The 45,889-nt window shown below is 45.2% G+C and carries 41 protein-coding genes, 1 pseudogene and 1 riboswitch; of the genes and pseudogenes, 29 read left to right on the top strand and 13 right to left on the bottom strand.

The annotated features are described in order from the left end of the window. Positions 1 to 694: 694 nt before the first annotated feature. A pseudogene (locus tag IEY34_RS37050) lies at positions 695 to 1,135 on the bottom strand (IS5/IS1182 family transposase); the annotation flags it as partial. Between the two features lie 379 nt (positions 1,136 to 1,514). Here IEY34_RS37050 and IEY34_RS30470 point away from each other — a divergent pair. Continuing rightward, positions 1,515 to 1,880: a hypothetical protein gene (locus IEY34_RS30470; RefSeq protein ID WP_189019156.1), complete on the top strand. Its 366-nt coding sequence runs from the start codon at positions 1,515 to 1,517 to the stop codon at positions 1,878 to 1,880. 107 nt (positions 1,881 to 1,987) lie between these two features. Continuing rightward, positions 1,988 to 2,791, top strand: coding sequence for a S1 family peptidase (locus IEY34_RS30465; protein WP_189019154.1), 804 nt, complete (start codon positions 1,988 to 1,990; stop codon positions 2,789 to 2,791). A 55-nt stretch (positions 2,792 to 2,846) separates the two neighbouring features. Here IEY34_RS30465 and IEY34_RS30460 read toward each other — a convergent pair whose 3' ends face one another. Continuing rightward, positions 2,847 to 3,167, bottom strand: coding sequence for a DUF3221 domain-containing protein (locus tag IEY34_RS30460; protein WP_189019152.1), 321 nt, complete (start codon positions 3,165 to 3,167; stop codon positions 2,847 to 2,849). 267 nt (positions 3,168 to 3,434) lie between these two features. Between IEY34_RS30460 and IEY34_RS30455 the strand changes: the two genes are divergently transcribed. Then, positions 3,435 to 4,322 carry a tyrosine-type recombinase/integrase gene (locus IEY34_RS30455; RefSeq protein WP_189019150.1) on the top strand — a complete coding sequence of 296 codons (888 nt, stop codon included), beginning with the start codon at positions 3,435 to 3,437 and terminating at the stop codon, positions 4,320 to 4,322. A 387-nt stretch (positions 4,323 to 4,709) separates the two neighbouring features. Here IEY34_RS30455 and IEY34_RS30450 read toward each other — a convergent pair whose 3' ends face one another. Then, positions 4,710 to 4,913 carry a hypothetical protein gene (locus tag IEY34_RS30450; protein ID WP_189019148.1) on the bottom strand — a complete coding sequence of 68 codons (204 nt, stop codon included), beginning with the start codon at positions 4,911 to 4,913 and terminating at the stop codon, positions 4,710 to 4,712. Positions 4,914 to 4,981: 68 nt separating this feature from the next. On the opposite strand from IEY34_RS30450, the gene IEY34_RS30445 reads away from it, so the two are divergent. The 7 genes from IEY34_RS30445 (at position 4,982) to IEY34_RS30415 (ending at position 13,237) form a co-directional block, all read left to right on the top strand. Beyond that, positions 4,982 to 7,306: a sensor histidine kinase gene (locus IEY34_RS30445; protein ID WP_189019146.1), complete on the top strand. Its 2,325-nt coding sequence runs from the start codon at positions 4,982 to 4,984 to the stop codon at positions 7,304 to 7,306. After that, positions 7,303 to 7,935, top strand: a complete 633-nt coding sequence (locus IEY34_RS30440) for a response regulator transcription factor (RefSeq protein WP_189019145.1) — start codon at positions 7,303 to 7,305, stop codon at positions 7,933 to 7,935. The genes IEY34_RS30445 and IEY34_RS30440 overlap by 4 nt, the downstream gene beginning before the upstream one ends. 42 nt (positions 7,936 to 7,977) lie before the next feature. After that, positions 7,978 to 8,874 carry a polyprenyl synthetase family protein gene (locus IEY34_RS30435; RefSeq protein ID WP_189019142.1) on the top strand — a complete coding sequence of 299 codons (897 nt, stop codon included), beginning with the start codon at positions 7,978 to 7,980 and terminating at the stop codon, positions 8,872 to 8,874. Between the two features lie 136 nt (positions 8,875 to 9,010). Next, positions 9,011 to 9,940: an Rpn family recombination-promoting nuclease/putative transposase gene (locus tag IEY34_RS30430; protein WP_189019140.1), complete on the top strand. Its 930-nt coding sequence runs from the start codon at positions 9,011 to 9,013 to the stop codon at positions 9,938 to 9,940. Positions 9,941 to 10,045: 105 nt separating this feature from the next. Next, the gene (locus IEY34_RS30425; protein WP_189019138.1) at positions 10,046 to 10,927 is read left to right on the top strand and encodes an Rpn family recombination-promoting nuclease/putative transposase; all 882 of its coding nucleotides are present in this window, start codon (positions 10,046 to 10,048) and stop codon (positions 10,925 to 10,927) included. 536 nt (positions 10,928 to 11,463) lie between these two features. Beyond that, positions 11,464 to 12,927 (top strand): catalase, encoded by a 1,464-nt coding sequence (locus IEY34_RS30420; protein ID WP_189019137.1) that lies wholly within the window; start codon positions 11,464 to 11,466, stop codon positions 12,925 to 12,927. Positions 12,928 to 12,964: 37 nt separating this feature from the next. Next, a complete protein-coding gene (locus IEY34_RS30415) occupies positions 12,965 to 13,237 on the top strand; it encodes a Fur family transcriptional regulator (RefSeq protein ID WP_079414606.1) in 273 nt (90 codons plus the stop codon). Between the two features lie 75 nt (positions 13,238 to 13,312). Here the strand turns inward: IEY34_RS30415 and IEY34_RS30410 are convergent, their stop codons facing one another. Continuing rightward, a complete protein-coding gene (locus IEY34_RS30410; RefSeq protein ID WP_189019134.1) occupies positions 13,313 to 14,392 on the bottom strand; it encodes a stalk domain-containing protein in 1,080 nt (359 codons plus the stop codon). 311 nt (positions 14,393 to 14,703) lie between these two features. Beyond that, positions 14,704 to 14,805, top strand: a riboswitch (purine riboswitch). Positions 14,806 to 14,984: 179 nt separating this feature from the next. Between IEY34_RS30410 and purE the strand changes: the two genes are divergently transcribed. The 12 genes from purE (at position 14,985) to purD (ending at position 28,856) form a co-directional block, all read left to right on the top strand. Continuing rightward, complete coding sequence (gene purE, locus IEY34_RS30405; RefSeq protein ID WP_079414608.1) at positions 14,985 to 15,470, top strand: 5-(carboxyamino)imidazole ribonucleotide mutase; 486 nt, start codon at positions 14,985 to 14,987, stop codon at positions 15,468 to 15,470. Continuing rightward, entirely contained in the window at positions 15,467 to 16,639 is a 1,173-nt protein-coding gene (gene purK, locus IEY34_RS30400) for a 5-(carboxyamino)imidazole ribonucleotide synthase (protein WP_189019132.1), read from the top strand. Before purE ends, purK begins: the two co-directional genes overlap by 4 nt. 26 nt (positions 16,640 to 16,665) lie before the next feature. Continuing rightward, positions 16,666 to 17,961: an adenylosuccinate lyase gene (purB, locus tag IEY34_RS30395; RefSeq protein WP_189019130.1), complete on the top strand. Its 1,296-nt coding sequence runs from the start codon at positions 16,666 to 16,668 to the stop codon at positions 17,959 to 17,961. 24 nt (positions 17,962 to 17,985) lie between these two features. After that, entirely contained in the window at positions 17,986 to 18,885 is a 900-nt protein-coding gene (locus tag IEY34_RS30390; protein ID WP_189019121.1) for a phosphoribosylaminoimidazolesuccinocarboxamide synthase, read from the top strand. A gap of 363 nt (positions 18,886 to 19,248) precedes the next feature. After that, a complete protein-coding gene (purS, locus tag IEY34_RS30385; RefSeq protein ID WP_079414612.1) occupies positions 19,249 to 19,488 on the top strand; it encodes a phosphoribosylformylglycinamidine synthase subunit PurS in 240 nt (79 codons plus the stop codon). Positions 19,489 to 19,528: 40 nt separating this feature from the next. After that, positions 19,529 to 20,224 (top strand): phosphoribosylformylglycinamidine synthase subunit PurQ, encoded by a 696-nt coding sequence (gene purQ, locus IEY34_RS30380; protein WP_079414613.1) that lies wholly within the window; start codon positions 19,529 to 19,531, stop codon positions 20,222 to 20,224. Further along, a complete protein-coding gene (gene purL, locus IEY34_RS30375; protein ID WP_189019120.1) occupies positions 20,202 to 22,445 on the top strand; it encodes a phosphoribosylformylglycinamidine synthase subunit PurL in 2,244 nt (747 codons plus the stop codon). Before purQ ends, purL begins: the two co-directional genes overlap by 23 nt. Beyond that, entirely contained in the window at positions 22,430 to 23,962 is a 1,533-nt protein-coding gene (gene purF / locus IEY34_RS30370) for an amidophosphoribosyltransferase (RefSeq protein ID WP_189019119.1), read from the top strand. The genes purL and purF overlap by 16 nt, the downstream gene beginning before the upstream one ends. A 108-nt stretch (positions 23,963 to 24,070) precedes the next feature. After that, positions 24,071 to 25,111 carry a phosphoribosylformylglycinamidine cyclo-ligase gene (purM, locus tag IEY34_RS30365; protein WP_079414616.1) on the top strand — a complete coding sequence of 347 codons (1,041 nt, stop codon included), beginning with the start codon at positions 24,071 to 24,073 and terminating at the stop codon, positions 25,109 to 25,111. Continuing rightward, complete coding sequence (purN, locus tag IEY34_RS30360) at positions 25,111 to 25,722, top strand: phosphoribosylglycinamide formyltransferase (protein ID WP_189019118.1); 612 nt, start codon at positions 25,111 to 25,113, stop codon at positions 25,720 to 25,722. The genes purM and purN overlap by 1 nt, the downstream gene beginning before the upstream one ends. A gap of 258 nt (positions 25,723 to 25,980) precedes the next feature. Then, the gene (gene purH / locus IEY34_RS30355; protein ID WP_189019117.1) at positions 25,981 to 27,528 is read left to right on the top strand and encodes a bifunctional phosphoribosylaminoimidazolecarboxamide formyltransferase/IMP cyclohydrolase; all 1,548 of its coding nucleotides are present in this window, start codon (positions 25,981 to 25,983) and stop codon (positions 27,526 to 27,528) included. A 68-nt stretch (positions 27,529 to 27,596) separates the two neighbouring features. Continuing rightward, positions 27,597 to 28,856 (top strand): phosphoribosylamine--glycine ligase, encoded by a 1,260-nt coding sequence (purD, locus tag IEY34_RS30350; protein WP_189019115.1) that lies wholly within the window; start codon positions 27,597 to 27,599, stop codon positions 28,854 to 28,856. A 401-nt stretch (positions 28,857 to 29,257) separates the two neighbouring features. On the opposite strand, the gene IEY34_RS37965 is transcribed toward purD, so the two are convergent. Next, positions 29,258 to 29,368, bottom strand: a complete 111-nt coding sequence (locus IEY34_RS37965) for a hypothetical protein (protein WP_189019113.1) — start codon at positions 29,366 to 29,368, stop codon at positions 29,258 to 29,260. A 1,269-nt stretch (positions 29,369 to 30,637) separates the two neighbouring features. Between IEY34_RS37965 and IEY34_RS30340 the strand changes: the two genes are divergently transcribed. Beyond that, on the top strand, positions 30,638 to 31,591 hold the full coding sequence (locus tag IEY34_RS30340) for a stalk domain-containing protein (protein ID WP_189019112.1): 954 nt from the start codon (positions 30,638 to 30,640) through the stop codon (positions 31,589 to 31,591). Between the two features lie 513 nt (positions 31,592 to 32,104). On the opposite strand, the gene IEY34_RS37410 is transcribed toward IEY34_RS30340, so the two are convergent. Beyond that, the gene (locus IEY34_RS37410) at positions 32,105 to 32,236 is read right to left on the bottom strand and encodes a hypothetical protein (RefSeq protein ID WP_268240200.1); all 132 of its coding nucleotides are present in this window, start codon (positions 32,234 to 32,236) and stop codon (positions 32,105 to 32,107) included. Between the two features lie 235 nt (positions 32,237 to 32,471). Between IEY34_RS37410 and IEY34_RS30335 the strand changes: the two genes are divergently transcribed. Further along, positions 32,472 to 33,359 (top strand): N-acetylmuramoyl-L-alanine amidase, encoded by an 888-nt coding sequence (locus tag IEY34_RS30335; RefSeq protein ID WP_189019111.1) that lies wholly within the window; start codon positions 32,472 to 32,474, stop codon positions 33,357 to 33,359. A gap of 656 nt (positions 33,360 to 34,015) precedes the next feature. Here IEY34_RS30335 and IEY34_RS30330 read toward each other — a convergent pair. From IEY34_RS30330 to IEY34_RS30300, 7 genes are all read right to left on the bottom strand, one after another. Continuing rightward, positions 34,016 to 34,474 (bottom strand): cupin domain-containing protein, encoded by a 459-nt coding sequence (locus IEY34_RS30330; protein ID WP_189019110.1) that lies wholly within the window; start codon positions 34,472 to 34,474, stop codon positions 34,016 to 34,018. A 91-nt stretch (positions 34,475 to 34,565) separates the two neighbouring features. After that, entirely contained in the window at positions 34,566 to 35,156 is a 591-nt protein-coding gene (locus IEY34_RS30325; RefSeq protein WP_189019109.1) for a dienelactone hydrolase family protein, read from the bottom strand. Between the two features lie 16 nt (positions 35,157 to 35,172). Further along, positions 35,173 to 36,435, bottom strand: a complete 1,263-nt coding sequence (locus tag IEY34_RS30320; RefSeq protein ID WP_189019108.1) for a cytochrome P450 — start codon at positions 36,433 to 36,435, stop codon at positions 35,173 to 35,175. A gap of 21 nt (positions 36,436 to 36,456) precedes the next feature. Next, positions 36,457 to 37,698, bottom strand: a complete 1,242-nt coding sequence (gene dgt, locus IEY34_RS30315) for a dGTP triphosphohydrolase (protein WP_189019107.1) — start codon at positions 37,696 to 37,698, stop codon at positions 36,457 to 36,459. A gap of 35 nt (positions 37,699 to 37,733) precedes the next feature. After that, on the bottom strand, positions 37,734 to 38,951 hold the full coding sequence (locus IEY34_RS30310) for an MFS transporter (RefSeq protein WP_189019105.1): 1,218 nt from the start codon (positions 38,949 to 38,951) through the stop codon (positions 37,734 to 37,736). Positions 38,952 to 38,968: 17 nt separating this feature from the next. Further along, the gene (locus tag IEY34_RS30305) at positions 38,969 to 39,979 is read right to left on the bottom strand and encodes a phosphotransferase enzyme family protein (RefSeq protein ID WP_189019104.1); all 1,011 of its coding nucleotides are present in this window, start codon (positions 39,977 to 39,979) and stop codon (positions 38,969 to 38,971) included. Between the two features lie 212 nt (positions 39,980 to 40,191). Beyond that, positions 40,192 to 40,839, bottom strand: a complete 648-nt coding sequence (locus IEY34_RS30300; protein WP_229757913.1) for an aminotransferase — start codon at positions 40,837 to 40,839, stop codon at positions 40,192 to 40,194. A gap of 238 nt (positions 40,840 to 41,077) precedes the next feature. On the opposite strand from IEY34_RS30300, the gene IEY34_RS30295 reads away from it, so the two are divergent. From IEY34_RS30295 to IEY34_RS37045, 5 genes are all read left to right on the top strand, one after another. Beyond that, positions 41,078 to 41,368 (top strand): YerC/YecD family TrpR-related protein, encoded by a 291-nt coding sequence (locus tag IEY34_RS30295; RefSeq protein ID WP_079414635.1) that lies wholly within the window; start codon positions 41,078 to 41,080, stop codon positions 41,366 to 41,368. Positions 41,369 to 41,515: 147 nt separating this feature from the next. Further along, positions 41,516 to 42,328 (top strand): sirohydrochlorin chelatase, encoded by an 813-nt coding sequence (locus IEY34_RS30290; protein WP_189019102.1) that lies wholly within the window; start codon positions 41,516 to 41,518, stop codon positions 42,326 to 42,328. Next, positions 42,300 to 43,280 (top strand): diacylglycerol kinase, encoded by a 981-nt coding sequence (locus tag IEY34_RS30285; RefSeq protein WP_189019100.1) that lies wholly within the window; start codon positions 42,300 to 42,302, stop codon positions 43,278 to 43,280. Before IEY34_RS30290 ends, IEY34_RS30285 begins: the two co-directional genes overlap by 29 nt. Positions 43,281 to 43,344: 64 nt before the next feature. Then, positions 43,345 to 44,880, top strand: a complete 1,536-nt coding sequence (gene rlmD, locus IEY34_RS30280; RefSeq protein ID WP_189019098.1) for a 23S rRNA (uracil(1939)-C(5))-methyltransferase RlmD — start codon at positions 43,345 to 43,347, stop codon at positions 44,878 to 44,880. A gap of 644 nt (positions 44,881 to 45,524) precedes the next feature. Then, positions 45,525 to 45,889 (top strand): hypothetical protein (locus IEY34_RS37045; RefSeq protein ID WP_229757912.1); only part of this gene is annotated, 365 nt, incomplete at its 3' end.

Here is a 45,889-nt window from a genome sequence, read left to right as displayed (position 1 = left end):
TGGGTGCAGCACCCAATCTATTTTTCTCAAGCATGAAGGTCATCTCCTAGAATAAATTCTGACCTCTACACCTTCGACAAAAGATTGGAAATACCTGCTAGTTAATTGTGCTGTCGTAGTTTTTTTCAGTGTAAGTGACCTTATATAACCGTTCTCACTGTCGGCATTGAAAATAACCTGATAATCACCAGCATTATAATTTAGGTACCATCCATTTTCGAATTACATCATTCTTTGATGCTCCAATACCAAATTCAATGCCTGTTATCTTACCTTCTGATGAAAAAGAAAGAAAATCCTTATCTATAGTCAGTTTTTTACTTAAATTAGTATCTTCAATTAAAATACTTTTCGTTTCATTTTAATATTTCACTATTTTCCCAATAGTTTCTCCCACGAAACGGACGGGTACATACGCGTGCCCATTATGGTTTAATATGGGATATTTTTCAGTGTTTACGGGTATTTTGGTTCCATTATATACAAATTTCACAGGAAATAAGTACACTTGAATTATATCAGATGCAAAAACAGCCGATGTTGTAGCTAAGGCACCTCTGACAATAAAACCAATAAGAAATTTCTTCATTAACTTCACTCCCAGCACTTTTATTATAACTAATTGAATCAATTTCATAATGCTTTTGTATGAAGCTTGTGCTATCCGAAATTTACGGTCTATTTTTCAAAAAAACTAAGCTGCAGCCTTGTTGAATTGGCTCTTTCTAACACGGTCTGCTGTTAATTTGCATGCTGTATAAACTAAACAAGATAACTGAAAGTCAATGCTTGCTAGTTTTCCTCGATGATGGATATTGTTGAGCTGAAAATACTCCTTAAGACGTGTTTGCACGCTCAACAGCTGTTCGTTTTTTGTATAACTCGTAGTAACAATCGCATCCGCGAGCTGGAACTGTGTAATTACGAATATCAGATTCGGACTTTTACTTTGTGTATTTTCTGGTATTCTCCATCGTTATATGGACAGCTCCCACATTCCTTTGGTGACGTGTACTTGAGCGTTTCATACTTAGGAACGAAACTATCGTATCTGTAGCTTCTTTCCTTCTTTGCAGGTAGGGCGAAAATACTTGTCTTTTCCTTCGATGCTTCGGGTTAATCTTTTGATGAGATCTTTCATTGTTGGAATTCGCTCCATGATGCGAACGAACAAAGAAGCTAACATTGCAGCATAATTAAGCTGTGTCGGTTATCCAATTAAGCTCTTTTTGTATACCACTTTCAGGAAAGGCATGATGTCCAGAGTCTCAAACACCGGGGTGTACATATCCCTGGGTGACATTTCTAATAATTCTTGCAGGGAAAGTGTGGTAGTGGCACTAAATACTTCAAGATTTGGGGATGTACTCCCTTTTTTGCGTCTTAAAAACGCATGCATGGTAAGGCTTTTGAATTATGAAATTCTCTCAGATAAAAAAAAATTTAAAATAAAAGGGATTTAGTGGAATTAATTGAATAATTAGATTGTAAAATTAAATTTTAGGAGGTTATTTATGAAATCGAAATTTTTATCAGTAGTTCTTATTTTATTTCTTCTTTTTACTTCATTAGTTACATCGACTGCTTTAGCTGCTTTGCCCCAGAATAATAGTGACGAAGAACTAGCACGGAGTATTAATTACAGAGAAAAAATGGGCTTCAATAAGGATACTAATTATGTGAAAAATGTCACATCAGATCAAGCCGCAAAAGAATATATTAAAAATCATGGGATAGCATTAACACCTGCTGAAGCTAAAGAAGTTGAAAGGCGGATTAAAATTCAAGAAGAAGTACCGAATATAAAAAAAATCCTTGAACGACATTTAGATTCTGAAGATTTTGGAGGCATTTATATTGACCATAAGGAGGGATACTAAAAATAGGGGTAACCAAAGAACGTACAAGCCTTAATACAAAAATTAATAATGTGGTTAAAGACGTACAATTACCAGAAGGAACTACCTTCATTGAGGTAAAATATAGCATGAAAAAATTAGATGAATTGCATGATTTAATTTTAAAAAGGAAAGAGGAACTAGCCAAACTTGGGGTGTCTATTAATTCTATAAATACAAACACTTATACAAATCGTGTCGAGATTGGTGTTGATTCTAAGAAAAATAATGTAGAAAAAACATTACTGGACATGTTTGGAGAAGCAGTAGTCGTTATTGAGGAAAAAGTTGAACCAACTCGTACTACTTATAATGGTTACTTGGAATCTGGATTACATATTGTGAAAAACTCTTCTAGCTATTGTACCTCTAACATTGCTGTCCGTGATAGTAGTTTTAATTATTATTTAGTTACTGCAGGACATTGCTTGTGGGGCGGAAGCTCTAGTTGGACTCAAGGCAGTCAGTATATAGGCTACGGGGCTACGTGGAATACAGGCTACGCGGATGTGGGAACAATAAAAATTTCGTCTTCGGATGCTACAAAGTACGTGTATTTAAGCTCCACCCAAGCTAATTATTTTACAGATGTTCAACCAGTTAACACTAATACTGTCGGTGATTATGTATGTCAATCTTCAGCAACATCAGGATATGTCTGCGGTTATGTAACCTCTATAAATGCTTCAGTTACTTTTGATGGATATACTTTTACAAAGCAAGTAAGAGCAAATTATACTGTTAATGGTGGCGATAGTGGTGGTCCTGTCTTCACTTGGAGAACTATAAAAGGCATACAATCCGCAAAAATGAATGCTTCTGGAGAAGCTGTCTTTTCACAGATGGGTTATGCACTTCAAAATATAGGAAATCCCACACCGATACTAAATTAAACATAAAAAATTATCCCCTAGCTGCATAAGTTCGGGGGTAATTTTTTATGTTTAATTATTTGATTTTTTCTGCTTTTTTTACAGCAGCAATTAAAGGGTAGGAAGTACCAATATCTCCCTTTAGCCAAACACGTAATTTATCTCCTTTCTTAAAAGAAGTTGATTTTATGTTGGAAAGCCAGTAAACATTGTAACTTTGGTAATGAGATAAAATATCTTCAATCGAAATACCTGTATCTAAATCTATCTTCTCAGCGAATAGCACTTTATTATCCTTAGTATCCAGTATTGTCCCTTCAATAAAAGTATTGTTGTTTGCGTTACAACCAACAATCAAAAGGAACACTAATAATAAATTAAACGATAAAAAAAACATCTTATATTCATTCCCATTCTCCTCATATAAATCAGTTGTTTTCCATGAAATAAGTTATATATTCCGTTACTTCTGATATCACCAACTGAACGCTCGAACAAATAATCGGAGAAAATCGAAAGCTGTTTTCAAAACCAGCTTCTTAAAGCCGCCGCTTAATAAGGCTACGGTGTTGTTCAGAATGCGTACTTGATGACCGCTAATGTTTCGGTTATGATAATAATATCATGTCCGCTAATGTAAGTCAATATTTGGAGGCTTTGTTTAATGAGAGAGACACCGGGGATTTCGGAACAGGGCGAGCAGATCATTCAGGACTTCATTCACGCTCTTACCACCCACGAAGATTTGAGTCCCAAGACACTAAAGGAATACGCAAGCGACTTGAAACTTTTTATAGGTTGGTTTGAGACAGCCGACCACCAAGAGGAAGAGGTTATATTTCGAATTGAAGATGTGGGTACTTCAACATTAACACGATATCGGGAAGCCTCGCAAAAAGTAATGGAATTGAAACCGGCGACCATTAATCGACGGCTTATAACCCTGAAACGTTTTTTCGAGTGGGCTGTGTCGGAATCCAGAATTCGCCGCGACCCATCGAAGCCGATTAAATTGGTTCAGGAAGAAAAGATAAGTCCTAGGCAGATGACAGACAAAGAAGAAACTGCATTGATCGCTGCGGCTGAGCGCGGTGGTTCCCTTCGGGATCAGACGATTCTTATTGTGATGTTTCATACCGGCTTACGAACAATGGAAGTATGCGATCTGGCTCCCGGAGATATTCAATTCGGTAAACGCAGCGGTCAGCTTACGGTTCGATCCGGAATACGGAATAAACAGCGGGAAGTACCTTTGAACGTTACGTGCAGAGCTGCTTTAGAGAAATATCTGGCAGTTCTTCCTTCGGATAGTCCGTATCTGTTTCCATCGGAGAAAACCGGTGATCGATTAACTGAACGAGCTTTACGCCATGTGATTCAAAAATACATGAAATTGGCCCGGCTAGAAGGATTGAGCGCCCACGATCTACGTCACCGGTTCGGGTACGTCATGGCAGCAAACACCCCGTTGCACCGTTTGGCGCAAATTATTGGTCACGATAGTCTGGAAACAACGAAGATTTACGTCAAAGTGACTCGTGTGGATCTGTAGTAACTAATTAATTAGAAAGCCATTTTGTAACAAATTATTTAAGTTCGAATCTGAGACGCATTATCATGCTCATTTTGAGCTGCTTTTTCCTGCAGAAACCCACAGCGAAATGATCCGCGAACTTTTCTTTACTCGTTAGAGCTAGTTTATGTTGCTTTTGTCATAGAAGTACAACGCTTTGTAAGTCTTATTCAATTGTTCTGGCCACCTCATTGTGCAATGCTTCTTTGGGTTAAATCTGAACCCCAGACAAGGTGTTACGACGAAGTGCATAACTCATGATAATCAATGTATGTAAAAATCGAAATAGTGCCTCAACAATAAAAAAGGATTATATAATTAGCCTTTGGCTAGTTATACAATCCTTTTTTATTTGGTAGAATGAGACTATGCCCAGTAGTCTAATTTTTCTTTTGATTCTTTTTCTCTACCAGATGCGGTTGTACTAAAAGTTTTTATAAGGGCTTCGGACTCTTCTCTAGATAATTGTGAAGCAACAGTTGCAGAATGGAATGTATTTTCGTATAAATTGAAGCGCTTTATTGAATGGACTGAATCCATCAATTTTTCATTTAATTGGATTATTGACATAGGTATCGCTCCTTTCGACATTAATAAACTACAATAGGATTATAGCAAATTAATCAAACTTGGAGGAGATGAAGATTAAAATTAAAAATAAATACTTAATTGGTGTATGCGTAATGATTTTCGCTTGCTTACAAATTTGGTGTTCCTATATTACTTTTAACTTTCCTTACAACGGCATATCTCTTGAATTGAACGATGAAAATAAATGGACTATACATAGTTTGGAGCAAAACGGCACTAAGTTAGATGTTCAAATCGGAGATATTATCAAAAAAATTGATGGTAAGGAGCCGAGAGATTCTAATATTGCCATGAATTTTAAGGTTATTGAGCAGGCACGTACTATAATAATCTCTAGAAATGAACATGAGTACGAGATACAGTTAAAAATGAATAATACCACCATGTTTGATATGATTCCTTTATTAGAGGAAATAATTTGTCTTTTTATGGCAATATTGCTTGTTTCAAAAGTTAGTCATTCACCTTCAGCAAAATTGCTTTCAACTGTTTTCTTAAGCTCTGCAATAATTTTTATGAGCCTAGGAGCTTCAATGCGTGGAGATGCGCTTGGAAAATTATTGATTACTAGTTCAATGATGCTGTTACCTATTATTTTTCTGCACTTTTTTGTGGTCTTTTTTAATGAAAAAAGTAATATTAAGCTACCAAATCGAGCTTTTAAATATTTATATGGTATAGTCATACTTTCGTTAGGTATCAAAATTATATACTTCGTTCCTTCATTAAAAGATATATATCAATATGATGGTATAGTCACTATGGTTTTTTTTGTAATTGCTATTTTGCTTAATATGATTCTTTTAACTATGCTGTACATCAGAGTTAGAAAAGAAAATTCGTATACATCAAGTATTGTAAAGATTATATGGTTCTCACTAATGCTTTCATTCACACCAATAATCTGCCTTTCTTTTCTTCCGCGATTAATTATAGGTTATTGGATTATTGACCCGTTATATTCTAGTCTAATTATTTTATTTTTTCCTGTATCTTTTGCATACTTAATTGCATCTAATCAACTATATGACATCGGTTTAGTTATTCGACGTTTTTTATTCGCGGGGGTCGTATCGGTTGTTCCAGTTATTCTATTTACAGGCATCTACGTTTTTTTATTCAGCCAAGAAGTTAATCAGAAACAGATTCTATTTATATTTGTGGGTTCTCTTATTTTAGTATCAACAATGCTCTACGCAGCCGAATATTGGACAACCCGTCTGGAGCCATTCCTGTTCCCAAGGAAATTTATTCTACAATCTGCTCTTAAGAAAATTTCGAAAAATTTAGGTTCCATCTCTAACTTGCGAGAATTAAAAGAAATTATACTCGTTGATATTGTCAATACACTTCAAGTGCTCGGAGGAGCTATTGTTTTTCGGCATAAGGACGATACAGAAGTTATTTACCATGGTGAAATTGATACGTTAGAAATCGAAAAATTGGTTAATTCGTCAACTTTACTTGAACACCCTAGCTATACCTGTATTGAAATGATGGGACATGAAGCGTATACCGGCTATTTAATCATGGCACGTAAAAAGACGAATACACTTATTGCGAAGGAGGAGAAACAGTGGCTGCAGCTTATTACCTCCTATCTTGAAGTTAGTTTGGAAAATGTTCATTTGATACGTAAATTAACCGTCAATTTACAGCGATTTGCTAGTCAGCTTCCTCATGAAGCTACTGCTCAAGATATTCAATGGTTTAGGAAAGTGATGTTTGAACTGCAGGAAGAAGAACGGATACGAATTGCAACTGATCTACATGATACAACTATGCAAGATCTTTTCTTTCTCAAAAGAAGGCTGTCTACGCTAGCGGATAAGTCCACTTTACACAAGTCAGATCAGGAGCAGTTAAGTAGTATGAATAACTTTGTAGATATGATTAATGCCAGTTTACGCCAGAGTTGTTTCGAGTTGAATCCTCATTTATTAAAAGAAGTTGGTTTAATAAAAACCCTTAAAATGTATATTGAAAAGGAAGCTTATTCGACGCCATTCGAACTTATTTTTGAAGTCGGCTCCTCTTCCTTTATTGAAAGCAAGGATCTTCCTACCAAACGCCATATTTTTCGAATTGTGCAAGAATTACTGAATAATGCGAAGAAGCATTCCCAAGCTACAAGAGTTACCATTAAAATGGATGATACTAATCATTTCTTTTATATGAATTATGAAGATAATGGGGTTGGATTTAATGATAACAAGGGGCCAGAATTAGAGATAGGGGCCTCAGGGATGGGTATTGAACAAATGCGTAGCAGAGTCTTGCATCTGGGTGGGCAGATGGATTTTCTGACACAACAGGGAAATGGAACGATATTTAAAATTAGAATTCCCATTGAGGAGGTCATTCCTGCATGAGTGAGATTGTGAGAACCCTTGTTGTGGATGATCATCCCTTGTTTGCTCGAGCAACCAAAGCATTACTGGAGCAAATCGAACACATTGAGGTCGTTGGTGTTGTTGGAAACGGAAAGCAATGCCTGGAACATGTGGAGCGCTATCAACCTGTACTGGTTTTTCTTGATTATCAGTTACCGGATCAATCCGGTATAGAGATTGCTACTATAATTAAACGTAACTATCCAAATATTCATGTTGTTATTTTCACAGGGATCGAATTGAGTGGGATATTTAATAAACTGATTGAAATTAAAGTAAGTGGCGTTTTATCAAAGGAATCAAGTGAGCGAACGATAAAAAATATGGTGAACTGTATTTTAGATGGGCACACGATGCTACCTTTATCGTTCTTTCATCAAATGCAATTAACAGAAATAGCAGTTCAGGAAAGCTTTGCGTTGGTAGAAGAAGAGATTCTCATGATGAACATGTTGGTAAAAGGAGCTACCCATGATCAAATTGCTGACCAAATCTTTATGAGTAAGAGAACGGTCGATAACTATCTACGAAAGATTTATGATAAATTAGGTGTGAAATCTAGGACTGAAGCTCTTGAGAAGTTTATAAAAAGTAAATATTACTCGTAGTCACCAGGGGGAAAGAAATTGCACCAGGACGTAAACCGCCACATGAGTAATATGATGGATGACTTTGTCTATGTGGAGGATTTAAATAAATTATTTAAAACCTTTATGAAGGACAAAGAGAAGGATAAGGATACGTGGGTAAGTATCACATTGTGTGCGCATTTCATGTTAGGGGGGGCTTCTCCTGACATTTATAAATTTGCCGCAATAACTGAAATATTTGTTTTGATATCAGATATCGTCGACGATCTACAGGATCAAGATCAAGCAGACAAGCCATGGATGCAGTCCCCCCAAGCCTCTACGCTGAATGCCATTCTAGCAATGCTCATGGGCGTGGTTGGCGAATTGGGACATTTGCAGGTCCACGGGAGAGTGCTTGTAGAGATTACTCGAATTATCGCGCGATCCATCAATGGGCAGCACAAAGATATAATCAACGCGTCTGTGTCAGTGGATGACTATCTGATCATGACGCAAGAAAAATCAGGCTCTCTATTCCGATTGGCTTGTTTCATGGGGTATTTATCGCTGGATTGTCCGGAGGAAACGATTGAACAGCTTCATGAGCTGGCGGACTGCATAGGACTCATCCATCAGATCCAGAATGATATGCGAGACCTCGTGCGATATGATGTGAAGAATGATTTGTACTGCAAAAAGCGCACACTGCCCATTCTATACCTGCTCTCGGTCGAAGATGAAGCCTTTGGCCCACTAAAAGACTACTACGCAGGCAAAATTACCGCAGATACTCTTCTTCACGACAAAGAAGCTTTCATTCAAATGATTCATGACTCCGGCTGTTTGGAATACTCGCGTGTTGTGCAATCCGTGTGTCTACAGAAAGCGGAGGAGATTTACGCAAAGCTGCAAGCGGTCGAGCCTTGGAAAGAAAAATTTAGAGAAGTTGCGTATGGAGATTTCCTTCCGAAATAGAAGCTCACGTTATTGTTCCTGAATAAGGACGGTAACGTGAGCTTTTTTATTTGAATGGAGTTAACTGCGAATGCGCTGATGTCTCAACCCCATTGATCATGGTATAATAGTAAGGAAAAGGAATGGAGCTGACGCTATGTTCGATAGACTTGACCCGAAAGTCGATTTTGTATTTAAGCGTATTTTCGGAGTGGAAGAGAATAAAGACGTACTGCTCGATTTTTTGAATGTAACGTTAAGGGAAAGCGAGCCGCGTCCATTGACCGACATTCACATTCTGAATCCCTACATCGACAAAAATGCTTTGCACGATAAACAGTCCATTCTGGACATACATGCCCGCACGGCAGACGGGAAACAAGTGAATATTGAAATTCAATTGTTTAACCGTTACGACATTGAGAAGCGGACCTTGTATTATTGGAGCAAAATGTATGCCAGCCAACTAGAAGAAGGACAAAAATATAAAGAGCTCAAAAAGACAATCACCATTAACATTTTAAACTTCAAATTTATTCCTAACGATCGTTATTATAATTTGTTTCATTTGAGGGAAGACCATATGGGACTCGTTCTGACTGACCATATTGAGATCCATTTCATGGAGCTTCCCAAACTAGAAGAGCAGAAGGTCAGGTTCTCGGATAAATTGGTCAAATGGCTGTTGTTCTTAAAAGGTGTGGATAAACCAGAAGTATGGGAGGAGATTTCGATGAACGAACCGGCTTTGCAAAAGGCGATGGATACGCTTGAATTTTTGAGCCAGAATGAAGAGGCTCGAAGACTTTATGAAATGCGGCAAAAAGCGCTGCATGATGAGGCCTCGATGATTGATGGGGCTAGGGAAGAGGGAATGCAAAAAGGTATGCAAGTAGGCATGCAAATAGGCATGGAAGAAGGTATGCAAAAAGGTATGCAAGTAGGTATTGAAGAAGGTATGCATAAGAGCAAAATCGAAATAGCCAAGAACTTGCTCGGCATAGGCATGGACGTAGCTAAGGTAATAGAGGCCACTGGTTTAACTAAAGATGAAGTTCAAAGTATAAAAGAAGAATTGATGCAGTAGTCAAAAGATCGATCGTTCTTTCACAGGACGGTCTTTTTTGATTCTTATGTCTCAATCAAGTCGAGGATGGTATAATTAGAAGTATAAAGGAATGGAGCTGACGCTATGTTCGATAGACTTGACCCGAAAGTCGATTTTGTATTTAAGCGTATTTTCGGAGTGGAGGAGAATAAAGACGTACTGCTCGATTTTTTGAATGTAACGTTAAGGGAAAGCGAACCGCATCCATTGACCGATATTCACATTCTGAACCCCTACATCGATAAAAATGCTTTGCACGATAAACAGTCCATCCTGGACATACATGCCCGCACGGCAGACGGGAAACAAGTGAATATTGAAATTCAATTGTTTAACCGTTATGACATTGAGAAGCGGACCTTGTATTATTGGAGCAAAATGTATGCCAGCCAACTAGAAGAAGGACAAAAATATAAGGAGCTCAAAAAGACAATCACCATTAACATTTTAAACTTCAAATTTATTCCTAACGACCGTTATTATAATTTGTTTCATTTGAGGGAAGATCATATGGGACTCGTACTGACCGACCATATCGAGATCCATTTCATGGAGCTTCCCAAACTAGAAGAGCAGAAGGTCAGGTTCTCGGATAAATTGGTCAAATGGCTGTTGTTCTTAAAAGGTGTGGATAAACCAGAAGTATGGGAGGAGATTTCGATGAACGAACCGGCTTTGCAAAAGGCAATGGATACGCTTGAATTTCTGAGCCAGAATGAAGAGGCCAGAAGACTTTATGAAATGCGGCAAAAAGCGCTGCATGATGAGGCTTCGATGATTGATGGGGCTAGGGAAGAAGGCATGCAAAAAGGTATGCAAATAGGTATGGAAGAAGGAATGCATAAGAGCAAAATCGAAATAGCCAAGAACTTGCTCGGCGTAGGCATGGACGTAGCTAAGGTAATCGAGGCCACGGGTTTATCTAAAGATGAAGTTCAAAAATTAAAAGATAAATTGACGAAGTAGTCACAAGGCCGTCCCTCCAAAGGGCGGTCTTTTTCAAAGTATAAGTTTTTTTGATGGATTTAAGGGGTACCCCCCTTTTTAGTTGACGTCCACCGCAGACCTCTTTGCTTTGGAGGTTTTCGGTCTCAAAGGCATTTAATGAACTGTAGGATGCTTATAGACGAGAAAATGGCTACTTTGGAGATTTAATGAACTGGATTGGCGTTATCGAGTACTTTATTGGCCCAATGGGTATCAATTTCTTGAAATAGCGCCTCTGGAATTCATTAGATTTTTAGAATGAGCGATATTGGCCGAATAAAGGTTATTGAGTTCGTAAGGAGGCTTGCGAAGGTGCATGGACTTGAAGACCTAGCCGCAGGCTAGGGTTTTCTTGTTTAAAGGGTGGCTAGCAAGGAACAACGAGCCGCGGATAGCCCCTCGTACATGTTTAGTTATTGACAACCATTATCACTTAGAATAAAATAAATACTATATTATAATAATTATAAATAAGAAATTACTATTACAAATTCAACCTACAAAGGAGAATGCAAATGACTCATAATCACTTAACGACGAATCAAGGCGCACCAGTAGGCGATAATCAAAATTCACGGACGGCTGGCCAGAATGGCCCTACGCTTTTGGAGGATTACCATCTTCTAGAGAAGATTGCTCATTTCGATCGGGAGCGTATTCCGGAGCGTGTGGTGCATGCGCGTGGAGCGGGGGCGTTTGGAACATTTACGGTTGAAAATGCGATGAAACGCTATACGAAAGCTGGCTTTCTTGGCGAAGCGGGCAAAGAAACGCCGGTGTTCGTTCGCTTCTCGACCGTGATCCACGGTCAAAGCTCACCGGAGACAGCGCGTGATCCGCGTGGTTTTGCGGTGAAGTTTTATACGGAAGAAGGCAATTATGATTTGGTCGGCAACAATTTGCCTGTGTTTTTTATCCGCGATGCAATGAAATTTCCTGATATGGTTCATTCGTTGAAGCCTGCGCCGGACACGAACGTTCAGACGCCTGATCGCTATTGGGATTTCATGTCACTGACACCGGAATCTACGCATATGCTGACATGGGTATTCTCGGATTATGGTACGCCCGCGAACTACCGAGAGATGAATGGCTTTGGTGTCCACGCATTCAAATGGATTAACTCCGTTGGCAACTATGTGTATGTGAAATATCACTGGAAGCCGCATCAAGGCGTGCGCAATTTGAGCAAGGCAGAAGCCGCCGCTGTTCAGGGTGAGGATTTCAGCCACGCAACGAGAGATTTGTATGACGCCATCGCGCGCGGCAGTTTCCCGAAATGGGATCTGCATGTGCAATTGCTGCAGCCGGAGGATCTGGATGCTTATGATTTCGATCCGCTGGACCCAACGAAGGTTTGGCCGGAAGATGTGATTCCGCTGCACAAGGTAGGGACGATGACGTTGAACCGCAATCCGCAGAACTTTTTTGCCGATGTAGAGCAGGCGGCATTTGCACCTAGTGTGTTGGTTGCCGGAATCGAGCCATCGGAAGATAAGTTGCTGCAAGGACGGCTGTTCTCCTATCCCGACACACAAAGGCACCGTCTGGGCGCGAATTACTTGCAAATTCCAGTAAACTGTCCCTACGCAACTGTGCAAAATAACCAACGGGACGGCGCTATGCAAATGAAGCCCCAGGCCGGTAGTATCAATTATGAGCCGACTCGTCATGCGGATGAGCCTAAGGAAGCGCCCGAGTATCGCGACAGCAGCACTCCCCTTCACGGCAGCGCAACCCGGCAAAAAATTGCCAAAACGAATGATTTCGCCCAAGCCGGCGACACCTTCCGCAGCTTCAGCGAGCAGGAGCAGGCGAATTTCATTTCCAATTTGGTCGGTGACTTATCCTCGGTGCATGAGAAATCGAAGCTGCTGGCGATCTGCAATTTCTATCGGGCGGATGCGAAGCTGGGGGAAAGCCTTGCGGCAGGGTTGAACGTGGATATTTCAGGCTATTTACAGCACTTGAACCGCTAATTTATAAAAGCAGCAACTCGTAGAGGAGGTTTCCAGAATGGTCCATCATGATCTTGAACAAGCGCTGCAGCGCATGCGTTCCAAAAACATTCATTTAACCCCGCAGCGGTATGCGTTATTGGAATATCTGTACGCGCAACGCAGCTATACGACGGTGAAAGATATTTGTGAAGCGTTAATGGTCAAATATCCGACGATTAATGCCATGACAGTGAACAGCAGTTTGCACGTATTTAAACAGCTTGGTTTGGTGAAAGAGCTCGCCGTGATCGGAAGCTCCATACGATATGAAGCTGCTTTAAGCTCATAAGGGTAAAAAGAAGCGCCCCACTCGCTACAAAGAGGATCTAGCCTCGAGTAGTCGATTGGGGCGCTTTAGCTATCTTTATTTTGCCGCTGCAAAAGCAGACAATGGAATCGGGAATTCTAGAATGCCCATCACATAAGGAACATATTCGTACAGGCCAAAGTACACGACAACCGTGTCATCTTTCAAATAAAAGCCCTGATCGTCACGGATGGATTCGAATGGTTCGAGTAGATCGGACTCTATTTGTCTTTCTTTCAATTGCTTTTTAATCTCTTGATTGATGATGGTCTTGTAATTGGTATTATTCGAAGTCACCTGCTGAAGGCTCAGCTCATTCCCCGTATCCAGATCGAACGTATGAGCATCATGCGTTGTGAACCCGTGGGCGCCGCCTGTAAATGTATATACCTCAAAGTAGAGACTAAGTTTGTGCTTCTGATTGTACGTGATCTGATAATTGACATCCATAGAATACGGGTACTCGTTGCCGCTTTTGCTTAGCTCTTTGTTGGCAGCATCTTTATATTTCTCTACCTCGCTTTGAATGAATGCGTTAATTTTCGCGCTTGCCGCGGAATTGGCCCATCCTTCAATTTGAGGATAATCTATCGTAATATTTTGATTGTCGGTTATTTTTTTCGAATCGGACTTGTTCGTCAAGGTGAGTTCGTTTTCTTGAATTTTAGTAATGGAAACTACATGGTTTTGATCGTTGTATCCGATTTGGTAGCCCATTTGTTCAAGGAGCAAACGCAGCGGCAAGTAGGTGGTTCCGTCCACGATGACAGGCGGCAGAGGTTTGTAAAATTCACGGCCATTCATCGCATATTTCGTACTTTGATTCATCATGCTCATTTTCTTGTTGGGGGCGCTGACGGTAACTGTTTTTGTGGCCTCATCCCAGGCTGTCGTTAAGCCAAGCTTTTGGCTGAGAAAAGAAAGGCCGACATAGGTGTCGCCGTCAATCGATTTGCCACCTGGCACTTCCAGGAGTTGATCTTCGATCTGGATTTTCAAAGGGGCAAGCTTAATCTCGAAATCGCTGCTTTCCGTCTGGGCATAAACGCTTGCCTGCTGGAGCAGGGCTGGGCTTGCAGCGACTAGCAGGGCTGTGGCCAAAGTGATTTTCAGTAATGCGGGCATATTCTTTTTCATTAATATCTCTCCTTTGTGGCATTTATTTAATGATTTATGAATTAGACGGTGCGTCTATTTAGAAGGTTCGAAGTATTTTTTTTGGATTTGTCGAAAATAATTGAACGCGCTTTCCTCGAATCTCTCCGAGTATATGGATCACGTAAGGAGGAGCGAAAACGGAAAAGAAGATATAAACCGGTGTTTATTGGAAAAACAATGCCTAAAAACGAACTATACGAAAGAAATAGTTGAAAAACGTTCGCTTTTTGAAATTGACATGGCACGTCAGTTGGTAGTAAACTAGGGAAGCGGGAAATGAACCCGCACTAATTGAAAATGTCGAATCAACTCGTATAAAATCAGGGATAAGGCCTGAAAGTTTCTACCCAAAAACCATTAATTTTTGGACTACGAGGAAGCGAATGAGGGAAACCATAGGAAGATGATGGTCTTTTTGCATTCGGTTCTTTTGCTGTCCACGGATAGAATCATGTATTCTAGCTCTGGGCGTTTTTTGGGTTTAGAGGTTGACTGGATTGAATTTATTGGAAATGAAAGTTTTAAGAGCCAAGCTTTTGAAACGACTTAACTATATGAGAGTGGGTTTGAGATGACGGTACGTGTTGGTGTCATAATGGGAAGCCAGTCGGATTGGGAAACGATGAAGCACGCATGCGACATGTTGGAAGAGCTCGGAGTGCCCTACGAGAAAAAGGTGGTATCCGCGCACAGAACGCCAGATTTGATGTTTGAATATGCAGCCGCGGCGGCAGGCCGTGGGATCCAAGTGATTATTGCCGGAGCAGGCGGGGCGGCGCATCTACCAGGAATGGTAGCAGCCAAAACGGAGCTACCGGTTATTGGTGTTCCCGTGAAGACGTCCACGCTGAACGGACTGGATTCCTTGCTGTCCATCGTGCAAATGCCAGGCGGCATTCCGGTGGCCACGGTGGCTATCGGCCATGCGGGAGCTACGAATGCAGGCTTGCTGGCGGCGCAAATCCTCGGCGCCTTCGAACCGGAGCTGCAAGCGAAGGTCAGAGCACGTCGTGAGCGCATCGCGCAAACGGTGATCGAAAGCAGTGACCTGCTATGACAGCAGCAGATGACAAGATCATCAAACCAGGCGCCACGATTGGCGTCCTGGGCGGCGGGCAGTTAGGCCGCATGCTGGCCTTGGCCGGCCGCAATATGGGGTATCGCTTCGTGACGCTCGACCCGACGGAAGACGCGCCTTGCGGTCAAGTCGCCGATGAGCAGATCCTGGCGAACTTCGACGATGTCGAGGCCGCGAGGAAGCTGGCGGCGCGCTCGGATGTGATCACGTACGAATTCGAGAATGTCGATGCCCATGTCACGAACATTTTGATGAACGAATCCTATGTTCCCCAAGGGAGCGAACTTTTATATACAACCCAGCATCGTCTGCGGGAAAAGAGAGCGATTGAAGCTGCTGGCGTGCCTGTTGCGCCTTACGCGGAAATCGGCAGCGCAGCGGAGCTCCAAGAAGCAGTCATTCGCTTCGGCACACCGAGTGTGCTCAAGACGGCTACTGGCGGCTACGACGGCAAAGGACAGTGGGTCATTCGCTCTTTAGATGAAGTTGAAGAAGCCTACGAGACACTGAACCGCGCCAAAACGGAGCTGGTGCTCGAACAATTCATTCATTTTGACAAAGAATTATCCGTCATTGCCGCGAGAAGTCCTCGTGGGGAAGTGAAAGCTTTCCCGGCAGCGGAAAACATACATGTACATAACATCCTGCATCAATCCATCGTACCGGCTCGCATTCCAGTCGAAGTGCAGCAGGAAGCGGAGCAGCTGGCCATTCGCATCGCCGAATCGCTTGGCGTCATCGGATTGATCGCTGTTGAGCTGTTTTTAACGAAGGATGGTCAGCTTTATGTGAATGAGCTGGCGCCACGCCCGCACAATTCCGGTCATTACACGATGGAAGCGTGCCGAACTTCGCAGTTCGAGCAGCATGTTCGCGCGATTTGCAACCTGCCGCTGGGTTCAACTGAGCTTCTGACCCCTGTCGTGATGGTGAATCTGCTTGGTGAACATATCGAGCCGCTGCAAAGCTTAATCGACCAGCCAGGCTTCCTGGAAGCTGAAGATTTAGGCGTAAGCGCGAAGGTTCATCTGTATGGCAAGAAAGAAGCCAAAGAGAAACGCAAGATGGGACATATCAATCTCCTGGCAAGCAATGTGCAGCATGCACTGACTTGGATAGAACGCACGAGCATTTGGGAAAGTAAGTAAATGATAATTATTGGAGGAACGGCACAATGATCGAACGTTATACGCGCCCGGAAATGGCGAACATTTGGACGGAACAAAACAAGTTTCAAGCATGGTTGGAAGTCGAAATTCTTTCTTGCGAGGCTTGGTCTGAGCTTGGCGTCATTCCTAAGGAAGATGTGAAGGTACTGCGCGAAAACGCGAGCTTCAACATCGACCGCATTTACGAAATCGAGCAAGAGACGCGTCATGACGTGATCGCCTTCACAAGAGCCGTGTCCGAAACGCTCGGGCCTGAGCGCAAATGGGTTCACTACGGTTTAACATCGACCGACGTTGTTGATACAGCACTTGGCTACTTGTTGAGACAAGCGAACGAGATCTTAGACAAAGACATTCAGAATTTCATTGAAATCCTTCGCAATAAAGCGATTGAACATAAAGATACAGCGATGATGGGCAGAACGCATGGCGTACATGCAGAGCCGACGACTTTCGGTCTGAAAATGGCGCTTTGGTACGAGGAAATGAAGCGTAATTTGGAGCGTTTCCGTTTTGCCGCTGACGGCGTACAATTCGGTAAAATCTCCGGTGCTGTCGGTACTTACGCGAACATCGACCCCTTCGTTGAGCAATATGTCTGCGACAAATTGGGTACGAAAGCTGCTCCAATCTCGACGCAAACTTTGCAGCGTGATCGTCACGCGGAATACATGGCAACAATTGCTTTGGTTGCTACTTCCCTGGATAAATTCGCAACAGAAATTCGCGCGCTTCAGAAGAGTGAGTTCCGTGAAGTGGAAGAGCCGTTCGCTAAGGGTCAAAAAGGTTCCTCCGCGATGCCGCACAAGCGCAACCCGATCGGCTGCGAAAGCATCTCCGGCCTGTCTCGCGTAATTCGCGGACATATGGTTTCCGCTTATGAGAACGTGACGCTATGGCATGAGCGCGATATCTCGCACTCCTCCGTAGAGCGTATTATCCTGCCGGATGCAACGCAATTGCTCAACTACATGCTGAACCGCCTAGGCAACATCATCAAGAACTTGACGGTGTTCCCTGAGAACATGAAACGCAACATGCGCAGCACGTATGATGTTCCTTTCTCTGGCCGTGTGATGACGAAGCTGATCGACAAAGGCTTTTCGCGTGAGCAAGCGTACGATACGGTTCAACCAAGAGCGATGCAAGCTTGGGAAGAACAACGTTCTTTCCGCGACATCGTAGAGAATGCTTCCGTTATTACTGAGGCGTTAAGCCCAGCAGAAATCGGAGATTGCTTCGATCCAAGCTGGCATTTGAAACACGTGGACACGATCTTTGACCGTTTAGGTTTGAAATAGCATTTGCAATGAGGGGAGAGGGGAATGTTGGCTGTGATCACGAAAATCCTTGATTCAGCGGTAGAGCTGTTGAAAGCGCCGCTTGTTCACAAAGGCAAAGTGCGCGAGTTGTATGATTTGGGAGAGAACTTCTTGATCGTCGTAACGGACCGCATCTCGGCGTTCGATTATATGTTGAAACCGGATGTTCCGGACAAAGGCTACGTGCTGAATGCACTGAGCAAATACTGGTTCAACGTGACGAGCGGCTACATGAAGAACCATATCGTGCACACGGACGTGGAACAACTTCACGCTATCATTCCTGATGCAGAGGCGAGAGAGCTTCTGAAGGAGCGAATTATTGTCGCCAAAAAAGCAGAGCGCATCTCCATCGAGTGTGTAGTTCGCGGCTACATCACAGGCAACGGCTGGAGACAGTACGCTCAGACTGGCGAGATTAACGGCCGCAAGCTTCCTGAAGGACTGCGGAAGAATCAACGGCTGGAAGATCCCATTTTCACGCCTGCGGCGAAAAATGATGTCGGTCATGATGAAGACATTTCCGTGGAACAAATGGCGGCGTTGGTCGGTGAGAACCTGACTTACGAGCTGCAAGAGAAAAGCATCATGCTTTACACGCTTGCGCATGCGATTTGTGAGCAAAAAGGCATTATTTTAGCAGACACGAAATTCGAATTCGGCATTTATGCCGGTGAACTTATTATTATTGATGAGATTTTCACACCGGATTCCTCCCGTTATTGGTCACAAGAGAATTATGCGCTCGATATCGAGATTGATTCGATGGACAAAGAGCCTGTTCGTACGTACTTGGCGGGTTCGGGCTGGGACAAAAACAGCGAGCCAGACGAGCTTCCGGCTTCTGTTGTGGAAGAGACGTCCAATCGGTATAAAGAGATTTTGCGTCGTTTGACGGAGTAGTGGATTGCAGGGGGCTGAATTACCGGGGCTGACACGTAGTGGGGCTTTAGTTTGAGCGGATGCTCGTCCTAAGATTACGCATTCGTGCGTGCCCCCGCCTCGGAATGGGGAATAAGAGCCTTTAGGGCCTCTTATTTTCAGGGAAATGAGCAATAAATGCAGAATAAGAGCCCTTAAAGCCTCTTATTTGCATGAAAACCAATGAAATAGCTGCCTTTTAGAGGAATAAGAGTCCTTAGGAGCTTCTATTTCATCAAACGTGGAAGAAAAATGAGAAATAAGAGCCCTTAGGGACTTCTAAATGGGCTCCTAACTATGCCGCTGCCAGATCAACTGGCGAATAACGCTAAGGAGAGATTACAAATGAAAGCAACGGTCTACGTAACGATCAAGCAGAACGTATTGGATGTTCAAGGAACTGCGGTGCAAGGAGCGCTTCATTCGATGGGGTTTGAGGAAGTTGGCAAGGTGCGCATTGGCAAATATTTGGAGCTTGAGCTGGGAACAACGGATAAAGCAGAAGCAGAAGCACGCGTGAAGGCGATGTGCGAGAAGCTGCTTGCGAACACGGTTATCGAAGATTACCGCTACGAGTTGGCGTAACATACCGAATAGGCTTACCACTTAAAAGGAGGAACACGTCATGAATTTTGCGGTTCTCGTTTTTCCGGGATCGAACTGCGATATCGATTTGTACAAAGCAATCGAAGATTCAATCGGTGAACCGGTTGACTACGTATGGCATACAGAAAGCGACTTGTCTAAATATGATTGCATCCTAGTTCCAGGCGGATTCTCTTATGGAGATTACCTGCGCTGCGGAGCTATTGCACAATTCACGAATGTTATGAAATCCGTTGTGAAAGCGGCGGAAGAAGGCAAATACATTCTAGGTATTTGTAACGGATTCCAAGTGTTGACGGAAGCAAGATTGTTGCCAGGAGCGCTGCTGCGCAACAATGGCATGAAGTTCCGCTGTCACCAAACGGCGCTCAAAGTAGAGAACAACACGACGGCTTTCACGCGTGACTATGCGGAAGGCGAGATCATCACGATTCCTATCGCTCATGGCGAAGGCAATTATTATTGTGATGATGCAACACTGAAGGAATTGCAAGAAAACAAACAAATCGTGTTCCGTTATGAAGCAGGCAGCAACCCGAACGGATCATTGGACGATATCGCAGGAATCAGCAACAAAGCAGGCAATGTTGTTGGCATGATGCCCCATCCGGAACGTGCGGTTCACGAGATTCTGGGCTCAGCAGACGGCAAGAAAATGTTCACATCAATTCTAAGCGCTTGGAGGGAGAAACATGACGCAGCAGCTATCCGCTAAGGAACCATCAGCCGAACAAATCGCGGAACAGAAAATTTACAAGCAAATGGGCGTAACCGACGAAGAGTTTGCCAAAATTTGCGGCTTCCTTGGACGCAATCCGAACTATGTGGAGATCGGCGTATTCAGCGTTATGTGGTCCGAGCATTGTTCTTACAAAAATTCCAAACCGGTGCTTCGCAAATTCCCTGTGACAGGACCTCGCGTTCTGATGGGACCTGGCGAAGGCGCAGGAATCGTAGATATCGGCGACAACCAAGCCGTCGTTTTCAAAATTGAAAGTCATAACCACCCTTCCGCCATCGAGCCTTACCAAGGCGCGGCGACTGGTGTGGGCGGTATTATTCGTGATATTTTCTCCATGGGCGCTCGCCCTGTAGCGCTGCTGAACTCCTTGCGTTTCGGCAAGCTGCAAAACGATCGTGTGAAGTACTTGTTCGAGCACGTGGTATCCGGTATCGCTGGTTATGGGAACTGCATCGGGATTCCAACGGTTGGCGGCGAAGTGATGTTCGACGAAAGCTACGAAGGAAACCCGCTTGTTAACGCCATGTGCGTTGGTCTGATCGACCACGACATGATCCAACGCGGTGTTGCCAAAGGTGTTGGCAACCCGGTGTTCTACGTAGGGCCGGCAACGGGCCGCGACGGCATTCACGGTGCGACTTTCGCGTCCGAAGAGCTGACGGCTGAGTCTGAAGCCAAGCGTCCAGCGGTGCAAGTCGGCGATCCTTTCATGGAAAAGCTTGTGCTGGAAGCATGCTTAGAGTTAATCGATTCCGGCATCGTGCTCGGAATTCAAGATATGGGCGCAGCGGGACTCACTTGTTCCAGCGCTGAGATGGCAAGTAAAGCAGGCAACGGCATGGAGCTGTACCTGGATGAAGTTCCACAGCGCGAAGACGGCATGACGGCATATGAAATGATGCTGTCTGAGTCTCAAGAGCGTATGCTTTTCGTGGTTGAACCGAAGCATGAGGCGCAAGCCAAGGGCATCTTCGAGCGCTGGGGTCTCCACTGCGCCAAAGTCGGCAAGGTAACCGATGACGGTTACCTGAAATTGATCCACCACGGTGAAGTCGTGGGGAACATGCCTGTCGGCGCACTCGTCGACGAGTGCCCGGTGTACAATAAGCCGAGCAAAGTGCCGGCTTATTACGAAGCTAGCGCAGCCATCGATACAACTCGTTACCCAGAGGTAACGAAGTTGACAGATGCGCTTAAGGCTGTTCTCGCGTCCCCGACGGTAGCGAGCAAAGAGTGGGTGTACAACCAGTATGACTACATGGTTCGTACAGAAACAGCTGTGCGTCCGGGATCGGATGCGGCGGTTGTAACCATTCGCGGAACCCGCAAGGGCCTCGCGATGACAACCGACTGCAACGGACGCTACGTGTATCTGGATCCGGAAGTTGGCGGACGGATCGCCGTTTCCGAAGCAGCGCGCAACGTGGTCTGCTCCGGCGCTGAGCCGCTGGCTGTAACGGACAACCTGAACTTCGGCAGCCCGGACAAACCGGAAATCTTCTGGCAGTTGGAGAAATCCACTGACGGTATGGCAGAAGCTTGCCGCTTCCTGGATACGCCGGTTATCGGCGGGAATGTCTCGCTGTACAACGAGAATTCCAAAGGCGCGATCTACCCGACGCCAGTCATCGGAATGGTTGGTCTTATTCACGACATCGACCACATCACGACACAAGGCTTCAAAAACGAAGGCGACATCATCATCCTGCTCGGCGAGACGAAAGCTGAACTCGGCGGCAGCGAATTCCAATATGTGATTCACAATGTAACCGAAGGCCGTCCGCCTGAGCTTGACTTAGCAACAGAGAAACGCTTGCAAAATGCGGTATTGAAAGCCATTCAAGAAGGTCTTGTCGCTTCTGCGCATGACTTGTCCGAAGGCGGATTGGCTGTAGCTTTGGCTGAAAGCTGTATCAGTGGCAGCGTTGGCGCAGCAGTAAATGTAACGTCTGAGCTTCGCCCTGATTTCGCATTGTTCAGTGAAACGCAGTCCCGTATTCTACTAAGTGCAAAACCTGACAAAGCAGACGCTTTGAAGCACTGGATTGCTTCTCAAGGCGTGCCGTATGAAGAAATCGGAACCGTAACGGGTGCAGATTTGACGATCCAAATCAACAACGAACAGCGTCTCCAGTCTCCGGTAAGCGAGCTGGCGAAAGTCTGGAAGGATGCGATCCCATGTCTAATGGCATAAAACAATCCGAGGCCCTGAAGCTTCCTGTGGCTCCCCTAGTTACACTTGGGGAGGCTCAGCATGAGCTTTGGACTGGCGAGTATTTCAACGAGGGTGTAGGCGGCCAAGGCGGATTGTTGGATAAGCTGAATGAAGAGTGTGGCGTGTTCGGGGTGTATGGTCATCCCGATGCCTCCTCTCTGTGCTACTACGGGCTTCATGCCCTGCAGCATCGCGGACAGGAAAGTGCCGGCATTTGTACAGTTGAAGACGGTAAGTTCAATTATTATCGCGGCATGGGACTTGCCAAAGAGGTGTTTACGAACGATAATCTGCATCCTCTGACAGGTTCTACGGCGATCGCGCATGTGCGTTATTCAACAGCTGGCGAAAGCAAGCTTGCGAATGCGCAGCCGCTCGTATTCAAGTATCGCGAGGGCGATCTGGCGATTGCAACGAACGGCAACCTCGATAATGCGAACATTATCAAGCGGGAGCTTGAGCGTAAGGGATCTATTTTCCAAACGACTAGCGATACCGAAGTTCTGGCGCATTTGATTGCCCGTTCGGAACATGATGATATCGTGGATGCGGTGAAGGATGCTTTGCATCAAGTGGTTGGCGGATTCGCCTTTTTGATCATTACCAAAGATAAGTTGATTGCTGCGCTTGATCCGAATGGATTGCGTCCTTTCATGATTGGCCGCCTTGGCGATGCGTACTTGTTCGCTTCCGAGACTTGTGCTTTTGATGCCGTGGGAGCGACGTATTTCCGTGATGTGCAGCCTGGTGAGATTATTGTGCTGGATCGCGACGGCTTCCATTCGGAACAGTTTGTTGAGGGTGGCAAGCGTGCGATCTGTGCGATGGAGTACATTTACTTCGCTCGTCCAGACAGCGATATTGATACAGTGAACATTCACTCTGCGCGTAAGCGGATGGGGAAACGTTTGGCGATGGAGGCGTTCGTGGACGCGGATATCGTGACGGGCGTGCCGGATTCCAGTATTTCGGCGGCAATTGGTTTTGCGGAACAAACGGGTATCCCGTATGAGCTGGGTCTGATCAAGAACCGCTATACAGGCCGGACGTTCATCATTCCAAGCCAGGAGCTGCGGGAGCAAGGGGTCAAAATGAAGCTGAGCGCTGTGCGCAAAGTGGTTGAAGGCAAACGCGTTGTCATGATCGATGATTCCATCGTCCGTGGAACAACGTCGCTGCGCATCGTCAACTTGCTGAGAGAAGCTGGCGCTACGGAAGTGCATGTGCGGATTTCTTCGCCGCCATTCATGAACCCTTGCTACTACGGGATTGATACTCCGGACCGCAAGGAACTGATCGCTGCGATGAATTCCATCGAAGAAATTCGCAAAGCGATCAATGCGGATTCCCTTCACTTTTTAACCAAAGAGGGACTGCTTGATTCGATCGGTCAAGGCTCTGCAGGTGCAGACAGCGGCTATTGTACGGCTTGTTTCGATAACAGCTATCCAACGGAAATCGTCGATGTGACGAAAGTTGGTTGTGCTTGCGATTAATTGGGTAATCAATAGGGAAATGCTAAAAATTGGGATACACAACGGGAGGGCCGGATGCTTAGGCGGACGCCCCCCGATACATAGACAAAACTAAGGAGTGGAAGCGACGTGTCAGATGCTTACAAAAAGGCTGGAGTCGATATCGCAGCAGGGAACGAAGCCGTAGAACGGATGAAAAAGCACGTCAAACGGACATTCCGTCCTGAAGTGTTAACGGACCTCGGAGGCTTCGGCGGGCTGTTCAGCTTGAACAAAGACAAGTATGAGGAGCCTGTGCTCGTATCGGGTACGGATGGCGTGGGCACGAAGCTGAAGATCGCTTTTGCAATGGATAAGCACGATACGATCGGGATTGACGCTGTTGCGATGTGTGTGAACGATATTATCGTTCAAGGTGCGGAGCCGTTGTTCTTCCTTGATTATCTGGCTTGCGATAAAGTTATTCCTGAGAAAATTGAAGCAATTGTTAAAGGGATCGCTGATGGTTGTGCGCAGTCTGGCTGCTCACTCATCGGCGGGGAAACGGCGGAAATGCCGGGCATGTATGCGTCAGGGGAGTATGACATTGCCGGCTTTACGGTTGGAATCGTTGACAAGAAAAAAATAATCGACGGTACAACAATTCGTCCTGGAGACGTAGTTCTAGGTCTGGCTTCAAGCGGCGTGCACAGCAACGGGTTCTCTCTTGTGCGCAAGCTTTTGCTGGAAGATGGCGGTTATACGCTGCAAGGGCATGTGGAAGAGCTGGGCGACAAGCTGGGTAATGTGCTTCTTGAGCCAACGAAGCTGTATGTGAAGCCGGTTCTGGCGATGCTGGAAGATGTAGCGATCAAAGGGATGGCGCATATTACAGGCGGCGGTTTCATCGAAAATATTCCACGGGTTCTGCCGGAAGGCGTCAATGTAGAGATTCAATACGGCTCATGGCCGATTCTTCCGATCTTCGCGCTGATGCAGCGTGAGGGCGGCATTTCGAACAACGATATGTTCCGTACGTTCAACATGGGGATTGGTATGGTTGTGATCGTGAACGCAGACGATGCTGAGAAAGCTATTGCAGCAGCGGAAGCGCAAGGCGAGAAAGCCTACCGTCTGGGTGTTGTAACCGAGGGCGAGCGTGTCGTGACGTTCCAAGGAGCTGAGGTGTAATGCAGCCTTACCGGATTGCGATTTTTGCTTCGGGCAGCGGTTCTAATTTCCAAGCGATCGTGGACCAGGTACAGAAGGGGAAGCTTGATGTCAGCATCGAGCTTCTTGTCTGTGATCGGCCCAAAGCCTACGTGGTTGAGCGCGCCAAGGAAGCGAAAGTGCCTATGTTCGTGTTCAGTCCAAAGGAATATGAAAGCCGCGAGGCTTATGAAGCTCTTATACTGAAGGAGCTTGTAGAGCGTCAGGTTGATCTGATCGTGATGGCTGGCTACATGCGGATTATTACGGATGTGCTGGTTGGGCCTTATTATGGGCGGATGATCAACATTCACCCATCGCTGCTGCCGTCTTTTCCGGGCGTGCGCGCGATCGAGCAAGCTGTCGAGTACGGCGTGAAGCAAACCGGCGTCACCGTGCACTTCGTGGACGGCGGCCTGGACTCCGGCCCGATCATCGCGCAGCGCGCCGTGGAGATCCACGAGCACGAGACCGCGGAATCGCTCGCGGAGCGGATTCATGCGGCCGAGCACGTGCTGCTGCCGCAGGTGATCCGCTGGCTGCGCGAGGATCGCGTGAGCCTGGATGGCCGCAGGGTAGGCGTGCGGCTGTAGGGTTGTTCCGCAGCGCTAAGTCAGGCTGTTGGTCAGAATTGGCTGCTTTAAGGCTGATTAACAGCGTTAAAGAGGCGGTTTTCCACCATGAGGCGGAGTCAGGCTGCCCATCAGAATTGGCTGCTTTAAGGCTGTTTAGCAGCCTTAAAGATTCGGTTTCCCCGCAGAGGCAGAGTTGAGCCGAAGTTATTTTCATTTTTCAACGCTAAAAGTACTCGTAAACGATATATAAATATCTATTTTCTGGGAGGAAGCATAGTGGCAATCAAAAGAGCACTCATCAGCGTTTTCGATAAAACGGGTATCGTTGAATTCGCAAGCGAGCTGACGAAGCTGGGCGTTGAGATCATTTCCACAGGCGGTACGCTAAGTTTGTTGAAGGATAAAGGGGTACCGGTTATCGGTATTTCGGAAGTGACAGGATTCCCGGAGATCATGGATGGCCGCGTCAAAACGCTGCATCCGAACGTTCACGGCGGATTACTGGCTGTTCGTGACAACGTAGAGCACCAAGAGAGCATGAAGAAGCTTGGCTTGGAGTATATTGATTTGGTTGTTGTGAATTTGTATCCTTTTGCGGAGACGATTGCGAAGCCGGATGTGACTTACGAAGATGCGATTGAGAACATCGATATCGGTGGACCGACGATGCTTCGTTCTGCAGCGAAAAACCATGCGTTCGTTTCCGTTATCGTAGACACGACTGACTATGCCAAAGTGTTGGAAGAAGTCCAGGAGACAGGCGACACGACGCTGGAAACGCGCAAGCGTTTGGCAGCCAAAGTGTTCCGTCACACAGGAGCTTACGATGCTTTGATTGGCGACTATTTGACTGGCCTGCAAGGCGAGCCTTACCCAGAGCGCTACACCGTAACTTATGAGAAAATGCAAGAGCTTCGCTACGGGGAGAACCCGCATCAAAGCGCGGCTTTCTACCGCAAGCCGAATGCAGCTGCCGGGAACATTACGACGGCTGAACAATTGCATGGTAAAGAATTATCCTACAACAATATTAATGATGCGAATACAGCTCTCCAAATCGTCAAAGAATTCAGCGAGCCTGCGGTTGTAGCCGTTAAGCACATGAATCCTTGCGGCGTAGGCATTGGTACAAATGTACTAGAAGCTTACACCAAAGCGTACAATGCTGATCCTACGTCCATCTTCGGTGGTATCGTAGCGGCCAACCGTGCGATTGATGAGGCGACAGCGCAATTGCTGCATGAGATTTTCCTGGAAATCGTGATCGCGCCTGATTTTACACCGGAAGCACTCGATATCCTGTCCAAAAAGAAAAACATCCGCTTGCTTAGAGTTAGCGGCTTAGATACGATCGCTGGTCGCCAATCAGAGCCAGTGCTGACAACTGTTGAAGGCGGCATGCTCGTTCAAGCCAGCGATGCTTACCAATTGACGGAAGCGGATCTGAAAGTTGTCTCTGAGCGTCAACCGACAGCGGAAGAGATGAAGCAATTACTTTTCGCATGGAAAGTAGTTAAGCACGTTAAATCCAATGCGATTGTCCTCGTTGCAGACGATATGACGGTAGGTGTGGGCGCTGGTCAAATGAACCGCGTGGGCGCTGCCAAAATTGCCATCGAGCAAGCTGGCGAGAAATCCAAAGGTTCCGTGCTTTCCTCCGATGCTTTCTTCCCAATGGGCGACACGCTTGAAATGGCAGCAAAAGCCGGCATTACGGCGGTCATTCAGCCAGGCGGCTCGATCAAAGACGAAGAATCCATTCGCGTTGCCAACGAAAATGGCATTGCTATGGTCATGACGGGCGTACGTCATTTTAAACACTAAAAACAACTGAGAATGCTCACGATCGTTTCTGAGACCGTGGGCATTCCCCATGAGAGGGGACTTTAACCATGCGTGTACTAGTTATTGGACGAGGCGGGCGTGAGCACGCGATTGTGTGGTCACTGAGCAAAAGCCCAAAAATCAGCAAATTGTTCTGTGCGCCGGGGAATGGCGGAATTGCCGGATTAGCAGAGTGCGTGCCAATTACGGAGCTGCAATTCGAGGAAATCAGCGCATTTGCGAAGGAGCAAGCGATTGATCTGGTCATGGTAGCGCCTGACGATCCGTTAGCTGCAGGCTTGGTCGATCATTTGGAAGCCAACGGCATTGCCGCTTTCGGACCGCGCGCTAATGCAGCGATTATCGAGGGCAGCAAGGTTTTCATGAAGGAACTTTTGAAAAAATACAGCATTCCTACAGCTACTTATGAATCCTTTGATGCATATGAGCCAGCACTGGCTTACTTGCGTACACAAACAGCGCCGATCGTAATCAAAGCGGACGGTTTGGCTGCTGGTAAAGGCGTGACCGTTGCCCAGACGATGGAAGAAGCGGAAGCTGCGCTTAACGATATTATGGTGGATCAAGTGTTCGGCAAATCCGGCGCGAGCGTCGTTATTGAGGAATTCCTGACAGGACAAGAGATGTCCTTGCTGGCTTTCGTGGACGGCTCCACGGTTCGTCTAATGGTGCCTTCGCAGGATCACAAGCCTGTGTTTGACAACGATAAAGGGCCAAATACGGGCGGAATGGGCACTTACTCCCCGCTGCCGCATATCCATGAATCCATCGTGCAAGAGGCGCTTGAGAAAATCGTGCAGCCTACGGCTGATGCCATGGTTGCAGAAGGCCGACCTTTCAAAGGCGTGCTGTATGCGGGGCTGATTTTGACCCCGAACGGTGTGAAAACGATTGAGTTCAACGCGCGCTTCGGCGATCCGGAGACGCAGGTTATTTTGCCAAGACTGCAAACGGATCTGCTGGATATTTTCCTGGCGATTAATAACGGGACATTGGCTGAGCAGCCGATCGAGTGGAGCGAAGATGCAGCGGTTTGTGTCATTGTGGCTTCACCGGGCTATCCGGCCGCTTATCCCAAAGGTCTGCCGATCACGGGGCTGGATCAGGTTCAAGATTCGCTCGTGTTCCACGCGGGGACAGCACTAGTAGATGGACAAATCGTCACCAACGGCGGGCGCGTTCTGGGCATCACAGGAATCGGCAAAGATATCATCGAAGCTCGTCAGAAAGCTTATGCGGATTTGGATCGGATCCATTTTGACGGGAAGCATTACCGGACGGATATTGCGATGAAGGCTTTGAAATAAATAAAACTCGAAGGGGAAAAGGGATATAAGTTCAAGTCTTTTATTGTCCTCCGGCAAGTCATCACCACCCGGGGGGATACAAAACTGTGTGGTCTATCATGTTTCTTAACTTTCAACAAAATGTCTGTTTTGTTGAAAGATTGAACGGGAACAAATGATTTGGTAAGAGGTCATGGTAAGTCTAGTACCGCAAAAAAAAGGCTGCCAAACAAAGAATTTTCTTGTTGGCAGCCTTTTTCATATCAATTATGAGTTATGTCCTAATAATGAACTAAAAAATGAATTACCGTAAAGACAAAAACCTTGAAGTATAGCGACATTAAGTACCCTCCTGGCCTTTTCTGTGCTGCAGTCCTATAGAAACTACATATTCTCTAGTGGGTTAGATGAAACCATTGATCTCATTTTTCCTTATTAACCGTAGTATAAATTTTTGTTGTGTTTGGATCCTTATGACCTAATAATTCCGTGATGGCCAATAAATCGACGTCTTTTCCTTCGTTGTAGAGCACAGTTGCACATGGTGCCTCAGTTTATGAGGAGATACTTTAAAGCCAGCTCCTGCTTTTGCCCCGGATACTGATGCGATTTCTTCAATGATAAGTTCAACTCCCCGCCTGTATAACCGATCGCCACGTTTCTCAGAAACGAAGAGGCAGGTTGATTAAGTCGTTTTCGTCGACAAAGAATATCCTCCCTAATGGGCTTATACGCATCTAAAGCACGAACGATTTTGGGGGTAAGCATAAGTTTTCACTCTTTATCCCCTATACCAATTATTGATATCGTACCTTCGTATTCATCGATATGAATTAAATCAATACTAACGAGTTCAGACACTCGGAGTCCGAGTAAGAGGAAGATAACTGTAATAAGATAATCACGCTCCACAATCTTTCGCTGGGCAGCTACACGTTCCATCTTTACAGCGTCTTCCAAAGTTAGACTTTTGGGGATTCTAGTCTCAAGTTTAGGGGAGTCAATTGACTGAGCAACATCCATAACACAAATGCTAAAGATAAAGTGCGATTCGCGTATCTCGAAGATGAGTACACATGGGAGAAATTCTTGAGCTCAAATGATATGGCTCAGAGGAGTATAAATTATTGGTAGCTGCTTTTTTTGGCAGCAACTCAAGAGACATTAACAGCGGTAAGGCTGATGCTATGAATAAAAGATTACGTTCAACCCAATAGCGATGTGTGGACTAATCGCGGACAGTTTCTAGAAGACTCTACAATAAAAAACAATAGAATCCTCCACCAAAAACACGCACCAAAGAATAAGGGCACAGAAGAAGAGAGATCCCTTTTAAATAAGGAATCTCTCAACTTTTGTGCTGGATTTATGCATTGATTATGTTAAGAGAATAGGCAGCTCACCATATTCAGTCATGAACGTGTGTTTGAAACCCCCTTAATGACGGTTCCCGATAAATAAAAAATATGCAGTAATTTGTAATATGATGTAAAATATTATTGTATGATATAACCTACATAGGAAGATTTAACTTCATGATGAAATAATATTATGTAATTCCGGCATCAATTACTATTGCGGTGGGCATCTTTTCGGCCGGTGTTTATGCGGATGGGGTAGTCAGTTGGGGACTGTCGAAGAAGAAGAAGAGTAATTGGTTATATTTAGGAGTTGAATAGAGATTATTAGAGGAGCAGGATGCATTTATTGAGAGTTCAAATCTCTCTTCCTCTTTTTATTATGGGACGAAAGGGTAACACCCTAAGAGTCTCAAAAATACATAAGAAGCGCGAGGAATAGAAATGAAGAATTTATTCAGTAAAAAAGTTTCAGCAATCATTGCAATTGTATCACTAGCTGTATCGGCAGGAACTTTAGCCTATGCTGATTCAGCACTTAAGCAAATCACAGCATATCAAAATCAAGCATTAAAAGTAACTGTCAATGGTAGTGAAGTTGATATGTCCAGTGAAGATGGGACTATGTATCCAGTGGTTTATGATGGCCATAGCTATGTATCCGCGAAAGCAGTTGCAGAAGCTATGGGAGGTTCTGTTAAATGGAATAACTCAACTCAAACAGTTGAGATCACTAGTGGAACTCGTACTGGTTCTGGAATTCCAGACAAAGACAATACTACTAAACCAACACCTAAACCTACTGCAGCACCTACTCCTCCTCCAGTAACTAAACCGTCTGAAGGATCTTCTAACTCTGGTACAGTATCCAGTGGGGTGTCGGTGGCCTATACAGATATTTATAACAATCCTTACTCAAAAGGTCAGTGGAAAGCAAATTATAAAGTAAGCGTAAATAAAGTAACGCCAGTTACTGCTGAACAGGTTGTAGATTTAGGATTCAAGAAACCGGATGATACTTCTACTACTAGTTGGGCTTTAGTTGATGTTACAGTGAAAGCTGACAACATTACTTATACTCAGGTAAAACCAGATCCAGGTAGTGAATATGGCTACATATCTAGTATTGTTCCTCAGTTCTCAGGAGTGACTGTAGCTGATAAAAGTGCTAAGATTATTGGAGTAACTGATTATGGATTCGATGGTTCTTTTAGTAGAAACTTGGATGATGCTCTTGGTTCTGATAGAAAGATTAAACCGGGTGAGACAAAGTCTTATAATGTCTCTGGTAAAATCTTAGTTACTCTATTTAAAGGTCAAAGTAATATGCTTTGGATTCGTCAACAGGATAGTACCGTAGAGTTTGACTCAAGTGCTCTCTATATTAAACTTAACTAATCTGCTATAATTCGTAGTTATAAAAGAGAGACTCAATCTACTACGGATTGAGTCTCTAATTATATCAATGAATATGCAATACAATGGATGTATGTTGAGTTGCAGGAAAGTACATCAAGTAGTTGATTATTAATTAGCAATATATAATTAGGAACATGTACCGTTTGCTACTATAAGCAATGCAAGACACTGTTTATAATTTATATTGACATAATAGTTGGTATAACACTGGTCATAAAGTCTTCAATATTATAGTTAAGATACTAGGAAGTGAGGTGGAAAATAAATCCACACTCACTTTTTCTTTGTATTACGGAAAGAATAGATAAACAAAATATACACTATATTGACCAATGTCAATAAACTATTGCTATGTTAGCAAAGACAATTCTACATACAGTAAATACAAGCAATATAAATGACACTTATGTAACTAATTCAGACCAATTAGTTAAACTAGCATATACGGTATGTGGAGATGTAGTGAAGACAAACATTATTCTTGCGCCAACCTTACTTCTTATCATTAGTGCCCCTAATGAGCTTGTCCTTATGTTTATAGACGAACCATACCGCAACTAGTACACCAACGATTAAAACAAGGGACAGCCACTCTTGAGAAATGAAGTTCCAGAGGTTGTGCATGGGAGTGCCTCCTTCCGTTTATGCGTGAGGATAGTTTTGGCAATAGTGTCAGGATTCATGCATATGTCGCAGTCTAGAAGGAGTTTCCAAAGCAAAAAGCGAAATTAGCAAGATCATACGCGTTCTTTGGCACGGGATAGAGATAGATGGGGGAAGCTTAGTGAAAAGAGATGGAATTCAGACACGGCAAGTCTTGTATGTAGTGCTTTTGATAAGCTTTGTGGTGGTAGCCTTAGTGTATAGATCGAACATGAAGTCTGTCGTTCAATCGACCGCTGAGGTCACTCAGCCGAGGGAGTCGGAGCTGCCTATAGAAGCAGTTCTAGCTAAGGTGGGCTCGGCGCCTGAGATGGCGATTGTAATATCAGAGCCGACAGTACAGCCAACTTTGCAGCCTGTTGTGCAAGCAGTGGGCGAAGCTGAAGCGCAGGCAATGGCACAACCAACCGTGAAACCAACACCGGGGGCTGCTGCCCACAAGGCCAAGTCGTCCGGCAAGCTCGTCATGCTCGACCCAGGACATCAGCGCCAAGGGAACAACACGCCTGAACAGGTGGGCCCTGATGTTAGGGACACCAAGCCAGCTGTCAGCTCCGGGACGGTCGGTGTCCGCACGAAAAAAGCGGAATATGTCCTCAACCTGGAGGTTTCGTTGTTGATCAAGGCTGAGCTCGAACGTCGCGGCATCGAAGTTGCGATGACGCGTGAGACGCATGACGTCGATATCAGCAACAAACAGCGCGCAGAGATGGCGAATGAAGCCGGAGCAGCGCTCGCTGTGCGCATTCATGCGGATGGGGATAGTTCACCCAAGACCAAAGGGTTCTCGGTGCTGTACCCGTCTGCTTCCACGGCAGCCGTTAAGCCGATTGCGGCAGAGAGCCGTCAGGCGGCGGGCTACCTTTTGGAACACTTGAAGGCTGCAACTGAGGCGTCCGGAAGAGGACTCTCTGCGCGGAGCGATTTGTCCGGGTTTAATTGGTCCCAAGTGCCGGTCGTCTTGGTGGAGCTGGGCTTTATGACGAATCCGGAAGAGGACAAGCTTATGTCAGAGCCGGAGTATCAGAAAAAGCTTGCGGCAGGCATTGCTGACGGGATTGAGCAGTTTGTGACAAGCAGATGAGATGATGGCTGGGATTCATTGTAGAGAAGTTAACCACATGCTAGGTTTATCTTATGCCTAAAGGCTTATAATTTAGGGAATAGGATGGATTTACCAACACGTGGATGGAATCTAGAGGCGTTGGTTCGATACGACGAAAGAGCGCCTAATGCTGGATGATGGCAACGGTCAGGAATTGCTTGGCTACCTCTTGGCGTTTGAATGGCGAGGAAGGTGATGGACGCTCACTTGGTGGAAAGAGCTTGTTGACAGCGAAGCTGCACTCCAATGACTAGGATAGGACGATGAATCGAAGATGGTGTTTACGGAAGGGAAAGTGGCGATAATCTTCGATACTACAGTAGGTTTGCGCACGTTAATTATAAGTAATTTTCTAATGTCAACGTTACAGAAGCATCAGCAGGGGGATCTGGAATTATTATTTGCGACAGAAACACTGCTTCCCTTCGCCTTATGGTAATTAAACAAAGAAAAAACGAGTGATGAAAGCTGCATCCACGGCGAAATGGTTAACAGCCTCTTCCATACTCATTGTCAGGTCTGCACAAAATGCCACAAAGGTATTCAGCGAATCTATGTGGATTTTGATTTACAAGCGCAGCAATTTGCAAGTTATTTTGATTTATTTTGGCTGGAGCATTATCTGATAAAGTTCTTTAGTAAATCATGTGAAAATCATCAAAATGAAAACCTGGAGCAACTATGCAGGAGACCAATACAGGTTCTTCGCCTAATATTCGTGCACTTTGCCATGCCTTGGAAGGCACCAGTGCTTGAGGCTGTTGCCCATTTGCTACATCTGATCCTAAGATGATGTCTTGCTCCGCTTGTGGATGCTCACTAGTCCCACCCAAAGTCAATTGTAAAGGGCTTCCTGCGTGCCATAACCAGAGCTCTTCTGAAAGCACCGTGTGCCAACGAGAAACCTCGCCAGGCTGGAGCACGAAATAGATGGATGTCGCTGCGTGCCGGGGACCAGAGTAAGGGAAGCCGAGAGATTCCTGTGGAATTTGTACATTTGCTTTCCATATCTCCTTATACCATCCGCCCTCAGGATGGGGCTTTAGATCAAGGAGTTCTATAAATGAGGATGTCGTTTGAATTTGATTTCTCATGTTTTTTGACTCCTGTCCATAAGTAATCTAGCTTTTCAGGTAGAGCATGTTGCGATGACTGAATTTGTTGGACGAGACACATCCCTATTCTTTATTTTTTTAAGAAAAACATTACTTCTCCCCATGCAGCATCCGCGCTCTCGGGACAATAACTATCCCCAGCTGAATTGGCGAACCCGTGTGCTGCATCATACCAGCGAGTGTCAATATGCTCACTCATTGACTCTAAGGACTTTTGAATTGTTAGAGGTTCAAAAGCTGGCTCATTGAGGGCGAAAAGAAGTAGAACCGGGCACTTGGGCTGTGTATGCATATAATTTCGAATACGAGATCCATAGTATCCAACTACCCCATTTATCAGTGATTCAGAGCTGCAGCGCCATGCAATTGTGGCTCCTACACTAAATCCAAGGACAACGATGTGCTGATATTGGGATCGGAGGGGGTGTATGAGTTCTAAGATCCGTTCTTTAGGCTGCTCAAAGCCAATGTTATTAAGGAAGAAAGTGTGTGGATTATCTCCTCTGTTATAAGCAAAAGGATTCACAAGCGTATAAAGATCAGGGCATAGGACATCTGCACCCGTACTTTGGATTCTTTCGCATGTAACTTTAATGAACGGAGTGATGCCATGGATATCGTGCAGCACTACAACCAGCATACCAATATTAGGCAGAGACATCTTAATATGTCCCTCCTTAGTACACTACAGGCATAGTCGTAATGCCGTGAAAGGTCGGATTCTTTGTCCATTGAGGATTGTCCAGATCATAAACAGGCTGCAGGTTGGGAAAACTCTTCAGGACTCCTTGAAGAATCTCCACGATCTCGGCACGAGCGAACACCGCTGCAATGCACGCATGGAAACCACCACCGAATCCAATATGACGATTACCACTGCGGATGATTTTAAACTCTTCTGGATTCTCAAATACGGAATCGTACCTGCCTGCTGAGCCGAGAAAAAAATATACAGAGTCACCCTTCTTAATCTTTACACCACGGATCTCGATATCCACCGCAGCATGACGGGTGATATACTGTATCGGTCCTTCAAGTCTCATACATTCTTCTAACACCTTGGGTAGTAAAGATAAATCGGATTTCAGTTGATCGAAAATATGTGGGTATTTAAACAGAAGGTGCAAGGTATTGCTCAACATGAACTGAGGTATCTTATGACCTCCAAAGATTAGATGGATCGTTTGAGCAATGACCTGATCGTCTCGGAGTTCGCCATTTACACCAGGTGTATCCGCGATGATTCGGCTGAGCAGGTCGTTCTTCTTCTCTTGGCGTCGGTCTGCAATTGCCTTGGATAAGAACACATACATTTCTTTCATACTGCCTTTGGTTTGTTCGGAGATTTCTTTGTCAGGCGTATGTGAAACTACAAAGTTCTGCATGAACAAGGCAATATCGTCCGACCATTTAATGAAACGATCGACTTCTTCGCTTGGAATGCCTAGCATTCGGCATAGTACCATCGCAGGAATTGGAAGGGCGATATCTTGGATGAAATCAAAGGAACCAGATTTGTTATCAATTACTTTTTCAATAATTTCTGTAACAATTTCTTTAATAACTGGTTTAATGAGCTCGATCTCATTGGTCATGAATGCTCGGTTCATGTGATTACGTAGTTGAGTATGAACGGGACGGTCGTTATAGATCATCCATGTAGAAATAATATCTGTGATGTCTTTGAAATGGGCGTCTTCTCCCTGTGGCAAATTATCCATCTTTTCTGATATCAGATGGCTAGTGATGAACGTCTCGCCAATGAGGTATTTACTTACATCCTGATACTTCACAATGAACCAAGATTTCATCTCTTCATTCCAGAAGATAGGTTCATTATCCCTTAACTCCTTGTAATAATTGTACATGTCACGAAGATACTCGTCGCTGTACACGCTAAACTGATTAACTGCTTGGTTAGTTGCCATTTGATTACTCATGGGATAATAGCCTCCAATATTCTAATAGGTATATGAACAAAAGACCAAGGGGTCTTGTTGTTTTCGAGTGGAATGCCAAACTTCAACATCTGTAAAGCAGCATAGGATATCGCATACGGCTCTCGCTCTCACCTTGTCATCAACCGCCTTCTCTAACAAGGGAAGGTAGGCATTGCCTAGAAGTGGAACGTTAACATGTCCTTCATACAATCCATGAAACATCCGCTCAATGGCGTCACGTATGTCTTTTTCCATTTGGATGTTTATGGCATCGTCAAGGAAACATAACTTAACAATGGCTGAAGTAACAGCAATCTGTAATCGCAGGTAGCGAGGTAACAAGATTTGAAGCGTAGAAGGATCATCCTGATTTGTTGTAATTATAAGGGCATCTATATAAGAAAAGCAGGCATACTCTAAGGCAGCACTTTCCAAACAGGGATTCATGGATAGTAGAGCACGTAATACACGGTTCTCCAAATCATTCAATATTTGAGCGATTTCACTCTCCGACTCAACATGTTCATGAGTAATGGAATGTAATTGCTCCATTACTCGTGTTGGCGTAACAAAGGAGGTGTATCTTTTAAGAAATTCATTTTTGCCATAGAAGTGAATAAGATCTCTTAAGTCATAGATAGCATTTGCCACATCGTCTGCAATATCAACAATTGGATTCTCAGGTAAGTGATTTCCGTAATGTTCAAAAAGCTCTTCTACGATATCAGTCGAATCCCAATAGTATCCTTTTATAAATCCATCTTCGGTACCTCTCACCAGAGGTATTGCACACTTATGCTTTAGCACCGTGGCTAATGTACGTTGAGAAACTTTGAATTCACTTTGTGTTAATAGTCGGATGGTCTGTGCATTTGACTCGAATCCTCCGGCTGATTTCATTAGCCCATCCAAAATACGCTCACCCGCATGTCCGAAGGGAGGATGACCTATATCGTGTGCGTAGCTAGCTGCATGAATCAAATCTATATCCAACGGTTCCAAGGATGACCATACTGATGTTGCATTCACTTTTCTTGCCATTCCTTCTGCAATATGGCTAACTTCCAAAGAGTGTACAAGCCGATTGCGAAGTAAATAGTTATAAGGATAAGGAATCAGTTGTGTTTTATGCTGTAGCAGACGAAAATGAGGGGATGACAAGAGACGAATGTTATCCTGTGGGATAGCAAAGGCCGAATCGCCTCCTTTTTCTCTCTGTTTTATACAATCTGTTGATATATAAATGTTTCTTTTTTCAAACATGAATTTGACCCTGCCTTATATTCATCCAGAATTGTCTAGTTTTTTTCGCTAATCGGTTTATCTTTTGAAGGTCTGACACTCGAAGGGGTGGTCCCTAATCCTCGTAAAGACGGTATTGTTAACGTGATGCTTACAGACAAAAATCCAATCAAAGTCCAGAAGGGACCCCATGGCACAATAGCAAGCCCCATACATGCAGGCCCAGCTGCCCCTCCGATGTATTGTACGAGTTTATAGAATCCAAGTGCAGACGCTTTATTATCTGGAAAAAAATCGACAATCAACTTAAGGTGAGCCGGTAGACTGAGTCCAGAAGAGAGACCTAGTAGAAATGAACCGGCCAAAAGAGCAGTTATACCCGTTACAGTTTCACTTGTAATTGTTGTTAATAGTAGAAGCACCTGTGCCGAATGCAATACAAAAATACCTAAGCAAGTGGTGTAAGTTGGGCCAATTCGATCAGAAAGTTTACCTCCCAATGAGAAAGTCATCATGCTGACGATACCTAGGGAAAGTGATACCCAACCCGCATAACGGGCATCTAAACCTAAATGGTCCCTCACCAATATAGGAACTAATGTGTGGCTGGCAAAAAGAACAAAGAATTGCAGCCCACCTACCAAGGAGATCCAGATCAATTTGTTGTTCTTTACTTTATTGGTTTGAGCGTGGGGACGTACTGTCGCTGGAATCAAAAATGTTTTGCGGATTAGCCAGGGAAGTAGCAGTAGAATCCCAAGAAGAATGTGTGCTATGAAGACCGTGCGCCATCCTGCATAGTAAGCAAGATAGGCTCCGATCAATGGGCCAGCCAGGGGACCAATCCAGGATATGGTTTGTGACGTGGCAATTTTTCGTCCGATTACATCTTTGCTAAACAGGGACGATATTAGTGTAGTGGTTACGATAGTTATGGGGGCAATGCCTAGCGATTGGATGAATACACCTGCAATCAACCAGTAAATATTCGGAGTATAGAAGGCGACCAGCGCTCCCAAGACAAAGAAAAGCACGGATGGTACGATAATTCTTCGTTCACCCCAACGGTCAATAATCCAACCCATAAAGAGCCTGCCGATAGCAGTTGCCAAGTGAGCGGAGGAGACGCTAAACGTAACTAGCCACCAAGACACAGAAAAATCATTTTTAATATCAAGTAATACTTGCTGGTAGCTTGTGGAAGCTATCCCAGCTAGCGCACTAGTCAGAGATAGCAAAACCATAAGCAAATTTGCATTTCGATTGGATGACAAAAGATTCTCTCCCTTATTCAAGATGAGATACGAACAGTACTATCGGCCAAACGGGTTGTAAGCTCCTCTTCGTACTGTTCTATGAAGGTAAATTTATTCAGAATATGTGGAAGGAAGGTAGTCAACCTTGACTCGTTATGAAAATAATGAAACTGAAGAGGACGTAGTTCGTTCAACCGAAACCAGCGGTACAACTCCGGAATCATTCTGGCTTCCTCGGCTAAAAGTGGAGATATTGAGCAATATCCTCTCACAAACGAAGAAGCCAAGCGAGCTGTTGCCTCGAAAGAGCTAGGTTGTAGTAAGTAGGCTCCGAAAACGTAGCTAATCTCCCAAAGCTTGGGCCCGCTGCATGTGAATTCCCAATCTATTATTGACTGTATGTGACCTCGGTGAAACAGGATGTTTTGAAACCAAAAATCGCCATGCAAAACCTGTTTCTTAGCGGAACGGTAAAAGGGCAGCACTTTGGTGCCTGCAAGCAGTCTTTTCTTAACTTCTCCCGAAAATAACAGGGCGTAGTCTGCAAACGAATCCATACGGTTACGGATCATGCATTCGACGAACTCTAAATCCTCCATGGTTTTGTCTGGCTCCACACAAACATTTTGAACCAGTGATGGCAATTGATCCGCTGAGAGTGCCTCAAGTACTATGTGAAGGCGACCAAGCATCTCCCCTAATAATTTTGCCTTTTCTTCATCCAGCGAAGCTGCGGCAATACTTGAGCCTTCGATCCATGATGACAAACTCCAATAACCTTCATGTTCGTAAATTGTCTCGTTTTCTATGGTTTTCTGAATATCTGGAATTGGAATACCTCCCAGCTGAGCGGTTTGCATAACCAGTTGTTCTCTCTGGATTGCCTCCAAACTTCTATTCCGAATATATTTGAGCGCGTATATTGCTTCGTTCGTATGAATCTGCAGCAGCTCATTAATACATCCAGAGGTAATAGGGATGATGGCTTGAGGGATAATGCCGAAGGCAGCCAGAACCTTGCTGTATACATTAGGATTTATATTCATTAGCAGTCCTCCAAGTATTAATTGAAATTAATATTTTTACCATATTTAAATAATAAAGTAAATTATTTATTTAGTTATTTATTTAAAAGATAAAATTTTCAAAATAGTAGAAGTTAATAAGGCGACAGAAAGCCGCCTCGCTTGGTTGTCAGCCAAGACGAGGCGGCTTTTTGCACGCTTGCAGGTTGTATGTTAGCTATAAACAATCCATCTTACTTGCGTTTGCGTTTCGTTGAGCTGCCGGTTTTGGAGCGGGAACCGCCTTGTTTGCGGCGAGCAGCACCTGATTTCTTCCGGCGTTTGCGTTTAGGCTTGAAGATTTCCTCTACGTCTTTGGAGGCGTTTACCTTGCCTTTGCCTAGAGAACCGAACAGCGTCTTCACCATCGGGGCCATCTGCTGGAAGGTAGACATGAACTTCTGCACCTTGCCCATCGAGCCGATGATGCCGTCGATGCCGCCCATCCGCTCAACGAAGCCGGAAATTTGCTTCAAATTCAGGCCGCTCAGCGGGTTCGAAGAACCGCCAGCTGCGCCACCACCGCCACCGCCTAAGAGGTTGCTGAGGAAATTACCGCCACCGCCTGTGCTCGCGGCTGGAGGGCCGCCGCCGAAGAAACCGCCGCCAGCGTTACCGCCCGGAGCACCGCCACCGAAGAAACCACCAGCGTTGCCGCCAGGGGCACCCCCGCCAAAAAATCCCCCGCCGCCTCCTTCAAAAGGAGCAGGAAATCCGCCTCCACCCAAACCGGGATATTGGCCGAAACCGCCTTCCCCCAGTTGGGGTGGTAGAGTAAGGCTTCGTGTATGCACCTCAGGACGATGACCGCCATTGCCAATGATTTGTCTTTGATTACTCACTAGAATTCACGACCTTTTTATAAGATTTAACTCCTACAAGATATGTCACTTGCCTACCGTTGGTATGGACGAATGTCACGGGTCATGGTTATTTGTCACAATTTAACTCATTAACGCATAGAAATTTTAACGTTCTGCAATCCTAAAGGCAGGATTTATTCTCGGCGTGTCGAAAGTTACACAGGGAGCTTACTGATTTCAGAAGCCAAATTGCTTTTCTACCGGGAGTTGACAACGTATGCAATTAAAAAAATTAAACGATAAAGCGATAGACCAGCTTTTTGAAGCGATCCTGACGCTTAAGGATATAGAGGAGTGCTACGTCTTTTTTGATGACTTGTGCACAGTCAATGAGATTCAGTCGCTGTCCCAGCGTCTCGAGGTAGCTCGCATGCTGCGCAAAGGCTGCACGTACAACCAGATTGAAGCCGAAACAGGGGCATCCACCGCGACCATATCACGGGTCAAAAGATGCTTAAACTACGGCAACGACGGCTATGTGCTGACACTTGATCGTCTAGGTCGATAAGCAAGGTTTGGCAAATAGGGTCGGAATCCTGCGTTACGATTGTAATGCGGGATTTTTCCTGTTTCACCGTTGTTCAATTGACATGAGAGAACACTTTCGTTAGCATAGGATTGTAGCTATTGGTTGGAACGGGTGGGGAATACAAGTATGCGTACATATGGAGTGTTAGTTATAAGCCATGGATCTCGGGATGAAGGCTGGGTTCAGCTCGTCGATGAGGCCGTGGCAGCCGTAAGAATGCCGCAAGGGATTCCGATTTATGCCTCCTATCTGGAGCTCGTGCAAGGGCAATTAATCCAGGATGGGATCTACAGCTTAGAGGCGCAAGGTGTGACAGACATCATCGTCGTGCCTCTGTTCGTGTCCTCTGGGAGTACACATATCGATGAAATCAGCTATGCGCTGGGTGTTGTGGAACAGCCGCTGCTGGAGACGGATTTGGAGCCTTTCCACATACAGGCACGCATCCACTTCACATCGCCGATCGATGATGATCCTGTGATTGCTGAGATTATTTATGACAAAATCAAAGAACTGTCCGAATCCCCCAGCCAGGAAATTCTCCTATTGGTCGGTCACGGGAGTAAGGAAAAAGGGTTCCATCTGAAATGGCGTCACGGTCTCGAGCTGCTGGCAGAGCGGTTGAAAGCTCTAGGCGGATACGATGAGGCGGATGTCGCTATGCTTTTGCCGGATCAAGTGAGCAGGAAGATGGCGTGGTGGGCCAAGAAGAAGCCCAGGCATACTGTCATTGTGGCACCGCTTTTCCTGAGTGAAGGCTATTTCACAACGAAAGTGATCCCTTCTCGCATGGATGGTTTCGCATATACATATAATGGACGGGCATTGCTGCCTAGTCCGCTAATTTCCAAATGGATCGAGAAGCAGATAGCTTCCGAAATATCAGACGGCGAACAGGTGATGAGACACGATGGTCAAAAGAGCAAGACTGATCTATAATCCGACTTCTGGCCGGGAGGAAATGAGAAAGCGTCTGCCTGAAATCCTGCAGCGCCTTGAGCGCGGCGGTTTCGAGACATCTACCCACGCCACCATTGGCGAAGGGGACGCTACCCTGGCGGCGGCTCAGGCCGTTAGCCGAGGGTTCGATTTAATCATCGCGGCGGGTGGAGACGGCACCCTGTGCGAAGTCGTTAACGGCATGGCCGAACGCGAAGGAAGACCGCCGCTGGGCATTCTGCCGCTGGGGACGACCAACGATTTTGCCCGTGCGCTAGGCATTCCGAAGAACCTGGAACAGGCCTGCGACCTGATCGTGCAGCAGTACACCACCGACATTGATGTAGGCAAAATCAACAACCGTTACTTCATCAACATCGCCGGCGGCGGCTCGATGACCGAGCTGACGTACGAAGTCCCGAGCAAACTCAAAACGATGATCGGCCAACTGGCCTATTATATGAAGGGACTCGAGAAGCTGCCTAGACTCAAGCCTATCGAGCTCTATGTCAAAGCCGGCGAAATGGAATTCCATGACGAAGTCATGATGTTCCTCGTCGGCAACTCCAACTCCGTCGGCGGCTTCGAGAAGCTGGCCCCGGATGCGAGCATGAATGACGGTCTGTTCGACGTCTTGATTCTGCGCAAATGCAACCTCGCGGAGTTCATTCGCGTGGTCACGCTCGCGCTTCGCGGCGAGCATCTGAGCGACCCGAATCTGATTTATTTTCAGACCAATCATATTGAGATCAATTCGCCAGACTATGTCCAGTTGAACCTCGATGGCGAGTTCGGCGGCACACTGCCTTGCGTCATGACGAATTTGCAAAGCCATTTGCAGATCATCGTGGATCAATCGGGGCAGTCGATTTATAAGAAGACGCTGCTGGAAACATTGACTACGCCGTTTCATTTGAAGGGGCCTGTGGATGATGGGCATAGGGAAGAATAGGATTTAATGGGAAAACAAGAAAAGCCATTTTTTAATTTTGTATGGGGATTAAAGTGAGGGTACTATGAAAGATAAACGCAGTTCTGGCTCTCGGCCAGGTAAACATAGAGAACAGAGTGGGAAGCCCGCTGGGAATAGATCGGGGCAACAGGCGGGAAGAGCAGGCGTGGCTGCTGCGAAAGCGGCGCCCGCTTGGATGGCGGATCTGCCAGTGCAGATCGGGCAGCAATATGAGGCTGAGATCATGGGGATCAGCCATGATGGCGAAGGGGTAGGCCGTGTGAATGGCTTTACCCTTTTTGTTGCGGGTGCGCTGCCGGGTGAGCGTGCGCTGGTGCGGGTGAACCATTTGAAGAAGCAGTATGGCTATGCGGCTCTCGTGGAAGTGCTGGAAGTGAGCCCGGATCGAGTTGATCCGAATTGTAAGATCTATGAAGAGTGCGGCGGCTGTCAGTTGCAGCATCTCAGCTATGAAGCTCAGCTTCGTGTGAAGCGACAACAGGTGGTCGATAATTTGGTGCGGATTGGGAAGCTGACAGTTGCCAGTGAATCCAACGAAGAGGGCATTATTGTTCATCCCACACTTGGGATGACCGATCCTTGGCGTTACCGGAACAAAGCTCAGGTTCCTTTCGGGGAAGAGCGGGGCGGCCTCATCGGCGGCTTCTATGCGCAGGGCAGCCATCGCATCATCGACATGGAAGAGTGCTTGATTCAACATGAGTCCAACGACGAAGTCGTGGCTCGGGTGAAAGAGATCGGCGCGCGTCTTGGCATCCGCGCTTATCGCGAAGAGACGGGCCTCGGACTGCTGCGCCACGTCGTCGTCAAAGTCGGTTTCCGCACGGGGGAGCTCATGGTCGTCCTTGTTACTAATGGCAGCGTGATACCTCGCGTGGATGAGTGGGTTGCTGGTATTCGTGAAGCTCTCCCAGCTGTTGCAAGCATATGTCATAACATTAATGTGAAACAGACGAATGTTATTTTTGGGGATGAGACTCGCGTCCTGTGGGGCAGCGAAGTCATCTATGACTATATCGGCGATGTGAAATTTGCGATTTCCGCGCGATCGTTCTATCAAGTGAACCCCGTGCAGACGGAAGTCTTGTACGGGAAGGCACTGGAGTACGCCGCGCTGACAGGCGGCGAGACGGTGGTCGATGCCTACTGCGGCATCGGTACGATCTCCCTGTTCCTAGCGCAGCGCGCGGGACAGGTGTACGGCGTCGAGATCGTCGAAGAGGCGATCGCGGATGCACGGAAGAATGCCGAGTTAAACGGCATGACGAACGTGCACTTCGAGGCAGGCCCCGCCGAGGTGGTCCTGCCCGAGTGGACACGCCAGGGCGTCCGGCCTGACGTGATCGTCGTTGACCCGCCGCGCAAGGGCTGCGACCCGGCGCTGCTCGCGACGATCCTCGAGCTGCAGCCGCGGCGCGTCGTGTACGTGTCGTGCAGCGCGTCGACACTCGCGCGCGATTTGCGCGTGCTCGTCGATGGCGGTTACGGCGTCGCGGAGGTGACGCCGGTGGATATGTTTCCGCATACGGTGCATGTGGAGTGCTGCTCACTGTTGGTTTGGAAAGGAAACAACGAGTGAGAAGTCAATGTGGGTTGTCCTCTCATAATAAAAGTTAATGTCATTGAGAAAAGTATTCTTTTTATTAGTAACGATACGATAACAACTTTAGATGTTGAAAAGCCCTTTTAGAGGGCTTTTTTGCGTTAACAGCAACAATCGATATTGCCAGACTAATATCCTGAATTTGTAAATCGGTGATATAATAAGGCGTCAGTGGATAGCAATCAGTAAGTCTTAATCAAAGAATGATTTTATTTGAAGTAACAGTGCGCTTAATGACCTCTTACTTAAAGGGAAGTCCATAATAGGGGGAGCGATAATGGAGAACAATTGCTTAATAAGATTTCATACGCTAAATGGATACCAATTGATGATTTTTGTATTGGAAGCAGTATGTTGAAACATTAGAGATTTTTACATTTTAAAGAGTTATATAGTTACATAAATAATTTATATGTTAGTAAAGTAGTCATTTATCGATTGCTAGATGACTATGAAATTCCTTATACGCGAAACTTTTCAAAACAAGGACTATATCAGCATTTTGCGCGGAAGATTACCGAGCACAAAATATTTATTAAAATGATTGAAGGCAGAAACAAATAAAACGAGTCTATTATAAGCCAATTGAATATATGTACGAACCTTATGGGGGTAAAAATGTGAGCATTTCTTACTATGGGCTTATTCTATTTTTAATACTTTCACTTACTCCAATATTCATAAGTTATCGTACTGCACTTCGCTTAATTAAAAAGACAAATTCATTTTGGAGTAATTTGATAATAATTAGTACGTTTAATGTTCTCATATATGTTCTCTTGGTGGTAATTTGGTTAGTGTTTTGTTTTTCTGCTACAATTGGTTGGGATATTGAAACCCTTCCATTTATTGGAATTATGGTAGGTTTATTTGCATCCGTTATTAGTACATTACTTTTAAACATTATATTGATTATTAAGAGGAAACGTTTGTTAATTGTTTTTAGAGGGAACTCAGGAAGGAGATTGATTCAGTTGTCGTATTC

The organism is Paenibacillus marchantiophytorum (assembly GCF_014640555.1).
GTDB lineage: Bacteria > Bacillota > Bacilli > Paenibacillales > NBRC-103111 > Paenibacillus_E > Paenibacillus_E marchantiophytorum.
This window is presented reverse-complemented; position numbering and strand designations above follow the sequence as displayed.

Coding starts and splice junctions, on each gene's coding strand:
- IEY34_RS30470 (WP_189019156.1), top strand. CDS start 1,515: ATGAAATCGAAATTTTTATCAGTAGTTCTTATTTTATTTCTTCTTTTT.
- IEY34_RS30465 (WP_189019154.1), top strand. CDS start 1,988: ATGAAAAAATTAGATGAATTGCATGATTTAATTTTAAAAAGGAAAGAG.
- IEY34_RS30460 (WP_189019152.1), bottom strand. CDS start 3,167: ATGTTTTTTTTATCGTTTAATTTATTATTAGTGTTCCTTTTGATTGTT.
- IEY34_RS30455 (WP_189019150.1), top strand. CDS start 3,435: ATGAGAGAGACACCGGGGATTTCGGAACAGGGCGAGCAGATCATTCAG.
- IEY34_RS30450 (WP_189019148.1), bottom strand. CDS start 4,913: ATGTCAATAATCCAATTAAATGAAAAATTGATGGATTCAGTCCATTCA.
- IEY34_RS30445 (WP_189019146.1), top strand. CDS start 4,982: ATGAAGATTAAAATTAAAAATAAATACTTAATTGGTGTATGCGTAATG.
- IEY34_RS30440 (WP_189019145.1), top strand. CDS start 7,303: ATGAGTGAGATTGTGAGAACCCTTGTTGTGGATGATCATCCCTTGTTT.
- IEY34_RS30435 (WP_189019142.1), top strand. CDS start 7,978: ATGAGTAATATGATGGATGACTTTGTCTATGTGGAGGATTTAAATAAA.
- IEY34_RS30430 (WP_189019140.1), top strand. CDS start 9,011: ATGTTCGATAGACTTGACCCGAAAGTCGATTTTGTATTTAAGCGTATT.
- IEY34_RS30425 (WP_189019138.1), top strand. CDS start 10,046: ATGTTCGATAGACTTGACCCGAAAGTCGATTTTGTATTTAAGCGTATT.
- IEY34_RS30420 (WP_189019137.1), top strand. CDS start 11,464: ATGACTCATAATCACTTAACGACGAATCAAGGCGCACCAGTAGGCGAT.
- IEY34_RS30415 (WP_079414606.1), top strand. CDS start 12,965: ATGGTCCATCATGATCTTGAACAAGCGCTGCAGCGCATGCGTTCCAAA.
- IEY34_RS30410 (WP_189019134.1), bottom strand. CDS start 14,392: ATGAAAAAGAATATGCCCGCATTACTGAAAATCACTTTGGCCACAGCC.
- purE (WP_079414608.1), top strand. CDS start 14,985: ATGACGGTACGTGTTGGTGTCATAATGGGAAGCCAGTCGGATTGGGAA.
- purK (WP_189019132.1), top strand. CDS start 15,467: ATGACAGCAGCAGATGACAAGATCATCAAACCAGGCGCCACGATTGGC.
- purB (WP_189019130.1), top strand. CDS start 16,666: ATGATCGAACGTTATACGCGCCCGGAAATGGCGAACATTTGGACGGAA.
- IEY34_RS30390 (WP_189019121.1), top strand. CDS start 17,986: ATGTTGGCTGTGATCACGAAAATCCTTGATTCAGCGGTAGAGCTGTTG.
- purS (WP_079414612.1), top strand. CDS start 19,249: ATGAAAGCAACGGTCTACGTAACGATCAAGCAGAACGTATTGGATGTT.
- purQ (WP_079414613.1), top strand. CDS start 19,529: ATGAATTTTGCGGTTCTCGTTTTTCCGGGATCGAACTGCGATATCGAT.
- purL (WP_189019120.1), top strand. CDS start 20,202: ATGACGCAGCAGCTATCCGCTAAGGAACCATCAGCCGAACAAATCGCG.
- purF (WP_189019119.1), top strand. CDS start 22,430: ATGTCTAATGGCATAAAACAATCCGAGGCCCTGAAGCTTCCTGTGGCT.
- purN (WP_189019118.1), top strand. CDS start 25,111: ATGCAGCCTTACCGGATTGCGATTTTTGCTTCGGGCAGCGGTTCTAAT.
- purD (WP_189019115.1), top strand. CDS start 27,597: ATGCGTGTACTAGTTATTGGACGAGGCGGGCGTGAGCACGCGATTGTG.
- IEY34_RS30340 (WP_189019112.1), top strand. CDS start 30,638: ATGAAGAATTTATTCAGTAAAAAAGTTTCAGCAATCATTGCAATTGTA.
- IEY34_RS37410 (WP_268240200.1), bottom strand. CDS start 32,236: ATGCACAACCTCTGGAACTTCATTTCTCAAGAGTGGCTGTCCCTTGTT.
- IEY34_RS30330 (WP_189019110.1), bottom strand. CDS start 34,474: ATGAGAAATCAAATTCAAACGACATCCTCATTTATAGAACTCCTTGAT.
- IEY34_RS30325 (WP_189019109.1), bottom strand. CDS start 35,156: ATGTCTCTGCCTAATATTGGTATGCTGGTTGTAGTGCTGCACGATATC.
- IEY34_RS30320 (WP_189019108.1), bottom strand. CDS start 36,435: ATGAGTAATCAAATGGCAACTAACCAAGCAGTTAATCAGTTTAGCGTG.
- dgt (WP_189019107.1), bottom strand. CDS start 37,698: ATGTTTGAAAAAAGAAACATTTATATATCAACAGATTGTATAAAACAG.
- IEY34_RS30305 (WP_189019104.1), bottom strand. CDS start 39,979: ATGAATATAAATCCTAATGTATACAGCAAGGTTCTGGCTGCCTTCGGC.
- IEY34_RS30295 (WP_079414635.1), top strand. CDS start 41,078: ATGCAATTAAAAAAATTAAACGATAAAGCGATAGACCAGCTTTTTGAA.
- IEY34_RS30290 (WP_189019102.1), top strand. CDS start 41,516: ATGCGTACATATGGAGTGTTAGTTATAAGCCATGGATCTCGGGATGAA.
- IEY34_RS30285 (WP_189019100.1), top strand. CDS start 42,300: ATGGTCAAAAGAGCAAGACTGATCTATAATCCGACTTCTGGCCGGGAG.
- rlmD (WP_189019098.1), top strand. CDS start 43,345: ATGAAAGATAAACGCAGTTCTGGCTCTCGGCCAGGTAAACATAGAGAA.